We start from the raw sequence: 56,801 nt of genomic DNA on the forward strand, positions 1-56,801 counted from the left end.
CCCGCCGGCAGCCAGATGCAACCGGAACAGCGGCCCCTTGCCCTGATGCTGCAACAGATACGCGCTGCCCGGCTGCAACTCCTCGACGACGCGCCAGTCGCTGCAGGCATCGATCGTCGCGACCAGCGCCTTGCCGTCTGCGTCGGCGACGATTTCGGCATCGACCACGTAGGCTTCACTCTCGCCTTCAAGCAGTTCGTGCCAGGGCGAACCGTTGCGCGTCGGCGGCGGGAAGGGCAGCGGCCTTTTGCCCTGCCGGATGCGCGCAAAGAGCGAAGACATCAGCACGTCTTCGAGTTCGACCGTCGGAAACGCCGAGCGCGGCGCCGAAGGGAAGCTGCCGGCGCCCATATAGCCAACCTGCCACAAGGTTTTCAGCCATTCCGCCGTATCGAGCGCCACCTGCGCCAGATCCTCGGACAAAGCCCCGTGCTCCGCCGGCAGGCCCTGCTCCTCGTCGCTTTCATCGGCGGTGGCGGCAAGCAACTCGGCTTCGTGCAGGCGCGCGCGCAGGCATTCGTCGAACAGACGGCCAACCCACCCGGCTTCAGCCGGCGGCAAGGCAGCAATACGCTCGGAAAACTCCATCAGGACTTCGGCATCGAGCGGCTCGGCATCAGGGTTCATGCGGGATCCTCGGCGGATAAACGGAAGGCAGCGCAGCGACAACGCGTCGGCGGGCAAGACGTTGACCGGCACCGCTGACGAGCGACAGCGCGCAGTTTAGCGCCAAGATGCGCTATCAATTATTACCGACGGCAGCCGGGCCGACAGTCAGCGTAACGCACATGCAGCAGGGCAACGGGAAGGACACCGGGCAAGCTACGGCGGGCGCCGGCATTTCCCGGCGATGGCGCCGGAATTCCGTTAAAATTTAGCTCCTTGGCGCAACAGGAGGCAGTGTGAACGGCGAAGTGGTGCTGGTGACGGGCGCGGCAAAACGCGTAGGCAGCGCCATCGTGCGCGAGCTGCACGCTGCCGGCGCACGCGTCATCATCCATTACCGCAGCGCGGCCAGTGCGGCAGATGCTCTGGCGAGCGAGCTCAATGCGTTACGCCCGGATTCCGCCGCCTGCGTGCAGGCCGATCTGCTCGACATCGGCGGCCTGCCGCAACTGATCGACGCCGCCGTCAGCCACTTCGGCCGTCTCGACGCGCTGGTCAACAACGCCTCCAGTTTCTTCGCGACGCCGCTCGGCAGCATCGACGAAACGGCGTGGAACGACCTTGTCGGCAGCAACCTGAAAGCACCGCTGTTCCTGACGCAGGCCGCCGCAGCGCAGCTCATCGCCGCGCGTGGCGCAGTGGTCAACATTACCGACATCCACGCCGAAAGGCCGCTGGCCGGCTATCCGCTCTACTGCATCGCCAAGGCCGGCCTGCTTGGCCTGACGCGCGCGCTGGCGATCGAACTGGCGCCCGCGGTTCGGGTCAACGCCGTCGCACCCGGACCGATCCTGTGGCCCGACGACGGCGCCTTCCCCGGCGACGAGCGCCAGCACATCGTCGACCACACGCTGCTCAAGCGCGAAGGCAGCCCCGACGACATCGCCCGCGCCGTGCGCTTCCTGCTCGCCGACGCACCCTACGTCACCGGCCAGGTGATCAACGTTGACGGCGGCCGCAGCGCGCATCTGTAGTCTGGTGAGTGGGAAGTCGGCAGTAGGAAGTAAGGTCCTGTCCGCCGATCGCCCACTCCCGACTTCCCACTCCCCACTCCCGACTCACCACTCGCCCACTCCCCACTCCCGACTCACCACTCGCCCACTTCCCAATGACTCAATCACGCAACCTGCAGCGCCTGCAAAAACGCCTGCTCGGCGACGTCGGCCGTGCCATCGGCGACTACAAGATGATCGAGGACGGTGACACCGTTCTCGTCTGCGTCTCCGGCGGCAAGGATTCGTACACGCTGCTGTCGCTCTTGATGACGCTGCAGCAGCGCGCACCGGTTAAGTTCCGCCTGATCGCGATGAATCTCGACCAGAAACAGCCCGGCTTCCCGGCCGACATCCTGCCGGCTTACTTCAAATCGATCGGCGTCGATTTCCGCATCGAAGAGCAGGACACCTACTCGATCGTCAAAGAGAAGATCCCCGAGGGCAAGACGACGTGTTCGCTGTGTTCGCGCCTGCGCCGCGGCGTCATCTACCGCGTCGCCAAGGAGCTCGGCTGCAACAAGATCGCGCTCGGCCACCACCGTGACGACATCGTGCACACGCTGTTCCTCAATCTGCTCTTCGCCGCCAAGCTGAAGGCGATGCCGCCGAAGCTGGTTACCGACGACGGCGCGCACATCGTCATCCGCCCGCTCGCCTACGCCTCGGAAGCCGACATCGCCGCCTTCGCGCGCGGCATGGAATTCCCGATCATTCCGTGCAACCTCTGTGGCTCGCAAAGCAATCTGCAACGGCAGAAAATCCGCGAAATGATGGCCGACTGGGACCGCCGCTACCCGGGCCGCACCGAAGCGGTATTCACCGCGCTGCAGAACGTCGTTCCTTCGCATCTCGCCGACCCTGCGCTTTACGACTTTGCCGGACTCGTTGCCGGCACGGTGCCGGCGGCGGGCGAAGGCGACGAGGTCTTCGACCTGCCCGAGCTGCCGCCGCTGAGCGATCCGCGACTCGCCTTCCGCGTTGATTCCTGAGAAATACCCGGCAGTCCGGGCGGTGCGAGCTGATCGCTCGCCGGCCTTTCGATTTATCATGTTAATTACATTTAACTTAGTCATTTCCAAGGTTACAAGCCGATGAGCGCACCCGATATCCACTCCGCCCGCCCGTCCTTCGCTTCCTTCGCGCCGCCGCAGCGTACGCTGATGGGCCCCGGCCCGTCCGACCTGCATCCGCGTACGCTCGCCGCGCTGTCGCGGCCGACCGTCGGCCACCTCGACCCCTCGTTCGTCGGCATGATGGACGAGCTGAAAGTGCTGCTGCGCTACGCCTTCCAGACCGAAAACGCGCTCACCTTCCCGGTATCGGGCCCCGGCTCGGTCGGCATGGAAACCTGCTTCGACAACCTCGTCGAACCCGGCGATACGGTGATCGTCTGTCGCAACGGCGTCTTCGGCGGACGCATGATCGAGAACGTCGAACGCGCCGGCGGCATCGCCATCGTCGTCGATGACGTCTGGGGTGAAACGGTCGATCCGCAGAAGGTCGAGGACGCATTCAAGACGCACCCGGAAGCGAAGCTGCTCGCCTTCGTCCATGCCGAGACATCGACCGGCGCCCGCGCCGACGCGCAGGCCCTCGCCGAGATCGCACGCCGCCATGGCGCGCTGAGCATCGTCGATGCCGTCACCTCGCTCGCCGGTTGCGAACTGCGTGTCGACGCCTGGGGCCTCGATGCCGTCTATTCGGGCAGCCAGAAATGTCTGTCGAGTGCGCCCGGCCTGTCGCCGGTGACCTTCTCCGAAGCCGCGCTGGAACGCATCAAGGGCCGCTCGCGCAGGGTGCAGAGCTGGTTCATGGACCTCAACCTGGTGCTCGACTACTGGAATTCGGCGAAGCGCACCTATCACCACACAGCGCCGATCAACAATCTCTACGCCTTGCACGAGTCGCTGCTGCTGCTCGCCGAGGAAGGCATCGAGAACGCCTGGGCGCGGCACGCACGACTGCACCGCATGCTGCGCGCCGGACTCGAGGCGATGGGTCTGCAGTTCGTCGTCGCTGAGCCGTGGCGACTGCCGCAGCTGAACACGGTCTATGTTCCGGAAGGCGTCAACGACCCGGAAGTCCGCCGCCGCCTGCTCAACAACTTCAATCTGGAAATCGGTGCCGGCCTCGGCCCGCTGGCCGGCAAGGTCTGGCGTTTCGGGCTGATGGGCCAATCCTGCCGCGAGGAGAACATCATCCTCTGTCTGCAAGCGCTCGCCGAAACGCTGAACGCGCTCGGCCTGCCGACCGACGGCGACGCCGCCTTCGCCAGCGCCCACGCCGCCAACACCGCCTGAAATCGAGCCAGGAACACGAGGCACCCAGCCATGACGCAGAATCCGGTGGGGGAGCGCAGAGCTGCCAGAAGCGACCGCCGCGGCACCAGGCCGCCGACGCAACTGCTCGCCGGAATCGCCGGCAGCGCGCGTCTTTACGAGCGCCTCACCGACGCCGAAGCGCAGCATGCGATCGAGCGCTGCCTGAAGCGCATGGCACGCGCCGTTGAAGGTCTGCACGGCGAAGTCGTCAAGAGCGTCGGCGACGAACTGCAGGCGCAGTTCACCAGCACCGATGAAGCGATGCAGGCCGCCACCGAAATGCAGTTGCGCATTGCCGACCTGCCACCGGCTTCCGGCGTCAAGCTGGCGATCCGCGTCGGCTTTCACTGCGGCGAAGCCGGCCAGCCCGGCGGTGTCGAGGCGGCACTGACCAGCGCCGCGCGCCTGACGGCACTGGCGCGCGCCGGCCAGATCCTGACCGACGCGGCGACGCTGGCCAAGCTGTCGCCGCTGATGCAGTTGCTGACGCGGCCGCTGACGCCCGGCGGTAGCGGCCGCAGCGGCAACGAGGCGCTGTTCGAAGTGCTCTGGGATGAGCCGGATCTGGCAGCACATCGTGCGCCGGCGCAGCGCGCTGGCGACTCCGGCAGTGGTCGGCGCCTCTGCGCACGCCACAGCGGCACCGTTGTCGTCCTCGACGACCTGCACCCGTCGCTGACCATCGGCCGCGACGCCAAGTGCGACCTCGTCGTTGCCGATCGCCGCGCCTCACGTGTGCATGCGCGCATCGAGCGCCGCGACGACCGTTTCGTGCTGATCGACCAGAGCACCAACGGCAGCTTTCTTCACTTCCGCGACGAGCACGAATTCTTCGTCCGCCGCGAGGAAGTGACGCTGCGCGGTGCCGGCATCGTCAGCGTCGCCACTTCGGCCAACCACCCGGACGCCGACCGCATCGAGTTCGAACATCTCTGAGCGGAGCGAGACGCCGCGAGCGGCGGCGCACCCGGGCTCGATTGACTTTTCAACGGGTGAGCGTTAACGTCGTCGCCGATAGCGCCGATTTGACCGATCAGCTTGCGGGCGCTCAACAAATACGGCTAAAGCGGGGCTACCCAGTCCGCGCAATTGCCGACTGGGTTTTTTGTTTCTTGCGATGAACCGGCGCGCCTGCAGGTGCGCCCAATCAACGGTTTCTCCGTCATGTCCAACTGCCATTCCGTCGGCGTCGTGACGCCGCAGCGAGTCGCTTTCGACGCGCCTCTCCTGCTCAAGAGCGGCGCCTCGCTGCCGTCCTTCGAGCTGGTCTATGAAACCTACGGCGAACTGAACGCCGCCGGCAGCAACGCCGTGCTGGTCTGCCACGCGCTGTCGGGCAGCCACCACGTCGCCGGCACCTACGGCGACGACCCGAAGACCGCCGGCTGGTGGGACAACCTGGTCGGCCCCGGCAAGCCGCTCGATACCGACAAGTTCTTCGTCGTCGGCGTGAACAACCTCGGCGGCTGCTACGGCTCGACCGGACCCTTGTCGACCAACCCGGTCACCGGCCGCCGCTACGGCGCCGACTTCCCGCTGGTCACCGTCGAGGACTGGGTCGCCGCGCAGGCGCGGCTCGCCGACCATCTTGGCGTCGGCGCCTGGGCGGCGGTGCTTGGCGGCAGCCTCGGCGGCATGCAGGCACTCGAATGGTCGCTGCAGTTTCCCGAGCGCATCCGCCACGCGCTGGTGATCGCCTCGGCGCCGAAACTGTCGGCGCAGAACATCGCCTTCAACGAGGTGGCACGGCAGGCGATCCTCTCCGACCCCGATTTCCATCAGGGGCACTATGTCGAGCGCGGCGTCGTGCCGGTGACCGGCCTGCGCCTGGCGCGAATGATCGGCCACATCACCTATCTGTCGGACGACCAGATGGGCGAGAAATTCGGCCGTCAGCTTCGCCATGGCGAACGCCGCTTCAACTACGACGTCGAGTTCGAAGTCGAGTCCTACCTGCGTTATCAGGGCGACAAGTTCGCCGGTTATTTCGACGCCAATACCTACCTGATGATGACCAAGGCGCTCGACTACTTCGACCCCGCCTTCGATTTCGACGGCAACCTCGACGCGGCGCTGGCGCGGGCCAAGGCCAACTTCTTCGTCGCCAGCTTCTCGACCGACTGGCGCTTCTCGCCGGCGCGCTCGCGCGAGATCGTCTCGGCGCTGCTGCACAACCGGCGGCGCGTCGCCTACGCCGAGATCGACTGTCCGGCCGGTCACGACTCCTTCCTGCTCGACGACGCGCATTACCACGCGCTGCTGCGCGCCTATCTGGAGAACATCGCGGTATGAACCTGATCCCTTCGTACTCCGCCGACGGGCAGACGCACGGACGCTTCGACTACGCGGTCATCGCCGACTGGATTCCGCCCGGCGAGCGCGTGCTCGACTTGGGCTGCGGCGACGGCACGCTGCTGCGCTACCTGCGCGAAACCAAGGGTGTCACCGGCTACGGCGTCGAGATCGACGCGCAACGCGTGCTCGGCTGCATCCGTAACGGTGTGGATGTGATCCAGATCGACATCGAGCAGGGCCTGCAAGGCTTCGAGGATGATTCCTTTGACCACGTGATCATCTCGCAGGCGCTGCAGGCGATGCACGGCACCGAGCACATCCTCGAGGAAATCCTGCGCGTCGGCCGCGAGGCGGTGGTCAGCTTCCCCAACTTCGCCTTCCGCGCCAACCGCGCGGCGATCAACGCCGGCCACATGCCGGTCTCGGAAGACCTGCCCTACGAGTGGTACGAAACGCCGAACGTGCGCTTCTTCACGCTGATCGACTTCGAGGAGCTGTGCGCGCAACTCGGCATCGAGATCCGCGAGCGGCTGGCCTTCGACGACCGCGGCGAGCCGGTCACCGACGACCCCAACCTCAACGGCAGCCTCGCCTTCTACCGGCTCGGCCGCGCCGGCTGATGGAGGGAGGCGACGCAGCCGGCGGCTCTGCGCGCGGCGCGGCGCCGCGTGCGGACGGCGGCAACGCCGGGCAGGAAGGCAACGTGCAGGACAGCGGTAGCGAAGCTTCCGCGAGCAAGTCGGCCGGCAGCAGCGGCACTGCGGCGGCACCCGACTGGAGACGCGCGCTGCTCTCGCGCAAGATGCTGATCTGCATCTTCACCGGCTTCTCGTCAGGGCTACCGCTCTACCTGCTGCTCAACCTGCTGCCGGCGTGGCTGAGGAGCGAAGGCGTTGATCTGAAGACGATCGGCTTCTTCGCACTGATCCAGTTCCCCTACACTTGGAAGTTCCTCTGGGCGCCGCTGCTCGACCGCTTCGCGCTGCCGAAGCTCGGCCGCCGGCGCGGCTGGATGCTGGCGACGCAGATCGGCCTCTTGCTCACCATCGGCAGCCTCGGTGGCCTCTCGCCGCACGACGGCATCGGTCCGGTGCTGTGGCTGGCGGCGATCCTCGCGCTGCTCTCGGCGACGCAGGACATCGCGCTCGACGCCTACCGCCGCGAACTGCTTGCGGAAGAGGAACTCGGCCTCGGCAACTCGGTGCACGTGAACGCCTACCGCGTCGCCGGGCTGGTGCCCGGTTCGCTGTCGCTGATCCTCGCCGACCGCCTGCCCTGGGGCGAGGTGTTCTGGATCACCGCCGCCTTCATGCTGCCCGGCATGCTGATGGCGCTCTCGATCCGCGAACCGGCGCTGACCGCCGCCGTACCGAAGACGCTGCGCGAGGCGGTGGTCGAGCCTTTCCGCGAGTTCATCGGTCGTGCTGGCGTGCGCGGCGCGCTGCTGACGCTCGGTTTCATCTTCCTCTACAAGCTCGGCGACTCCCTGTGCACCGCGCTGGCGACGCCGTTCTACCTCGACATGGGCTTTACCAAGACCGACATCGGGCTGATCGCCAAGAACGCCGGGCTGTGGCCGGCGGTGATCGGCGGTCTGGCCGGCGGCCTGTGGATGGTCAAGCTCGGCATCAACCGCGCGCTGTGGCTGTTCGGCGTGGTGCAGGTACTGTCGATCCTCGGCTTCGCCTGGCTCGCCTGGCTCGGTCCGCAGGGCGAGATCGACGCGGCGGCACGACTGTCGCTGGCGCTGGTGATCGGCCTGGAAGCGCTCGGCGTCGGGCTTGGCACCGCCGCCTTCGTCGCCTTCATCGCGCGTAGCACGCACCCGGCGTACTCGGCGACGCAGTTCGCGCTGTTCACCAGCCTCGCCGCGGTGCCGCGCACGCTGGTCAACGCCTCGGCCGGCTGGCTGGTCGACGGTCTCGGCTGGTTCGCCTTCTTCCTGCTGTGCACGGCGCTGGCGCTGCCCGGCATGGCGCTGCTGGCCAAGGTGGCACCGTGGAACGCCGCCGAGCCGGCGCGCCTGGGCGGCTGAAAAGGACGCTCCAGCGTAACGAATTCAGGGCAGCAGACAGCCGCGGACCATGCGGCGACAGATGCTGCCAGCGCAGCAACGAAGCAACGCCGGCGTCAGTCGATCTTTCGATAAACCTGCACGAAGCGCGCGTTTTCGGCGATGCCGAAATCGCCCGGCGCGTACTGCAGCAACCAGTCGCCGGCCTTGCCGTACAAACGGTCGCCGCCGGCCGAACGCAACGCGGTAAACGGCTCGGCAATCTGCCGCGCCAGCACCGGCAGCGGCCGCGCGCGGTAGCAGCCATCCTCGCCAGGCGGCGTCGGCGGCAGCGCTGCGTACTTGGCGTCAAAACGATCGCGCGAAACGACCCAGCGGCTGCCGGTGGCACCGCTGATCAGCGCATCGCCCGGCGCATAGCGGTTGGGTCCTTCCAGGCTGATCAGCTCGCCCGGCTCGCGGGCAAAGGCGACGCTCACGGTTTCGTCCTTGACGTAGCGGGCGGCGAGGGGATCGGTGACGAGGTTGATGTTGTCGAGTTCGAGCATGGTGTAGATGGCCGTTTTTGATCAGGCATTACTGGCGATTGCTTACGGGACTGGCAACGAACGGGCGGCGAACATCATCAATACCGCGCCGAGTGAGTCCGTAGACCTGAAAACCCGCCGTAGCGGGTTTCCATGACGGTTTGCGCAGCCTTCAGGATTTCCGGCGCCGGCCCAGCCCGAGACCCAGCAGTCCAAGGCTGAGCAGCGCCAGCGATGCCGGCTCGGGTACGTTGTTCGCGGACGAGCTTACGACGATATTGTCGACGGCATAGTTGTTGCCGCGACTGACCAGACTGATCGAGAGAGCGGTGATATTTTCCAGATCACTACGCGTTTGCGGGGCAAACGCCGTTTTGCGATAGTCGATACCGCCCACGTCCATGTAGTAAGCACTGGAAGGGAAAGTCCCGATAGAGCCGGCGTCATATCCACTGACCGAAAACGCTCCGCCGTCGATCCGGCTGAGCGTTACGCCTGCACCATAGACGTTCCCATTGTTGGAGTCGATCAGCCGGCTGCTGCCGCCGACATTCTGGATCGCCGGGAGATCGCCGTAACCGATGTAGTCGAGGCGGTAGTCACCCAAAGTCAGGCTCGTGAAATTGCCGAGCGGAGCCGAATCAAAAGTCAGGACGACGCTGCTGGCGTTGGCAGTGCTGGCAGAAGCCAGTCCTGCGCAAGCGGCGGCGAATCCAACTGCGCGTGCAAGTTGCGAAAGTTTCATTTTCCGGTTTCCCCCAATGAAGGCGCTCCCCGCGCCGAAGCGGCGCTAATTTGCAATTTCCGGACCTGACGAAACTTGTTGCGTGAAATCAGCCGACTGGCACCTCATCCGCGCCAAGGCCCGGGGTCCGTTGTAAAGATTTCCGACGGTTGCCGCGATCTCGCCGAACGCTTGCCGATCGTCGATCGGAGCCTGCGCCCGGGGTCGGGCACCTGTCAGGAAAACCGGCCCTGAGCTATCGCGGAACAATCCCGGCGCGGGCGCGGTAGCATTGGCGTCCGGCCACTGGCCCAACAACGCCCGCCCAGTCCCTCCCGACATGCCGACAACTGCCACATCACTCATCGCCGCCGCGCGCGAACTTTCCGCCGCGGTCGACACGCTCGACTTCGCGCCCGCCGCCAGCCACGTCTACAACCCGCTCGACTACGCGTGGGCGCCGCACGAGGCTTACCTCGCGCGTTACGGCGCGACGCCAAAGCGCGTCGTCTTCCTCGGCATGAACCCCGGCCCTTTCGGCATGGCGCAGTGTGGCGTTCCTTTCGGCGAGATCGCGCTGGTGCGCGACTGGCTGGGCATTGAGGCAGCGGTCGGCAAGCCGGCGCGCGAGAACCCGAAGAAGCCGGTTGAGGGTTTCGCCTGTACGCGCTCGGAGGTCAGCGGCCGGCGCCTGTGGGGACTGTTTCGCGAGCGTTTCGGCACGGCCGAGGCCTTCGCCGCCGAGCACTTCGTCGCCAACTGGTGCCCGCTGGCCTTCTTCGACCAGGGACGCAATCTCACGCCGGACAAGCTGCCGGCGGCGCAGGTGGCGCCGCTCAACGCCGCCTGCGACGCGCATCTGCGCCGCGTGGTCGAGATCCTGCAGCCGGAGTGGCTGATCGGCGTCGGCGGCTTTGCCGAGACGCGTGCGCGCGAAGCGCTCGCCGGCATGAACGTACGCATCGGCCGCATCCTGCACCCGAGCCCGGCCAGCCCGGCCGCCAATCGCGACTGGTCCGGAACGGCAACGCGGCAGCTGCACGAACTCGGCGTCTGGCGCTGAGTCGTCGGCACATCCCGGCGCCCGGCGTCAGGCGCTCTGCGGCTTCCCGTCGACCGTCAGGCGGACTTCGCCGGTCGGGCTGAAGCTGATGGCAGCCTGCGGCGCTGGCGCATTGCCCGACAACAACTGGGCGTGGCGGGCGAGGACCGCGCCCAACTGCTGTGGCGAGGCATTCAGGTATTCCTGCTGGAAGCGTACGCCCTCGTCGAGCAGGGCCTTGCTTTGCGACAGACCGACGCTCCAGCTCAGCGCGTTGGCCATGACCGGCGATTCCTGCAAGGCCTGCTTGAGCTCCTTGGCGTACGGATAGTCGGCGGGAAACTGCACCTGCCCCGCCGAATCGTAAGTGATCTGCTCCGGAGCATAGGGAATCCCGTTGGCCGACAGGAAACCGGGGAACTTGGCGGAGAGATAGCCCGACAAGGCGTCGATGTTGCGCTGGCTGGGCATCAGCAAGGGCGGTAGTTCGCCATTGCTCTTCGCCTTGTTGTCGACGAGGAAGCTTTCGATGTCCTGATTCACCACTCCCTGATTGGTATCAAGGGACACCTTGCCGCCGGCACCGCTCACCCCTGCCTCCTGTTCGCTGGACAAGGCGCGCAGACCGGCGGCAGAGAGGGTGACGTTATCGGCATGTTTTGCCGGCGAAGTGGCCGGATCTTGCCGCATCAGGCGGGCCGCGTTGCCCGTTATCTCGCGGATAGCGGTGCTGCTGATGTTTTGAATGCTCATCGCTGTGCTCGTGCTGGTGGGACGACCCAGCACTGCACAATTTGTGCCCAGCGAACTGCGCGATGAGGCTAAGCGCGGCGCTGCCTTGACACCAGCAGCACGCCGGCGAGCACCAGCCCGGCACCGGCGAGTTGCTCGAGCGAGAAGGGTTCGCCGAGGATCGGCCAGCTGAAGAAGATCGTCAGCACCGGGCCAAGCGTGCCGATGAGCACCGTGCGCGACGGCCCGATGCGGCGCACCGCCGCCGACTGCATGAACACCGGCAGCACGGTCGAGAAGATCGCCATGCCGATGCCGCAGGCGAGCACCGGCCACGGCTGGATCAGCGCCGTCAGCGGCTGGGTGACGAAGAAGTGCGCTTGCGTCGCGCCGACCGAGACGAGCATCGCCAGCGCAGCGAAACGCGCCGAGCCGAGGCGGCGGATCGGGTCGGCGGCGCCGGCGTTGTACAGCGCGTAGGTCAGCGACGAGGCGAAGACAAAGGCGCCGCCGATGAGCACCGCCTGCGTATCGTCGCCGATCTTCACGTCGTGCACGAAAGCCAGCGCGATGCCGGCGTAGGACAGCGCGATGGCGCCGATCTCGCGCCGCGTCAGCGGCCGGCCCATGAACAGCACGCCGATGAGCACGGTCAGCGTCGGGTAGGTGAACAGGATCAGCCGCTCCAACCCGGCCGAGATGTAGTGCAGGCCGATGAAGTCGAAGAGGCTCGAGGCGTAGTAGCCAAGCAGGCCGAGCACGGTGATCAGCGCCCAGTCGCGGCGCGAAAGCGGCGGCGCGCCACGGCCTTCACGCAGGCCGACCCAGGCGAAGAAGGGCAGCGCGAAGACCATGCGCAGCGAGAGCAAGGTCACCGCGTCGACCGGAACCGCCTGCGGCACGGCGTAGGCAAGTTTGACGAAGATCGCCTTGAACGAAAAACCGAAGGCGGCGGCGATCGCCAGGGCGACGCCGATGCGTTCGGAGGACCAGTGTTTCCAGGGCATGGGGATCGGTGGTAGCGGGTTTGGCAGGGAGCCAGGGGCAAACGCTAGTGTCGATAAGCGTTCGTTTCATGCGCACGATATATTCAGGCCAGCCGGGAGTGAGCGGCCGCAATACTGATCAAGCGCCGCAGCCACTTATTTTCCGGCGATCCGCTGCGCGCGACAATTGGTGATCGCGCAAGTACGCGTTCGCGCTGGACGAAGGCTCGCTTCCGCTGCGCGGCCGGTGCCGTGTTGCGCGAGCGCTGCTGCCGGGCGCTGCCTGTGGGGTAGCGCCGCTCAGTCGGCGGCGAGCGGCAGCCACAGGGTGACGGTGGTGCCGACGCCCTGCTCGCTGCCGAGCGCAATTTCGCCACCGTGCAGCTCGACGATTTCCTTGACGATGCTCATTCCCAGACCAGTGCCGGGTATCTTGCCCGAGGTGTCGGCACAGTAGAAACGCTCGCAGACGCGCGACAGCTGCGCGGGGGTCATGCCGATGCCGTGATCGTGCACTTCGACGCCGACGCGCCGGGTGTCATCGCGCATGTCCAGACGCAGCGCCAGTTCGATCGCACCGCCGCCGGGCGAATACTTGTAGGCGTTGGAAAGGATGTTGAGCAACGCCTGCTGCATCTTGTGCCGATCGGCATTGATGAACAGCGGCGCGGCGCTTCCTGCCACTTCGGGAAACGGCCGCCCGGCCGGCGGCTTGTAGCCGGCGACGGCCTCGGCGACGATCTCCTGGACGCACAGGCGTTCGATCACGAAATCGGTGCCGCGACGGGCCTCGATGCGCGCCAGATCGAGCAGCTCGTTGATGATCGACGCCATCAGGTCGGCCTGACGGGCGATCGTCTGCAACATCTCGCGCTGCATCGCCGGCTCGAAATCCTGCAGCAGGAGCAGTTCGGAGTAGCCGTAGATGCTGGCCATCGGCGTGCGCAGCTCATGCGCGGCGGTCGACAGGAACTCGCTCTTCAAGCGGTCGACTTCGGTTTCGCGCGTGACGTCGCGAAAGTAGAGGATCTGCGAAACGCGTTCGGTCGCGGACGTGCGGATACCGACGCGCAGGAAACGGCTGTTCGGGCTGGCCAGTTCGAGCAGAATCGGCCGCCGCTTGTCCGGGCCGATGATGTCGCCCATTTCCTCGAGCTTCTGCCGCGCCGTGCGCAAGGCGGCAACGCCGGGGAAGGGCGCGCTGGCGATGCACATCGCGGCGAGGCGGTCGGAGAAGACTTGCTCGTCGACACCGATGATGTCGGCCGCGTCCATGCCGGTCATGCCGAGAAAGGCGAGGTTGGCGAAGTTGACGCGCAGTTCGCTGTCGAAGGAGACAAAGCCGTCGGGGCTCAGCGCAAAGATGGCGTCGAGCTGTTCCGAGCGGTAATTGAGTTCGCGTGTGCGGCTATCGACCAGCTCCTCGAGCTTGAGGCGGTATTGCTCGAGCTCGGCTTCGACTGCCTTGCGCTTGCTGATGTCACGCTGCAGAGAGAAAACCAGCGTCTTGTCGCCCCAGACGACCTTGCTCACCGACACTTCGGCCGGGTAGGTGCTGCCGTCCTTGCGCCGGTGCTCGGTTGCGAAAAATCTGCCGGACGCGCCGAGTTCCGGCATGACGCGCGCCGGATACATCCGTTCGAGGCTCACGTCCCAGTCGAAGACGTTCATCCGGGCAAGCTCTTCGCCGCTGTAACCGAGCATCGCGGCACACGCCGGATTGGCCTCGAAAACGCTGCCGTCGGGGTTGAGGATGGCGACGCCGTCGCGTTCGTGTTCGAACAGCGCACGCCAGCGTTCGGCCTCTTCGGCGATCTTCGCCTGTGCCGCCAGCTGGCGCGCGTCCTGTGCGGCGATGGTTTCGAGCAGCACGTCGAAATCCCTGCCGAGACGACCGAGCTCGTCGTCGCGGATCGGCTCGCCGTGGCGCGCACTGCGGTTGCCCTGACGCACCCGCGCCATGGTGCTGCCCATGTGCGCCAGCCGCTGCGTCAGCTCGCTCCCGGTGCGCAGGAAACCCAGCGAGAGCACCAGCATGGTCAGCGCCAGCAGCGCGGCGATCATGGCAAAGAGCAGCAGCATCGATTTCCTGTAAGGCGTGTCGGGAAAGCCCGCAGCGATCATGCCGATACGCCGCCCTTCACCATCGACGATCGGCGTAAATCCGGCCATGTACGACTTGTCAGCCAGCTCCACGTCGCCAAACCAGGCTTCGCCGCGCCCGACGACCGCGGCCAGGATCTCCGGTTTTTGGCGAACGCCGATATCGGTGCTGCCCTGCTGGTGCATGCGGCTGATGGCGACGCGCGTACCGTCGAGATAGAGCGAGGTCATCCCCTCGGCGGCATCCGGCAGCGTGCCGACCGGGAAAATGATTTCGCGCATGTGCTCGATCAGCGGCGCGTTCCTGTTGAGCAGGATGCCGCCGACGAGGATGGCGTCAGGCGTATCGACCGACAGCGGAAAGTGCGCGGCGGCATTGATCAGCAGGCCGCGCGTCTCGGCGCTCGGCGTGCCGCCCGACTCGACCGGCGCATGCTCGACGCGCGCGTCGGCGACAAAACGTGGCGCGAAGCTGGCCAGCTCGGCCGTCTCGAAACGCTCGTAAGCGGCACTGGCAACGCCGAGGCGTGCCTGACGCAGCACATGAGAGTCCGGCAACCGGCTGCCGCGATCGACGCCGCTGCTGGCAGCGATGACCGTTCCGTCCTGACGCGCAACGAGCAGATAGTCGAGACCGCTGCCGCGCGCCGCTGTGCTCAGCAGCTCGACGAGCTGCGGCGTGTCGGCCTGGCGCGAAAGCAGGTAGATCAGGCGCTCCGACCGCGCCAGCTGGAAGATGCGCTGGCCGGTATCGTTCTTCAGCTGATCGAGATAATTGTGCGCACTGGCGAGATTGCCGTGCGCACCGGAGAGCAGCAGGGCATTGGCGCGTTCGCCGCCGACCAGCACCAGTACGGCGATCACCACCGGGAAAGCGATCAGCAAGGGCGCCAGGCCGACGCTGAGAAGGCGAAAACGCAGCGAACTGTTCCATGCCTGCCGCAGACGGGCCAGCAGATTGCCGGCGCGCGGATTGGCGGACTGAGCGGCAGGAGGAGTCGCGTGTTCTTTCATCGGAATAGGCAGACTCTATCATCAGCGCCGCAGGGTGGACATTCTACACGAACAAAAGTATAAACGTCAGAAGCGTCAAAAATGACAGGACGGGCACTGGTATGCCACAATGCTCGTCAGGCACTTGCAAGAGTATGCAGGAGACATGCATGAACCGGTACCGGCTGTTGCTCGCGACAGCATTCATCACACTACTGGCCGGCTGCGGCCCGCAGGCACCGATCCCGATCGGTTTCATCGGCGGCCTCTCCGAGCGCAACTCGGACACCGGCCAGGCCGGGCAGAACGGCGTGATCCTGGCGATCGAGCAGTTCAATCGCGCCGGTGGCATCAATGGCCACATGATCGAGCTGATCTCGCGCGACGACGCACAGGACCAGGCCACCGCCGCACGCGCGGCAAATGAACTGGTGGAGGCGAGGGTCGCGGCAGTGATCGGCCCGTTCACCAGCAGCATGGCCGAAGTGGTCGTACCGATTACCGGCAAGGCCAGCATTTTCCAGATCAGCCCGACCATCTCGTCGATGCGCTTCTACGGCAAGGATGACAACCTCTTCCGCATCAACCGTACGGCGCGCGACAACGCGACCGACTACGCGCGCGTGCTCTACAGTCGCGGTCTGCGCCAGACGGCGGTGGCCTACGACACCCGTAACCGCAATTTCTCGGAATCATGGCTGGCCGAATTCCGCGCCGCCGTAGAGGCACAGGGCGCCGAAGCGGGCGAAGCGATCGCTTACGAGTCGTCGGCCGATACCGATTTCGCGCAAGTCGTTGGCGCAATGCTCAAAAACAAGCCGGACAGCCTGCTCTTCATCGCTGGCGCGCTCGATGTCGCACGCCTCGCGCAGCAGGCACGCAAGCAGGCGCCCAGACTGCCGATCGCGGCGTCGGAGTGGGCCGCAACGGAACAGTTGATCGACCTCGGCGGCGATGTCGTCGAAGGACTGCTGATTGCGCAGAACTTCAACCGCGACGACCCGTCGCCGCGCTTCCGCGACTTCAGCGAGGCGTATTACAAGCGCTTTCAGCGCACCCCCGGCTACAGTTCGGTCTCGGCCTACGACGCGGCGATCGTCGTGCTGAGCGCGCTGAAGCAGCGCCACGAAGGCGAACCGATCAAGACGGCAGTGCTCAAGTATGGCCCGTACGACGGTCTGCAGCAGCAGATCAGCTTCGACGCCAACGGCGACACGATGCGCAAGGTGTTCTTCACCGAGATTCACGATGGCCGCTACGTGCGCGTGAAATAGCCCGAAGCCATGCGTTACGACCTCGTTGACCTGCGCCTCTTCGTCGCCATCGCCGAAGAAAGGAACCTGACACGCGGCGCGGCCCGCGTCAGTCTGGCGACGTCGTCGGCCAGTCACCGCCTGCGCCTGCTCGAGGACGATCTGGGCGCGCCGCTGTTCGCGCGGCAACCACGCGGCGTGGCGCTGACACGTGCCGGCGAAGCCCTGCTGCGCCATGCGCGGCAGGTGTTCGCGCAAATCGAGCAGATGCACGCCGATCTGGCGCCTTACGCCGAGGGCGTGCGCGGTCATGTGACGCTGTGGGCCAACACGCACGCCACGCACAGCTTCCTGCCCGACGATCTGGCCGGTTTTCTGCGCCGCTACCCGCAGGTTAGCGTCGCGCTCGAAGAACACACCAGCCCGGACATCGTTCTCGCCGTGGCGCGCGGCGAGGTCGAGGTCGGCGTCGTCGCCGGCCGGATCGAGGATGCCGACGTCGAGCTGATTCCCTATCGCGCCGACCGGCTGGTGCTGATCACGCCGGGCGCGCATCCCTTGTCAGTTCGCGCCCGCACGCGTTTCACCGAGGTGCTCGACTACCCCTTCGTGATGCTGCACGCCGGTTCGGCGATCCACACTTTCACCACCAACGCCGCGGCGGCGCTTGGCCGGCATCTCGACGTGCGCATTCAGGTGCGCAGTTTCGAGGCGGTGTGCCGCATGGTTGGTGCCGGCGTCGGTCTCGGCCTGGTGCCGAAGAGCGCGGTGCCGCTGGCCGGACTGCGCGAGCCGCCGGTGGTCGTCAATCTCGACGAAGCCTGGGCACAACGCGATCTGCAGGTGTGCGTCCGGCGGCGGGCCGCACTGTCGGGATTTTCGTCGGCGCTGGTCGAGTCGCTGGTGAATACGCAAGGCTGAAGGAATGGGCGCGCAGCCATTGAACTAGGCCGAAACGCGCGCGATGATCGGACAGCGGTCAGGACAAGACCGGGTGAATTGAGGAGACAAGATGACTTTCCGCTTGCGCAACATGAATCTGCTGGCGCGGCTGTCGCTGACGACGCTGCTCGCCATCCTCGCCATGGCCGCCATTGTCTTGGTGGCGCTGTCGGCCACGCGCGCGCTGCTTTACGACGACCGGCAGATCAAGACCCGCCATCTCGTCGAAGTCGCCCATGACGTCGCCGACGGCTTCTACGCCTTGCAGAAGTCGGGCGTACTGAGCGAGGTGCAGGCCAGGGAGCAGGCCATCCGCGCCATCCGCGGCTTGCGCTACGAGAAGAAGGAATACTTCTGGATCAATGACCTCGGCAAACCGGTGCCGAAGATGATCATGCATCCGACGCTGCCGAAGCTCGAAGGCACGGTGATCGACGATCCGAAGTTCAACAAGGCGACGTCGATGCAGGCCGGGCGCGACGGCGAGAAGCAGAAGCTCGACAACCGCAATCTGTTTACCGCCTTCAACGAAGTCGTTGAAAAGGCCGGCGAAGGTTACGTCGAATATTCCTGGCCGAAGCCGAAGGCCGGTGGCGGCGTCACCGACGAGCTGTTCCCGAAGCTTTCCTACGTCAAGAAGTTCGAGCCCTGGGGCTGGGTCATCGGCTCGGGAATCTATATCGACGACGTCGAGCAGATTTTCCGCGATAACGCGATCCGTCTGCTGACGCCGGCGGCAGTTGGCATCCTGCTCATCCTGCTGCTCAGCTGGCTGGTGACGCGCAGCCTGATCGGCGAAATCGGCGGCGAGCCGCGCGCAGCCATGCGCATCGCCGGCAAGATCGCCGAAGGCGATCTCTCGCAGGAATTCGACACCCGGCCGGACGACAGGGACAGCCTGCTTTTCGTGCTCAAGCACATGCAGGAAAACCTGCGCCAGATGCTCGGCGCCGTGTCGCAGAACGCGCAGGTGCTCGAACGCAGCATCGGCCGCCTGTCGGCGGAATCGAACGAGATCATGCTCGCCACGCAATTGCAGGCGAATGCGGTCGAGCAGAGCCGCAGCGCCATCAGCGACATCTCATCGAGCGTCGAGGTGGTCAATGGCCTTGCCGGCGACACGCAGGACAGCTCGGTCGAGGTCAACCGGCGCGCGCTCGACGGCGCCAGCATCGCCGCCGGTGTCGCCGACGAAATGGAGAAGATCGCCGCCACCGTCACCGATTCTTCCGCCGAAGTCGCACTGCTGGCAGCCAGCACCCATGAAATCGACAAGATGGCGAACGTCATCAAGGAGATTGCGGCGCAGACCAATCTGCTCGCCCTGAACGCCGCCATCGAAGCCGCGCGCGCCGGCGAACAGGGCAGGGGATTCGCCGTCGTCGCCGACGAAGTGCGCAAGCTTGCCGAACGAACGACCTTCGCCACGCAGGAGATCGGCGTCGTGCTCAAGCGCATCCAGAGCGACAGCGAACGGGCGGTCAGTGGCATGGACGCGGCGGCGCCGATCATCACGCACGGCGTCAGGCAGTCGCGGCAGGCGGCCGAAGCGCTGCGCGCCATCGAGCAGCAGTCGCAGCAAACGCTGCAGAAAATGCAAGAGCTGTCCGCCGCCACCCGCGACCAGACCGCGCGTATCGATCAGATCATCACCAGCGTCGATGAAGTGATGAGCACTTCGCAGCGTACCGAAGCGGTCATCAGACAGAGCTCCGCTTCGGCCAACGAACTCGACACCGCGGCCAAGCAGATGTTCTCGATGGTCAAGCGCTTCAACATCGGCGCCTAGGAGCGGCGCGGCCCTAGCCGGGCGGCGGGCAAGCCCGCGCTAATGCGAAAAAACCTGCGTCTCGGCGTTCTTTTCCTCGATCAGTTGCGTCAGCAGATCGAGCAGGTCGTGCGCCGCCTCTTCGGCAGCCTGATAGCGGGCGATCAGCGCCTTCTGCAACTCGGCATCCTCATCCCAGCGCTCGGCGGCGATGCCGAGCGCCGCTTCAATCTCGCGATAGAGCGCTGCGTGCGGCTTTTCGATCGCCTTGAAGCTCGGCAGATGCAGGAAATTCGTCCGCCCACGACCTTCGTGCAACCAGCGTCCGAGACGTGATTTCTCGATATCGAAGACGAAAGAGCGCGCCACTTCCGACTCCGGTCCGAGCGTGACCGCGACGTAGGCCTTCTGCTTGAGGATCATCACGTCGGTCTTGGCCAGTGCGGCGAAGGAGATGTCCTGCGCCAGTTCGGCCGCGACGACGGTGTGCTGCGAGGATTCGGCGAGGCTGGAGAAACGCTCCTCGAATACCTCGACGGTGCTCTGCACCTGCGCCGACGAGGTGTGCAGTTCGTTGGCGTTGGCCTGCATCGCCGTCAGTTCGGTGTGAAAGCTCTCGATGACCTCGTTGATGCGTGCCGTCGCCGTCTTGGTCTTCTCGGCGAGCTTGCGCACTTCGTCGGCGACGACGGCAAAACCACGGCCGGCCTCGCCGGCGCGCGCCGCCTCGATGGCGGCGTTGAGCGCCAGCAGGTTGGTCTGGTCGGCGATCTCGGTGATCACCTGCAGCGCCTGCGATACATCCTGACCGCTGCCGGCCAGCCGGCCGATGGTGCCGCGGTTTTCCTCGATCAACTCGGTACTGCGCGCCAGCGCGGCGGTAATTTCGGCCACCGATTCGCGACTCGAGTTCGCTTCGCTGTTGGCGCGATGCGAAATCCCGGTGACTTCGCCCATACGCTGGCTGGTCTGGCGAAGATCCTGCTGGCTGCTCACCAGATTCTCAAGCGCGCGCGTCGAGTTCATCTGGCTCAGCTTTGACAGCAGATCGTTGCGCATCACGAACTGGTTGTTGGTTTCGATCGCGTCAAACGACTGGCGCACGCTGTCGATCGAGCTGGCCAGAATGCCATGCAGGCCACCGGCGATCGGCTTGCGGTAGAACTTGCGTTCGCTCGCCGCGCGCGCCGAAGTGGCGATTTCGCGGAAATACGCTTCGCACTGGTCGAGCAGGTCGTTGAGATGCCAGGCGAGCTGGGAAATGGCATCGCTACCGACGATGTTCGTGATGCGCGGGTCGAAGTTGCCGTCGTTGGCCGACTGCACCGCTTTCTCGATGCGGCCGACAAAAGCCGCCTGCCGGCGCAGGGCCAGATGGACAACGAAAAGCAGCGGCAGGCCGAGCGCCGGCAGGACCAGCGCCAGCGGGTCCGGCCCCGTACGCCAGACGAGCAGGCTGCCTGCAGCGACAAGCAGGGCGAACAGCGCATACGCCGGCAGCAGAATGCGGGCGGTGGTCGACAGATGCTTAAATGGCGAGAACAAGTTCGTCATAGCTCAGGCCCTTTTCGTTGAGCAGATTCACCAGTACCTGCGTGCCGGCAGCGATGGCGTCCTTGGCGCCGGCCGCCTGCTCGGCGGCGAGCATCGCCTGGTAGAGCGGGATTACGGCGGCAAGCCCCGATGCGCGCGGTTTGCGTCGCACCGAGTAGTAACCGACGATGTTGCCGGCGGCGTCGAGCGAAGCGGTGACGTTGGCAAGCACCCAGTAGAAGCTGCCGTCCTTCGACATGTTCTTGACGTAGGCGAAGACTTCCTTCTTCTGTGCGATGTTGTCCCAGAGCAGCTTGAACACCGAGCGCGGCATGTCCGGGTGGCGGATGATGTTGTGCTGGGCACCGAGCAGCTCGGCTTCGGTGTAGCCCGAATACTCGATGAAGATGCGGTTACCGTAAGTGATGCGGCCCTTGAGATCGGTCTTGCTGACGATGAAGTCCTCGTCGCGCATCACGCGCTCCTTGCTGGTCGGCACTATCAGCTTGTTTTTCACGTTTCTCCCTGCTCAAAGCCAGCTGGCAACAGTACTAGGAAATCGTTACAGAATTGAGCTTAACGGCGGCGACCGCCGAGAATTGAGCCGAGCACGCCGCGCACGATTTCGCGGCCGATCTGCGAGCCGACGGCGCGCGCTGCGCTCTTCGCCGCCGCCCCGATCACCGAATCGCCACCGCGCGCGCGGCTGCCGCTGCCCGCCGCCGCGCCACCGAGCAGATCGCCGAGGCCGCCGAGCGCGCCGAACCAGCCGCCGCCGGATTCGCTGGGCGCTTCGCCGGCCGGCGGCGCAGCACGGCCGTTGCCTGCTGCCGCCGACTTGCCTTTGAGCTTTTCGTAGGCTGACTCGCGGTCGACCGCGGCTTCGTAGTGCCCGTAGATCGCCGAGGCGCGGATATGCGTTTGCCGCTCGTCGGCGCTCAGCGGGCCGATGCGCGACGCTGGCGGCAGCACGAAAGCGCGTTCGACGACCGCCGGCCGCCCCTTTTCGTCGAGGAAGGAAACCAGCGCTTCGCCGACGCCAAGTTCGGTGATCGCCGCCTCGGCGTCGAAGGCCGGATTGGCGCGCAAGGTCTGCGCCGCCGCCTTGACCGCCTTCTGGTCGCGCGGCGTGAACGCGCGCAAGGCGTGCTGCACGCGGTTACCGAGTTGGCCAAGGACGGTGTCGGGAATGTCGAGCGGGTTCTGCGTCACGAAATAGACGCCGACACCCTTCGAGCGGATCAGGCGAACCACCTGCTCGACCTTCTCGAGCAGCGCCGGCGGCGCCTCGTTGAAGAGCAGGTGCGCCTCGTCGAAGAAGAAGACGAGCTTCGGCTTGTCGAGGTCGCCGACTTCGGGAAGCTGCTCGAACAGTTCGGCAAGCAGCCAGAGCAGGAAGGTCGAATACAGCCGCGGCGAGCCCATCAGCTTTTCGCCGGCAAGGATATTGATGATGCCGCGACCGTCGTCGGTCTGCATCAGGTCGGCGATGTCGAGCATCGGCTCGCCGAAGAAATGCTCGCCGCCCTGTTCGCCGAGCGTCAGCACACCGCGCTGGATGGCGCCGATCGATGCCGCCGAGATGTTGCCGTATTCGGTGGTGTAACTCTTCGCGTTGTCGCCGACGTGCTGCACCATCGCGCGCAGGTCCTTGAGATCGAGCAGCAGCAGGCCGGCATCGTCGGCGATCTTGAACACCAGCTGCAGCACGCCGGCCTGCGTGTCGTTGAGGTTGAGCAGACGCGCCAGCAATAGCGGACCGAGGTCGGAGACGGTGGCGCGCACCGGATGGCCCTGTTCGCCGAAGACATCCCAGAACACCGCCGGAAACTTCACCGGGCTGAAGTCGGCGACGCCGAGCGACTCGAGCCGCGCTGCAAGTTTCGGCGACAGGGTGCCGCTCGCCGCCAGCCCGGACAGATCACCCTTCACGTCGGCCATGAACACCGGCACGCCAATCGCCGACAGGCGTTCGGCCATCACCTGCAGCGTAATCGTCTTGCCGGTGCCGGTGGCGCCGGTGATCAGTCCATGCCGATTGGCCAGCGCCGGCAGCAGCGTGAGCGGGGTGTCGGCGTGACGCGCGATTTCGAGAGGAGCAGCCATGATGTTGGAGTTTTCCGGTGCGAAATGAATGCGCCGATTCTAGCAGGGCAGGGCGCGGCACCGGGCAATCGCCTGAGCGCCGCCAGCCGGTATAATGTCGCGTTTTGCCGCGCCTGATGGTACGGCAGGCTTTCCCAATCTTTCCAACCCGTTTCGAGCGCGACCGTGGGCGGTCGGCGAGTCAAGAGGTCACCATGGCAGGTCATAGCAAATGGGCAAATATCCAGCACCGCAAGGGTCGCCAGGATGAAAAGCGCGGCGCCGCCTTCTCGCGCGTCGCCAAGGAAATCACCGTTGCCGCGCGCATGGGCGGTGGCGACCCGACCTTCAACCCGCGCCTGCGCGCGGCAGTGGATAAGGCCAAGGGCGTGAACATGCCCAAGGACAAGATCGACAACGCGATCAAGAAGGGCACCGGCGAACTCGAAGGCGTCGATTACATCGAAGTGCGCTACGAAGGCTACGGCATCGCCGGCGCCGCGATCATGGTCGACTGTGTCACCGACAACAAGACGCGCACCGTCGCCGAAGTCCGCCACGCTTTCACCAAGTACGGCGGCAATATGGGCACCGACGGCTGCGTTTCCTTCCAGTTCAAGCACTGCGGGCAGCTGCTCTTCGCCCCGGGCACCGACGAAGCGAACCTGATGGACGCCGCCATCGAAGCCGGCGCCGACGATGTGCTGACGCACGATGACGGCTCGATCGAAGTGCTGACGCCGGCCAATGACTTTTTCGCCGTCAAGGACGCGCTTGAAGCCGCTGGCTTCAAGGCCGAGGTCGCCGAGGTGACGATGCGTCCGGAAGCCGAAATCGATCTCGCCGGCGACGACGCCGTGCGCATGCAGCGCCTGCTCGACGTACTTGAGGACCTCGACGATGTGCAGGTGGTCTACAGCAACGCCGCGCTCGACGCCTGAGGCATTGGCCGGCAGCGCGAAGCCGGTCAAGCCCCGCCCCTAACGTTCGCCGCCAGCCCCCTGCCGGCGGCAGCCGCAGCCCTGCCCGCGCCACCCGGCGCCGCGCAGGGTTGCCATTTGCTCCAGGAACACGCCATGCCCGCGCCCATGCAAGCTGACCGCAGCGAAGAACTCAAGGCCCTGCTCGAACGTCGCATCCTCATCCTCGACGGCGCCATGGGCACGATGATCCAGCGCCACGGGCTGAAGGAGGCCGACTACCGCGGCGAGCGCTTCGCCGCGCACGCGCACGACCTCAAGGGCAACAACGACCTCTTGCTGCTCACCCGGCCCGACATCATCCGCAGCATCCACGCCGATTACCTGGCGGCCGGCGCCGACATCATCGAGACCAACACCTTCAACGCGACGCGCGTCTCGCAGGCTGATTACCGTCTTGAAGAGCTGGTGCACGAACTGAACGTCGCCGGCGCGCGCATCGCGCGCGAGGTGTGCGACGAATTCACCGCGCAAAACCCGGACAAGCCGCGCTTCGTCGCCGGCGTGCTCGGGCCCACGTCGCGCACGGCGTCGATCTCGCCCGACGTGAACGACCCCGGCTACCGCAATGTCAGCTTCGACGAACTCGTCGCCAACTACACCGAGGCGGTGCGCGGGCTGGCCGAGGGCGGCGCCGACATCATCCTGATCGAGACGGTGTTCGACACGCTCAACGCCAAGGCGGCCTTGTTTGCGGTCGAAGCCTTCTTCGACGCGGTCGGAAGCCGCCTGCCGATCATGATCTCGGGCACCATCACCGACGCCTCCGGACGCACGCTGTCGGGACAAACCGCCGAGGCCTTCTGGAACTCGCTGGCGCACGCCAGGCCGCTGTCCTTCGGCCTCAACTGCGCGCTCGGCGCGCACGAGCTGCGCCAGCACGTCGAGGAGCTGTCGCGCCGCTGCGACTGCTTCGTCTCGGCGCACCCCAACGCCGGCCTGCCCAACGCCTTCGGCGGCTACGACGAAACGCCGGAAATGCTCGCCGACGCCATCCGCGAATGGGGCGAGACGGGCATCGTCAACATCGCCGGCGGCTGCTGCGGCACCTCGCCCGACCATATCCGCGCCATTGCGCAGGCGCTCGCCGGACTGCCGCCGCGGCGCATTCCGGCGATTGCGCCGCAGTTGCGCCTGTCGGGGCTGGAACCGCTCAACGTCGGCGCCGACTCGCTGTTCGTCAATGTCGGCGAACGCACCAACGTCACCGGCTCGAAGGCCTTCGCCCGGCTGATCCTCAACGGCGAGTACGAGCAGGCGGTGGCCGTCGCGCGCAACCAGGTCGAGGCCGGCGCGCAGGTGATCGACGTGAATATGGACGAAGCGATGCTCGACGCCAAGGCGGCGATGGATCGCTTCCTCAAGCTGATCGCCTCCGAACCCGACATCGCGCGCGTGCCGGTGATGGTCGACTCGTCGAAGTGGGAAGTCATCGAGACCGGCCTGAAGAACCTGCAGGGCAAGGGCATCGTCAATTCGATCTCGCTCAAGGAAGGCGAGGAGAAGTTCCTCGCGCAGGCGCGGCTGATCCGTCGCTACGGCGCGGCGACGGTGGTGATGGCCTTCGACGAGCAGGGCCAGGCCGACACCTACGCGCGCAAGACGCAGATCTGCAAGCGCGCCTACGACCTGCTCGTCGGCATCGGCTTCCCGCCCGAAGACATCATCTTCGATCCGAACATTTTCGCCATCGCTACCGGCATTGCCGAGCACGACAACTACGCCGTCGACTTCATCGAGGCGACGCGCTGGATCCGCGCGCATCTGCCGTATGCGCAGATCTCGGGCGGCGTCTCCAACGTCAGCTTCAGCTTCCGCGGCAACGACCCGGTGCGCGAAGCGATCCACACCGTCTTCCTCTACCACGCCATCCGCGCCGGCCTGTCGATGGGCATCGTCAACGCGGCGCAACTCGGTATCTACGAGGAGATTCCGGCCGAACTGCGCACGCGCGTCGAGGACGTCGTCCTCAACCGGTCGCCCGAGGCCGGCGAGGCGCTGGTCGACTTCGCGCAGACGGTGAAGGGTTCGGCCAAGGTGCTGGTCGAGGACCTCGCCTGGCGCTCGCTGCCGGTCGCCGAGCGGCTGACGCACGCGCTGGTCAAGGGAATCACCCAATTCATCGTCGAGGATACCGAGGCGGCGCGCGCCGAACTCGAAGCCGCCGGGCAGCCGCCGCTGGCGGTGATCGAAGGCCCGCTGATGGGCGGCATGAACGCCGTCGGCGACCTGTTCGGTGCCGGCAAGATGTTCCTGCCGCAGGTGGTCAAGTCGGCGCGCGTGATGAAACAGGCGGTCGCCCACCTGCTGCCGTGGATCGAGGCCGAGAAGGCACGCACCGGCGCCTCGCAGGCCAAGGGGCGCATCGTCATCGCCACTGTCAAGGGCGACGTGCACGACATCGGCAAGAACATCGTCTCGGTGGTGCTCGGCTGCAACGGTTACGACGTGATCGACTTGGGCGTCATGGTGCCGTGCGAGAAGATCCTCGCCGCGGCGCGCGATTCGGGCGCCAACATCATCGGCCTCTCCGGCCTGATCACGCCTTCGCTCGAAGAGATGAGCCAGGTCGCCGCCGAAATGCAGCGCCAGGGCTTCGAACAGCCGCTCTTGATCGGCGGCGCGACGACCAGCCGCGCGCACACGGCGATCAAGATCGCGCCGAACTACACGCAGCCGGTGATCTATGTTCCCGACGCGTCGCGCGCCGTCGGCGTCGTCTCCAAGCTGCTTTCGGAAGAGCAGGGCGACGCCTACCGTGCCGAGATCGTCGCCGAACACGAGCGCGTGCGCAGCCAGCACGCCAAGAAGCAGGGGAGCAAGCTGGTGACGCTCGCTGCCGCGCGCGCCAATGCCTGCCGCTGGGATGAAGATCCCGCTTACCGCCCATTCGCGCCCAGACACTTGGGCCGACAAGTGATCGCCGACATCGATCTGGCGACGCTCGCCGAGTATTTCGACTGGGGTCCGTTCTTCCAGGCCTGGGACCTGCACGGACCTTTCCCGCGCATCCTCACCGACGAGGTGGTCGGCGAATCGGCGAGTGCCGTCTATGCCGACGGCCAGGCGATGCTCAAGGAACTGATCGCCGGGCGCTGGCTTGGCGCGCGCGCGGTGTTCGGCCTCTACCCGGCCAACTCGGTCGGCGACGACATCGAGGTCTACGCCGACGAGACGCGCAGCGAGACCGTTCTCGTCTGGCGCAACCTACGCCAGCAGCACGAACGTCCGCCGGGCAAGCCGCACGGCTGCCTGGCCGACTTTGTCGCGCCGCGCGGCACGCCCGACTGGATCGGCGCCTTCGCCGTCACCGCCGGCGTCGGCATTGAAGAGAAGCTCGCCGAATTCGAGGCGGCGCACGACGACTACCGCGCGATCATGTTGAAGGCGCTCGCCGACCGCTTCGCCGAAGCCGCTGCCGAGTGGCTGCACGCCGAGGTGCGACGCCAGCACTGGGGCTACGCCGCCGACGAGGCGCTCGATACCGAAGCACTGATCGGTGAGCGCTACCGCGGCATCCGCCCGGCGCCGGGCTATCCGGCATGTCCCGACCACACGGTGAAGGGACCGCTGTTCCAGCTGCTCGACGCCGAACGGCAGGTCGGCATGACGCTGACCGAGAACTTCGCGATGAGTCCGGCGTCGTCGGTTTCGGGCTTCTACCTCGCGCACCCGCAGGCGCGCTACTTCGCGATCAGCAAGATCGGCCGCGACCAGCTCGACGACTGGGCACGACGCAGCGGCATCAGCACTGACGACGCGACACGCTGGCTGGCGCCAGTGCTCTGAGACGCGATCGCAGGGCGGCGGCCGGGCATCGCCCGGCGCCACGGCCACCGCCACCTTCGCCTCGGTAGCCCCTGCTGAGCGTCCCCGGCGCGAACCCGACCCGCGTCCGCGCGCTCTTTTCCCGGACGTTTGCCGCCCCCGTCGGGAACGCCGGAAATCGCGGTTAGAATGCCGGCTGCCCTTTCGTCCACCATCATGTTCCCAGACTGGATTCGTACCGGCGTCGAGCTCGCCGGTTTCAATACGCTGGCTCTGTCAGCCCGCGCCGCCTTGTTCGGCCGCGTCGATTCGGCGAGCCGACTAGCCGAAGTGCGCGCTCACACCACGCTCCGGGACGCGCGCCGTTTCGTCCTCGGTGGCGGCAGCAACGTCGTGCTCGGCGGCGGTGCTGGCGAATTCGACGGGCTGCTGCTGCAGATCGCGCTGCGCGGCCGCGAACTGATCGGCGAGGACGACGAGGCGCGTTATGTTCGCGCCGGCGCCGGCGAATCCTGGCCCGAGTTTGTCGACTGGACGCTGGCGCAGGGCTGGCCGGGACTGGAAAACCTGGCGCTGATCCCCGGTACCGTCGGCGCCGCGCCGATCCAGAACATCGGCGCCTACGGCGTCGAGGTCGGCGACCGCCTGCACTCGCTCGCGGCTTACGACTTTGCCAGCGGCGAAACGCGTCACTTCACACGCGCCGACTGCCGTTTTGCCTACCGCGACAGCGTGTTCAAGCAGGCCGGCTGGCATCGCGACGGGCGCATCGTCGTCACCGAGGTGATCTTTCGCCTGCCCAAGCGCTGGCAGCCGCTGCTCGACTACGCTGGGCTGCGCGAGGAACTGGCGCAATGCGCCGAGCGCGCGCTACGCGGCGATGCTGCCGACGACGCCAGGAAGATCGCCGCTGCGGTCGTCGCCCTACGCCGGCGCAAGCTGCCCGATCCGGCAACGCTGCCCAATGCCGGCAGCTTCTTCCACAACCCGATCGTCGATGCGCTGCAGGCCCGGCGCCTCGCCAGCGACTTCCCCGGCATGCCGCAGCATGTGCAGGCCGACGGCAGCGTCAAGCTCGCCGCCGGCTGGCTGATCGAGCGCGCCGGCTGGAAAGGCCGCCGGCTCGGCCCGGTCGGCATGTACGAGAAGCAAGCGCTGGTCCTCGTCAACCATGGTGGCGCCTGCGCCGCCGACGTCGCCGCGCTGGCCGCTGCCGTCAGCGCCGACGTGCGGCGGCAATTCGGCATCACGCTGTGCGTCGAGCCCGTGGCGCCGTGAGCCGACCGCCTCAAGCGCGCGCTTTTGCGTTTCGGCACCCTGCCGCTTTAGTCCCTCAATCATCCAGTCCTGGAAATGCACGATGACCGAACTTGATGACCTGCTGCTGCCGCTCGATGACGGCCCGCTGGCGCCTGCCCCGGTGAAAGAGTCCGGCTGGAAGCTGCTGATCGTCGACGATGACGAGGATGTGCACGCGGCGACGCGCTTCGCGCTGGCTGGAGTGCGCATTCTCGGCCAGCCGCTGACGCTGGCGCATGCGCACTCGAGCGACGCAGCGCTGGCCTTGCTCGACGCTGATCGCGACTTCGCGCTGATCCTGCTCGACGTGGTGATGGAGTCCGAAGACGCCGGGCTGGCGCTGGTCGGACAGATCCGCAGCCGGCTGGGAATGACCGAGACGCGCATCATCCTGCGCACCGGCCAGCCCGGTTATGCGCCCGAGCTCGCGGTGTTCAACGATTTCGACATCAACGACTACCGCACCAAGGCCGAACTGACACGCACGCGCCTGATCACCACGCTGACCGCCGCCTTGCGCTCGTACCGGCAGTTACGCGAGATTGCCGACAGCCGCCGCGGCCTTGAGCTGATTGTGCGCGCGGCTGGCGAGCTGATGGGACAGAAGGGCGTTCTTGCCTTCGGTGAAGGCATGCTCGGCCAGCTCAAGGCGCTGCTTGCGCATCCTTTCGACGGCTTCTTCTGCGTGCCCGGGGAGGGTGGCGAGCAGGCGGCGCCACGCCTGCTCTGCGCCTGCGGTCGCTTTGCCGACAAGGCGCATACTGCGCACGGCATCGCCGACGATGGCGGCGCGCTGGCGCTGGTCGCGCGTACCTTTGCCAGCGGCAGGACCTTGTTCAGCGGCCGGCGCGGTGCGCTCTATCTGCGCAACAGTGTCCAGGCCGCGGTCGTCTATTTCGAGCTCGCGGCAGACGCACCGGCGCTCGCCGAAGGGCAGCGGCGCCTGGTCGAAGTCTTCGCGGCCAACCTGAGCGCCTGTTTCGGCAAGGTCAGGCTGGTCGAAGAAGTTCTTTCGTCGGCCCACGTCGACGGCCTGACGCAGCTCGCCAACCGCACCCGCTTCATCCTCGATCTCGACGCACTCGCTGCGGTGTGCGAGCCGAACAGCGTCGTCGCGCTGCTCGACATCGAGCACTTTGCCGACATCAACGACGGCCTCGGTCACGACGTCGGCAACGCGCTGCTGCAGGCGATCGCGCAGCGGCTGCGCCAGGAGCTTGGCAGCAAGAGCCGGCTGGCGCGCATCGGCGCCGACGTGTTCGGGCTGATCGGCAGCGAGGAACTGATCAACCCGGAGAATCTGTTCCGGATATTTGCCACGCCGTTTGCGGTGAGCGAGCACTCGCTGCCGGTAAGCGCGTCGATCGGCCTGTCGCGCGTGCTCGAGGGTGGACTGTCCGGGATTTCGCTGCTGAAGCGCGCCAGTATCGCGCTCGGCCGCGCCAAGAGCAGCCTGCACCTGCATCACGAATACTTCATCGCCGAGATGGAAGACAGCCCGCGCCGCCGGCTGGAGATCATCCGCCAACTGCGCGAGGACTTTGACGCCGGCAAGCTGGCGCTGTGGTATCAGCCGCAGGTGGCGCTCGACAGCGGCGAGATCGTCGGCATCGAAACGCTGGCGCGCTGGCCGCAGGCCGACGGCGAGGGCTTCGTGCATCCGCCCTCGGTATTCATCCCGCTCGCCGAGTATTCCGGCCTGATCGTCGATATCGGCGAATGGGTGGTCGTCGAAGCCTGCGCCGCCTTCGCACGCTTGCGCGAACTGGGGCTGGCGCCGCGCCACATCGCCGTCAACGTGAGCATGCCGCAGTTCCGCTCACCGCATTTCTCGACGCTGATCAGCGAGACGCTGGCGCGCCATGCGCTGCCGGCCGGCGCGCTCGAACTCGAAATCACCGAAAGCGTGGCGATGGACGAACCGAAGATCGTCGCCAACACGCTGCGCGCGCTCAAACGCGCCGGCGCGCGCATCGCCATCGACGATTTCGGTACCGGCTATTCATCGCTCAACCATCTGCGCGAGCTGCCGATCGACTGCCTGAAGATCGACCGCAGCTTCATCGACGAGATTGGCGCCGACACCAGCGGCGGCGAAGCAATGCAGGAAGCGAAGGGAACGACGCGTGGCGGCATGTTCGCCGAAACGATCATCGCGCTCGGCCGCAAGCTCGGCATCGCCACTGTCGCCGAAGGCGTCGAAACGGCGGCGCAAGCCGAGTTCGTCCGTGCTCAGGGCGGCACCATCGGCCAGGGTTACTTTTTCGCGCGGCCGATGCCTTTCGCCGCGCTGGTCGACTGGCTGGCGGCGAGGCGCGCGGACTAGAAGTCCTGCGGCGCTTCCCAGAGGATGTAGCCCTCGTCGCGCTGCGTGCGCTGCAACAGGTCGATCAAGGGGAAAGCCCGGCGCGACAGGCTGACCGGCGTTTCCGGGCGACCGTCACGATCGAGTTGCGGCTCGGCCTCGCAGGGAAGCGGCAGGCTGCCGCCAGCGGCAACCGCCTGCTGCAGGCGCGCGATGGCGTCAGCCAGCTGCTCGGCGGTGATGACACCACGCGCATCGGCGCGCTTGCCGATGAAGTCGAGCAGTGCATGCGCTACCGGCGCGAACATGAACAGTTCGCCGGCGACGCTCGAATGGAACCTGACCAGCATGGTGCAACCCCCGCTTTGAGTACGACGCACAGCGCCGGAACGGCAGCTGTGTCGCGGTCGATTGTCGCCCTGGCGCCGCCGCGCCGCAAGCGCGGCAAGGCGGCCGGGGAGCGCGGATTCGGCAAGTCGCGGGGCGGGGAGTAAAATGCCGGCTGTTCCGGTACGCAGCCGGTCCCCGAAAGAAAGCCAGCGATGCCCGATCTAGAGAAGCTGTTTGCCAACAACCGCGAGTGGTCGGCGCGCATGACCGCCACCGACGAAGGTTTTTTCGAGCGACTGTCCAGCATCCAGAACCCGGAATACCTGTGGATCGGCTGTTCCGATTCGCGCGTTCCGGCCAACGAAATCCTCGGCCTGTTGCCGGGCGAGGTGTTCGTCCACCGCAACATCGCCAATGTCGTCGTGCACAGCGACCTGAACCTGCTTTCGGTGCTGCAGTACGCCGTCGACGTGCTCAAGGTACGGCGCATCCTGATCGTCGGCCACTACGGCTGTGGCGGCGTGCGCGCCGCGCACGAGGATCTGCGCCTCGGGCTCGTCGACAACTGGCTGCGCCACATCCAGGACGTTCGCCGCAAGCATCAGGCGCTGCTCGATCGCTGTGCCGACACTGCCGCCAGCATCGACCGCCTGTGCGAGCTCAACGTCATCGAACAGGTGCTCAGCGTCGGCCAGACGACCGTGCTGCACGACGCCTGGGCACGCGGACAGGAGGTTTTCGTGCACGGCTGGATCTTCGGCCTCGACGACGGGCTGGTGCGCGATCTCGGCATCACTCTCGGCGCACAGACCGACATCCTCGCCCGCTACACGGCGGCCATCGCCCAGCTTGAAGACGACGCCGGGGAGCCTGCGAGCGTTCTGCCGGCATTGCAGTTCGAAGCGAGTTAGCTCGGCCCATGCCCGAACAACTTTGCCAGTTTCGTTTACAGCTACCAAACCTCGGTGCGCGCACTGGCTGCTGATGGCTCAGAACTGGCAACGGGCGTGAAAGACAAAGACTTCTCCGCCAGAACCGCGAAGTTGTGGTCCGCCGTTGTACCCTGGATCATTGCCTCTGGCACTCAAATGTTAGGGAGTCCCCATGCGCGCTCAGTCACTGTCCCCGTGCATCATCACCGAGAAGGTCGCGGAGTCCCGCGATTTCTACGTCAGGCACTTTGGCGCCAAGACCAGCTTTGACTGTGGCTGGTATGTCAACCTCGAGTTCGGAGAAGGGGCGTCGCTGCAGTTCATGGCGCCTCAACCCGACCAGGAGGCCTGCAATCCCGCGGGCCTGACGTATAACTTCCGCGTGTCCGATGTGGACGCCGAGTTCCGCTCACTCGCGGCATCGGGTCTGCCCGCAGTGATGCCGCTTGAAGATCATCCCTGGGGCGATCGCGGCTTTGCCGTTCAAGACCCCAACGGCGTCGTCCTCTACATCTATTCCGAGCGCGAGCCCGCCCCTGAATTCAAGCAGTTCTACAAGTCCTGACGCCATGCCCGCCGAGCGCGTTTCGAGGTTGCTTGAGGACATACGCCTGCTCGATCAGGAACGCTTCGAGCTCGTTTACGCGCTGCGGGAAATCATTCTGGGGCTCGATTCTTCCGTTGCCGAGGAGGTGAAGTACGGCGGCATCCTGTTCTCCGCCGGCAAGCCCTTCTGCGGCGTCTTTTCCTATGCCCGGCATGTTTCGCTGGAGTTCGGTGCGGGTGCTTCGTTCCCTGACGAGTTCAAGGTGCTTGAGGGTGAAGGCAAGTTGCGGCGCCATATCAAGCTATTGGTTGCCGAGGACATCACGGCAAAGCATGTCTGCGAATATCTTCGCCTTGCGCTCAAGGCGTCCGCGGCGGCCTGAGCAGAGACGGGGCCACGCGTCTCGCTGGGCACGGACTTGCCTGCGCTGGCGGAAGCCTCGCATTGTGTTTCAGTGATCAGCGGGCTCATCCGCTCAAGCATCCGCCGGCCTCGCTTTCGCCAATACAGCGCCCGCGAAGGCGCAGCTGGTGCCGGCTCGTTTCGTTGAACAGTGGAGGAATGATGGCCTTGCGCATCGGAATCGACCTCGGCGGCAGCAAGATCGAGGTAGCGGCACTCGACGCCGCCGGCGAACTGCTGTTGCGCCGACGTGTGGAGACGCCAGCGGGCGACTACGCGGCGACGCTCGCGGCGATCGGCGCACTGGTGCAGGGCGCTGAAGCCGAGCTCGGCGCACGGGCGACGGTGGGCATCGGCACGCCGGGCAGCGAGGGCGGCGACGGATCACTGCGCAACTCGAACTCGACCTGCCTGAACGGCAAGCCGTTGCGTGCGGATCTCGAAACGCTGCTCGGCCGTCCGCTGCGTCTGGCCAACGACGCCAACTGCTTCGCACTGGCCGAGGTGCTGGGAGGTGCCGCGCGCGGAGCGGCGCTGGTTTTCGGCGTCATTCTCGGCACCGGCGTCGGTGGCGGCATTGTCGTCGATGGCCGCGTCCTTGCCGGCGCCAACCGCATTGCCGGCGAGTGGGGGCACAACCCCTTGCCGGTGGCCGACGGGCTGCCGCCGCCTGCCTGCTACTGCGGCCGTTCCGGCTGCGTCGAAACCTGGCTGTCGGGGCCGGGCTTCGCTGCCGACCATCGGCGGCTTGGCGGCGTGGCGTGCTCGCCGGAAGAAATCGTCGCTGCCGCCGCCTCTGGCGATGCGCGGGCGCTGGCGACACTGGCGCGCTATCACGAACGTCTGGCGCGCGCACTGGCGGCGGTGATCAACATCGTCGATCCCGAGGTGATCGTCCTCGGCGGCGGCATGGCCAACCTGCCCGATCTCGCTGACGAGGTTGCGAAGCGCCTGCCGGCGCACGTCTTTTCGCCGACGCTGGCGACGCGCGTCGTTCGCCACGCGCTCGGCGATTCGGCTGGCGTGCTCGGTGCAGCGGGACTGTGGAGCGTCGCCGAGGCGGCGGCGTTGCTCGCCGCCGGCTGAACGCCGGCAGGGCGACGCGCTCAGAATTCGAGCGGATCGACCTCGAGGTGCCAGCGCAGGCGTGACGAGACGCGCGTCGCCGCAACGAACTCGCGCCACGGCGTGAGGAAAGCCTGCAGGGCGCGCCGCGACGACGATTCGACCAGCAATTGCGCGCGTTCGTAGTTGGCGCGCCGAGCGAGGCGCATCGGCACCGGGTCGTAGCACATTACCGCCGTGTGGCTGGCGATTTCCGGCCATGCGCGCGCGGCAGCGAGAAAGGCGATCGCTTCTTCCATCAGCGGCGCTTCGGCGCGCAGCATCGCCTGATAGGCGTAGGGCGGAAACCCCGCCTGCGCGCGCTCGGCGAGCTGTTGCGCGGCGAAGGCGGGATAGTCGTGGCGCGCCAGCGCCTGATAGAGCGGGTGCTGCGGCTGCTCGGTCTGGATCAGCACCTCGCCCGGCAGTCCGGCGCGGCCGGCGCGGCCGGCAACCTGCAGCAACTGCGCGAACAGCCGTTCCGGCGCGCGCCAGTCGGCGGCGAACAGCGCGGCGTCGGCACCGATCGCGCCGACCAGCGTCAGCCTCGGGAAATCGTGCCCCTTGGCGAGCATCTGCGTGCCGACGAGGATGTCGGCGTCGCCGCCGTGAATGCGTTCTAGGAGCGCCTCCCACTGCTTGCGGCTCTTCGCCGAATCGCGGTCGACGCGGACGATGCGCGCTTCCGGAAAACGTGCCGACAGCACTTCCTCGATGCGCTGCGTGCCGCGGCCGAAGGGCAGGATGTCCTGATTGCCGCAACTCGGGCAGGCCGGCGGGATGCGCTGCTCGAAGCCGCAGTGGTGGCAGCGCAGGCGACGGTCGGCGAGGTGCAGCACCAGGTTGGCGGTGCAACGCGTGCAACGCGCCACCCAGCCGCAGGCGGTGCACGAGAGCACCGGCGCGTAGCCGCGGCGATTGAGGAAGACGAGGCTCTGCTCGCCGCGCGTCAGCCGTTCGCCGATGGCCGCAAGCAGCGCCGCCGACAGGCCGTCCTGCAGCTTCTCGCGCCGTGTATCGACGCAGCGCAGTGGCGGCAGGACCGCACCGGCGACGGCACGCGCCGGCAGCGAGAGCAGCGTGTAGCGCGTTGCCGGACGTGCTTCAGCGCTCTTCGCGCTCGGCGGATTGAAGACGGCGTTGGCATTCGCCCAGCTTTCCAGCGACGGCGTCGCCGAGCCAAGGACGATCGGCACGCCGCGTTCGTGGGCGCGAAAGACGGCAACGTCGCGCGCCGAATAGCGCAGGCCGTCCTGCTGCTTGAACGACGCGTCGTGCTCCTCGTCGACGACGATCAGGCCGAGATCGGGCAGCGGCGTGAACACCGCCAGCCGCGTGCCGAGGACGATGCGCGCCTCGCCGAGGAAGGCCGCGCGGAAGGCGCGCGTGCGCGCCGCTTCGGTCAGTTCGCTGTGCAGGCTGACCAGCCCCGCCTGCGGAAAACGTGCGGCGACGCGCGCCTCGAGTTGCGGCGTCAGGTTGATTTCGGGGACGAGCAGCAGCGCCTGCCGGCCAGCGGCGAGCGCGCGTTCGATCAGGCGCAGGTAGACCTCGGTCTTGCCGCCGCCGGTGACACCGTGCAGCAGGTAGGCGGCGAAGTCGCTGGCTGGCGCAGCCGACGCTGGTTTGTCGCCCGCCGGATCGACGATCGCATCCAGTACGGCGCGCTGGCCTTCGGTCAGGGCCGGCGGCATTTCCGCGGCTGGTGGCGTGGCTTTGCGTTTGGGTGCGCGCGCCTTGGGCGGATCGGTGCGGCGCAGGCCCTTGGGCAGCGTCGACAGCATCACCTCGCCGAGCGGCGCCTGATAGTAGGCGGCGCAGAAGCGGGTGAGACGGAACCAGTCCGGCGGCAACGGCGGCAGGTCGCGCAGGATTGCCTCGAGTGGGCGCAATTGCTCGGGTGAGGCGTCGGTCGTCGCCGGCAGTTCGACGATGATGCCGATGCGCGAACGCGAGCCGAAGGGGACGCGGACGCGGCGGCCGATGTCGTCCGAACTCAGCGACTCGCCCACGGGCAGGCGGTAGTCGAAGAAGCGGGAAAGGGGCACGTCGAGCGCGACGCGAACAAGGTCCATCGGCTATGACGTCAGTGGTAATCCGGGCGACGAAGCCGGTATGGGCCAGGCTTCAGTTAGCGCAAAGTGCTCGCGCCGCTTCTTGAAACAATCTGTAACTGCTTCTGTTAACGAATGTTTCAAAGTTGTTCACATTATCTGTGGATAACTTTGTGGATGAAAGCCGGGCGGTGCGCCGGGATGTGGCGGTCGTCTGTCATTCACTTGCGCCGCAAGAAAACAACGCCAAACAATAAGGCAATAAAATCAGCGGCTTAGTTATAAGCCGCTGATTTTCAAAGCGTTGCTGCTGATGCGTGAGACGCCGGCGACTTCTGTGCATAAGTCGCTGGATAAAGATGCGTCAGACTGCCTTGGCGCGCAGTTCCTTGCTGTAGCTATGCACCGTTTCGACCAGCGCCGTCACGTGATCGGGCGGCGTGAATTGCGAGATGCCGTGGCCGAGGTTGAAGACGTGGCCGGTGTCGCCGGGGCCGTAGCTGTCGAGCACCTTCTTCGCTTCGACGGCAATCTTCTCGGGCGACGCGAAGAGCACGTTCGGGTCGAGGTTGCCCTGCAGCGCGACCTTGTCGCCGACGCGACGACGCGCTTCGCCGATGTCGATCGTCCAGTCGAGGCCGACCGCGTCGCAGCCGATGGCGGCGATCGATTCGAGCCACAGACCGCCACCCTTGGTGAACACGATCGACGGAATGCGCTGGCCGTCCTTTTCCTTGATCAGTCCGTCGACGATGCGCTGCATGTATTGCAGCGAGAATTCCTGGTAGGCCGCTGCCGACAGGCCGCCACCCCACGAGTCGAAGATCATCACGGCTTGCGCGCCGGATTCGATCTGCGCGTTGAGGTACGAGGTCACCGAATCGGCGGTCACCGACAGGATGTGGTGCATCAGGTCAGGACGGTCGTAGATCATCGTCTTGACGTTGCGGTAGTCGTCGGAGGAACCGCCTTCGACCATGTAGCACGACAGCGTGTACGGGCTGCCCGAGAAGCCGATCAACGGCACCGAGTTGTTCAGCGCGCGACGGATTTCGGAAACGCCGTCCATGACGTACTTGAGGTGCGTGTAGGGGTCCGGCACGGCCAGATCGCGGATCGCCCACTCTTCGCGCAGCGGCCGCTCGAACTTCGGACCTTCGCCCTCGGCGAAGTAGAGGCCGAGGCCCATCGCGTCAGGGACGGTGAGGATGTCGGAGAAGAGAATCGCCGCATCGAGGTTGTAACGGGCGAGCGGCTGCAGCGTCACTTCACAGGCGAGACCCGGGTTCTTGCACAGGTTGAGGAAGCTGCCGGCGCGCTTGCGGGTTTCGCAATACTCGGGCAGGTAACGGCCAGCCTGACGCATCAGCCAGAGAGGCGTATGGTCGGTCGGCTCTTTGAGCAGTGCGCGCAGGAAATTGTCGTTGCGGGGTCGAGTCATGGAAAGCTCCGCGAAAAGGCGTATGAACGAAAGACGAGAGACGGATTGGCGAAAGGGCCGAATTATCCTCTGGAATGGTCTACTTGCGCCAGAAGGCTGGCGTCAGAACGACCAGTAAAGCGAAGATTTCGAGGCGACCAAGCAGCATCGCGAAGGTGCACACCGAAGTCTGGAAGGCCGAAAGCACGCCGAAGTTACCCGCCGGCCCGACCTGCCCGAGCCCCGGCCCGGTGTTGTTGATGCTGGCGGCAACCGCCGAGAAGGCGGTGACGATGTCCAGTCCGGAAAAGGACAACAACAGGGTCATCGAGGTGATGCTGACCATGTACATGAAACCGTAGCCAAGCACGGCGAAGAGCACCGCGTCCGGCGTTGCCATGCCGCCGATCTTGACCGGATAAACGGCCGTCGGGTGCAGCGCACGCACCAGTTCGCGATAGACCTGTTTGTAGAGGATCAGCGCCCGCATCATCTTGATGCCGCCACCGGTAGAACCGGCGCTGGTGACAAAGGAACACAGGAAGAGCATCCACAAGGGCGCGAAGAACGGCCACTGCGCGTAGTCGATGTTGGCGAAGCCGGTCGTCGTCGCCACCGAGACGACGTTGAACGCCGAGTAACGCAAGGCCTCGACGAAGCTCAGATAGACTTCCTCGTAGCGCAGCAGCGCAGCAATGCCGACGACGCTGACGGCGAGGACCAGGATCACGTAGCGCGCCTCCGGGTCGCGTCGGTAGGGGCGCAGTGAGCGCCCGCTCAGGGCGAGGAAGTGCGCTGCGTAGTTGATGCTCGACACGAGCATGAAGAAGATCGCGATCGCCTCGATCAGCGGCGAGTCCCAGTAGGCAAAACTGGCATCGTGACTGGAGAAGCCACCGAGCGCGACGGTCGAAAAGGCATGCATCACCGCGTCGAGCGGCGTCATTCCCGCCAGCGCGTAGGCCAGTGCGCAGACCAGCGTGATCAGGACGTAGATACGCCACAGGCCCTTCGCCGTTTCGCCCATGCGCGGCGTCAGCTTGGCGTCCTTCATCGGTCCGGGCACTTCCGACTTGAACATCTGCCGGCCGCCGATGCCGAGCATCGGCAGAATCGCCACCGCCAGCACGATCAGTCCCATGCCGCCCAGCCAGACCATCTGCGTGCGCCAGAAGTTGATCGACGGCGGCATTGCGTCGAGTCCCGAGAGCACGGTGGCGCCGCTGGCGGTCAGCCCCGATACCGCCTCGAAATAGGCGTCGGCCATGTCGATCGGCAAGTAGAAAAGCAGCGGCAAGGCAGCGAAGGCAGGCAGACCGGCCCACACCAGCGAAATCATCAGGAATCCGTCGCGCGTGGTCAGATCGCGGTGATGATCGCGCGTCGCCAGCCAGAGAACGACGCCGCCGCCAGTCGTCAGCGCGATGGCGCTGGCGAAGGACGGCAGTGCCCCGTCGTCGAGAAAGTACGAGAGCGCCATTGGCACGAACATGGTGCTGCCGAAAATCAGCAGGAACAGTGACCAGACGCGAAAGACCGGAAAGTAGCGCAGCATTTCGCCCGGCCTCAGAAGAAGTGGAAGCCGACGGCGAACAGTTGCTCGACTTTCTTGACCACCTTCTTGTTCAGGCAGAAAACGATGACGTGATCGCCGCTTGCGATGACGACGTCGCGATGCGCAATCAGCACCTCACCCTGCTGTTCCTGCTCGGCAGACGGCTCGCTACTGGCAACGACGGGCTCGCTGCCGTTGAGACCACGGACGATTGCCGCCACAGTTGCGCCGGGGATGGGCGGCAACTCGGCGATACGGCGGCCGACCACCCGCGAACTGGCGCGGTCGCCGTGCACCACCACTTCAAGCGCCTCGGCCGCACCGCGGCGCAACACATGGACCTGAGCCACATCGCCGCGGCGCACATGGGCGAGCAGTTCGCCGATCGATATCTGCGCCGGCGACAGGGCGATGTCGATCGGCCCGCCCTGCACCAGATCGGCGTAGGCGCGCCGGTTGATCAGCGCCAGCACGCGCTGGCAGCCGAGCTGCTTGGCTTGCGACGCGGCCATGATGTTGTCTTCGTCGTCGTTGGTCAGCGCGAGGAACAGATCGGTTTCGTCGATCGCCTCCTGCTGCAGCAACTCGCCGTCGGTAGCATCGCCCTGCAGCACCAGTGTCCGTCGCAGGGTCGCGGCAACGCGCTCGGCACGTGCTGCCGAATACTCGATCAGCTTGATCTGGTAGTCGCGCTCAAGCGCCTGTGCGACGCGCAGTCCAATGGCGCCGCCGCCGGCGATGACCACCCGCCGCACCGGCGTCAGCATGCGACGCATCTCGCACATGATCGGGCGGATATGTTCATCGGCAGCCAGCAGGAACACCTCGTCGCCGTCTTCGACATGCGTCTCGCCGGTCGGCGTCAAGGCCTGGTCGCGGCGGTAGATGGCAGCGATCCGGGCGTCGATTCCCGGCTTGAGGTGGCGACGCATCTCCTTGATCGGCTTGCCGACCAGCAGGCCGCCGGCGTAGGCGCGCACGCCGACCAGTGCCACGCGGCCGCGCGCGAAGGACAGCACCTGCAAGGCCTCGGGAAACTCGACCAGGCGGACGATGTAGGAGGTAATCACCTGCTCGGGACACAGCGCGTAGTCCACGGCGAAGTTTTCCGGCGCGAGCAGGGTTTCGCTGGCGAGGAAGTCGCGCGAGCGCAGGCGCGCGATACGCGTCGGCACGTTGAACAGACGCTGGGCGACGGTACAGGCAACCAGATTGGTCGGATCGCTCTGCGTCACCGCGATCAGCAGATCGGCATCGGCGATGCCGGCCTCGCGCAACACCGAGGGCAGCGAGGCGTCACCGACCACCGTGCGCAGATCGTGGCGGTCCTGCAGATAGCGCAGGCGCACCGCGTCGGTATCGACGATGGTGATGTCGTTGTTTTCGGACACCAGCCCTTCGGCGACGCTTCCGCCGACCTGCCCGGCACCGAGAATGACGATCTTCATGCGAATCTGCGCTGTATGAATTCGAGAAAGGTTCGGCCGAAGCGCTTGCGCTTCGCTCCGGGAAAGACGTCTATTCCTCGCCGCGCCGTGCGAGGTTGAGACCGAGCTGCTTCAGCTTGCGGTAGAGGTGCGTCCGCTCAAGGCCGGTGCGTTCGGCAACACGCGTCATGTTGCCGCCTTCGCGGCGCAGGTGATGCTCGAAGTAGATGCGCTCGAAATCCTCGCGCGCCTCGCGCAGCGGCTGGTCGAGCAGCGGCAGGGCCGGCGCCGGTGCCGGCGGCGGCCCGTCGGGCTGCAACACGCGCGTCACGTCCTCGATGCTGATCTCGTCTTCGAGCGCCGACAGCGCCAGGTTCTTCACCGTCGCCATCAGCTCGGCCCAGTCGCCCGGCCAGCCGTGCATGCGCAGAACGTTCAGTGCGCCGCTGGAAAACTGGCGCAGCGGCGCTTCGCCGCGTTCGGCCAGATGCGAGAGCAGCAGCACGGCGATTTCCGGCACCTCGTCGGCATGACCGGCCAGCTGCGGCAGCGCCACCCACACCTCGCCGAGGCGGGCGAGCACGCTGGCGTCCCAGCCGGCTTCGGCGAGCGCCGGCAGCGGCCGGGTTGTCGCCGCGATCAGCTGCAGCTTGTTCTTTTCCAGACGCTCAAGCGCGAAGGCGAGGTTCATCTGCTGCAGTCGGCCGAGCGCCGCCAGATCGGCGACGAACAGCAGGCCGCCGCTGGCGTTCTCGAGCATTTCGCGGGTCAGCGGCGAGCTCGTTGCCGAGAGGTCGAGCCAGGGCATGTTGCGCGTGTGCAGCGTACGCGCGCAGATCTCGGCGATGCTGCCGGAGGTGCTGCGCAGCAGCAGCACCGGCGTGCGTGCCGCCGCCTGCTCGAGCCGGCGCTTGAGGTCCTTGAGCAGCGGCGAGCGCGCGAAAGCTTCGAGGGTGAGCGGCCGCTTCTGTGGCGCGACCGGGCCTTTCAGCGCTTTCTTGACCGTCGCCAGCAGCTTCTGCAACGCGATCGGCTTTTCGAGAAAGTCGGTCGCGCCGATGCGCGTCGCCTCGACGGCGGTATCGATCGTGCCGTGACCGGACATCATCACCACCGGCATGGTCAGCAAGCCTGCTCCTGACCACTCCTTGAGCAGCGAGACACCGTCGGTGTCGGGCATCCAGATGTCGAGCAGGACCAGATCGGGGCGCATCTCGCCGCGCACGCGGCGGGCGGCGGCAGCGTTCTCGGCAAGCCGGACCGAATGCCCTTCGTCGGCCAGAATTTCGGAGAGAAGCTCGCGAATGCCGATTTCGTCATCGACGACCAGGATTTGCGCCATGTTCAGCTCTCGGGGGAGGAAGGTGAGACGGTGAGTAAAGCGTGGGATGCCGCACCAGCCAGCGGCAAGCGGATACAGACGTCGGCGCCATTCGGCTGGCGGTTGGCGATGTGGATCTGGCCGTGGTGCTCGTCGACGATCTTCTTGACGATGGCCAGCCCGAGACCGGTACCGCGCGCCTTGGTGGTGACATAGGGTTCGAAGGCGCGCGCCAGGATTTCGGCGGGGAAGCCGGGACCGCGATCGGCGACGCACAGCTCGGCGAATCCGTCGACCAGACGCGTCGAGATGGCAATCCAGGGCTCGGCTTCCGCCTCCTGCGCGTCTTCGGCGTTGCGCAGCAGGTTGTGGATGATCTGGCGCATCTGCGTCGCGTCGCCGACGACCGCCGGCAGGTATTCGGCAAGCGCGACGTCGATTTCGGCGCGCGAGGTTTCGTAGAGACCGAGCACCTCGCCAACCAGTGCGTTGAGGTCGACCGACGCCAGCTCGGGCGCCGGCATGCGTGCGTAATCGCGGAAATCGTCGACCATACGCTTCATCGCCTGCACCTGATTGACGATGGTCTGCGTCGACCGTTCCAGCGCCTCGGCGTCGGCGCCGAAAACGCGGTCGGCGAGCTTCATGCGCAGGCGTTCGGCGGACAACTGGATCGGCGTCAGCGGATTCTTGATCTCGTGCGCCAGACGACGCGCCACTTCGCCCCAGGCGGCGCTGCGCTGCGCCGCGATCAGCCGGGTGATGTCGTCAAAGACGGCGACGTAGCCGCCACCGCTGGCCTCCGGCAATTCGGTGCCACGCAACAGCAGGACCTGCGGCTGAGCGCCGGCGCGGTCGAGCTCGATCTGCATCTGCCACTCCTTCTCGCCGTGCTCGGCAAAGGCCTCGCGCACGGCACGGCCGAGCGCTTTCTGCCGCGGCCAGCTGTCGACGCCTTCGCCGATCATGCCGGCAAACTCGTCGGCAAGCATCGAGCGCGCGCCCTGATTGGCGGTACGCAGCAGGAAACGACGGTCAAAGACGAGCACGCCGGCCGACAGGTTGGCGAGGATCGATTCGAGGTAGGCGCGCGCCGATTCAACTTCGGCGCGGTGGCGTTCGGTTTCGCGGCGCGCGTCGTCCAACTGGCGCGTCATGCGGTTGAACGATTGCGTCAGCACGCCGAGTTCGTCGCGGCTGTAGATCGCCTGACGCGGCGTGAAGTCGCCGGCGGCGACGGCCTGCGTGCCTTCGGCGAGGATCGACAGCGGCGCCGACAGGCGGCGCGCGAGCACGAAAGCCAGCGCGAAGGCGCCAAACAGGGCCAGCAGCACGGTCAGGGTCAGCGTCATCGCGTAGATGCGCGTCAGGCCTTCACGCCCGAGCGAGAGTTCCTGATAGTCGCGATACACCGCCTGCACGCTTTCGGCGTTCTGCGCCAGCGAGGCGGGCGCATCCTGCGTCAGCTGCAGGATGCGCGGCTCCTCGCCGAGACCGCGACCGACGACGGGCAGTAGCGCGCGCAGCAGCAGTTCGTGTCCGGCTTCGCCTTCGATCAGCGAGTGGCCGGGAGCCGCCCGCGCCTGGCGCAGTTGCGCCGGCGTCGGCAACGGCGGCCGCGACGAAGCAAGCTCGCCGCTCGAACTGGCGAGCAGCTGGCCGCTGGCGGAAAAGAGCGCCGCCGTCTGCACGCCGGCCTGCTCGCGCAAGCGGTTGAGCATCGCCGGGCGCTTGGCATCGGGCTGGTCGCCGAGCTCAAGCGCCATCGAGCGGCCCTTCTCGGTGAGATCGACAAGCAGGTAATCAAGCGCACTGCGACCGAGGTCGAGGCCCGATTCGAGCGCCTTTTCGACGCGCACGTCGAACCAGGTTTCGATGCTCTTGGTGAGAAACTGTACCGAAACCGAATAGACCAGCGCCCCCGGAACCACCGCCATCAGGCCGAAGAGCAGCATCAGGCGCAGTTTCAGCCGCGAACCGAAAACCTTGGCGCGGTGTTCGCGCCACAGCGTGCGCAACTGCCAGCCGACCAGACCGAGCAGCGCCAGCGCGACGATCGCGTTGAGACCGAGCAGCCACGGGTAATGGCTGGCGAACAAGGCCGTATTGGCGCTCGCCGAGGCGAGCAGGAAGAGCAGGATGCCGCCGAAAGCGGCGGCGACGATGACGAGATATTTCATCGCGCCTCGCCGAGCAGCCTTCCTTCGGCATTGCCGCGCCAGTCACTCGTGGCACGCGCATCGGCAGCGCGACTGTCGGCCGGCGCGAAGCTCCAGCGCACCCAGTCGGAAGACAGGCTCCAGTCGCGATTAGCCAAGGCGCTGACCTGGAAGGTCTTCGGCATCTGCGACAGATCGAGGCGCATGCGCAGGCTGGCCAGATAGGTTTCGTCATTGCGTACGGCGGCCTTGTCGAGTACCTGCCAGTTGCGCAGGCGCGACAACATGCGCAGCGCTTCGTCGAGCGTCGCGAAGTTCTGGTGCAGGGCACCGGTCGACAGGCGGTACTGGCGCGTCAGCGCATGGTAGGAGAGGCGAAAGGTCTGACTGCGGCTGGCCACCTTGTCGTCCAGCCAGTACCAGCGCGTCCGCGCCAGATCAAAGTCGACGACGAAGTAGAGGATGACGCCGCGCGTCACCGCCTCTTCGAGACGGGCATTGAAATCGAAGGAAAAATCGGCCGAGAGACTCCAGCCATCGTCGGCGGCGACCAGTTGCGGATTCCTCACCTCGACTTCGCTCGAGGACGCGGCCAGCGCGGCATAGCTCGCCAGCAGCAGCAGGCTGCCGGCGAGCAGTGACCTAAACAGTCTTCCGCACAAGCGCATAGTAGAACCCGTCGTGTTCCGCCAGCGGCAGCAGCCGCTCCTCCAGTTCGCGCCCGGCATCGGCGTGGCGATGGAGGAAGGCGTCGATCTGGGCGCCATTCTCCTCCGGAAAGACCGAACAGGTGGCATACAACAGTTTGCCGCCGGGACGCAGCAGCGGCCAGACCGCGTCGAGGATGGCTGCCTGCACGCCGAGCAGGGCGCGTACGTCGCCGATCCGGCGCAACCACTTGGCGTCGGGATGGCGGCGGACGACGCCCGAAGCAGAGCAGGGCGCATCGACCAGAATGGCATCGAACGGGCGTCCGTCCCACCAGCTGCCGGCGGCGCCCGCGCGAACCGGCACGCTGCCGTCGGCGACGCGTGTTGCGGCTTGCAATCCCAGGCGCGCCAGCGTCGCATCGACGCGACGCAAGCGCGCGGCGTCGATGTCGAGCGCCAGCAGGTCGAGATCGGCGCGCTCGAGCAGATGCGCGCTCTTGCCGCCGGGCGCCGCACAGACGTCGAGAACGCGGGCACCGGGCGCGGGATCGAGTATCTGCGCGGCGCGTTGCGCGCCGGCATCCTGCACCGAGACGCGCCCCGTGGCGAACCCAGGCAGCGACTCGACCGCCTGCGGATGCGCCAGCAGCAGACCATCCACTCCGACAGGCCGCGCTTCGATACCCGCTTCGGCGAGTTCGGCTGCGTATGCGTCGCGCCCGGCCAGTCGCCGATTGACACGCAGGCACATCGGCGGCTGCGTGTTGCCGGCAGCAACGATGGCCTGCCACTCCCGCGGATAAGCGCGCTGCAGCTTTTCCAGCCACCAGCGCGGATGCTGACTCGCCGCTTCCGGATCGGCCGCGGCGGCTGCCAGTAGGGACTCACGCTGACGCAGGTAGTTGCGCAGCACGCCATTGACGAGGCCGCGAAAAGCCCCGCCTGCGAGCTCCGCGGCGGCGACCACCGCCTGATTGACCACCGTGTGCGCGGCTTCCGGACGCGTTTCCAGGCGATACAGCGCCACCAGCAGCAGCGCGCGAACTTCGATGGCCTTCAGCGGCGTACTGAGCAGACGCGCGAGAATGAGGTCGCCCCAGGCAAAGCGGCGCAGTGCGCCATAGGCGGCGTCCTGCGCCGCCGGCCGCGCCGCTGCCGGCGGCGCCTTCAGGCATGCCAGTCCGACATCCAGACTACGCCCTTCGAGCACCGCGGCAACCGCCCGCGCTGCCAGCCAGAGGCTGGCAGCGAGCGAATCGGGGGGGAACGGCGGCAGAGCATCGCTGGCGCCATCGGCCGGCGCAGCTTTTCGCGGTGCCGCGGGCGCCAGATCCGTAGCGCCGGCGCGCGCGACACGGACGCGGCGCTGCGGCGTTTTCTGCGCCTGGCCCGGCGCAGCGGAAGAGGCGTTCAGCCCCTCGGCAAGCCCGGCACGCGGCGATGGCGAAGCGTTCGCGGCGACCGGAACAACGGTTGCCGCGGCCGAGGCGGGGTCGGCGGAGGCGGCGCGAGAGGGCGCTGGACGGAGAGAAGCCAAGGGCCTGAATTTCCAGAAGTTGAGTTGGTCGGGCAGTTTATCATGCCCTCTGCCCGAGACTGGCGGCCTCACCACGGCAGACCTTCAGCGATAATGCGGCGATGCCGTCCTGCCAGCCCAATCTCGCCGCGCCGCGCCGCTCGGCGGCAACACCTTCTGCCGGCGACACTGCGCCGCCGCGGTTGCGCATCGCCGCACCATGTTGCCACCAGCGGCCCGGAAAGATTGCGCGCGCGCTGCCATCATGGCCGACTCTGGCCGCATTTCTGCAACGCCGCCTCGGCGCCGCACTGCTCATCTGCGGCATCCTCATCGCACCTGCCGCACAGGCGTGGAACGCTGCTGGCCATCGGCTCTGCGCCTACATCGCCTGGCAGTCGCTCGACCTGATGACGCGCCAGCACGTCGCAGTTCTGCTACGCCTGCACCCGGACCATTCGCGCTGGCTGGCACGCGCGCGCGACGCCGACCCGGACCTGGCTGCCTTTGTCGAGGCTTCAACCTGGGCCGACGAGTTGCGCCGCGACCCGCGCTTTCATGCAGAAGAGGAAGCGCCGACGGCGCTGCTGCCGGGTTTTCCCGACACGCTCCGACACCGCGACTGGCATTATGTTGATCGGCCGCTCAGCGGCAGCCGATCCGGCGCAGCAACGGACGGCGAACTACCGCGTCAGCTTGAGCGCATGATCCACATCGTCGGCGACAGGAATGCCGACGCCCGGCGGCGAGCCTGGGCCTTGCCCTGGCTGATTCATCTCGTCGCCGACGCGCACCAGCCGCTGCACGTCGGCAGCAGGTTTGACGAGCGCGGACGCAGTGACGACGGCGGCAATGCGCTGCTTGTCGACAACCCCTTCGTCGCCCGGCGACACATCGGCAGCCTGCACCGCTACTGGGACGAGCTGCCGGGACCGCCGTGGCTGCGCGGCAGCACGCTCGTTCTCGCCGCACAAGGCATCGTCGCCGAGCATCCGCCGCCAGCGCCAGCTGGCCGCCTTAAGCAGTGGCTTGACGAGAGCCTTGCCGTCGCTCGCGACGAAGCCTACCCCGCGGACAAGGTCGAGCCACCGACGATCACGGCGAGATTCAACGAGCGCGCTCGCAGGACAGCCGCGCAGCGTGTCGCGTGGTCCGGTTACCGGCTGGCCGGACTGCTGCAGCAAGGCCTGCGCAGCCACCCGGACGCGAGCCGGGACGATCGCTAGCTGCCTGCCGACTCGTTCCACGTGAAACAAAACTGCGGACGGCGTTTCACGTGAAACATCCGCCGCGACCAGCACCAGAAGCGCCAAGCGCCGACATGGCAAAGAAAGCCATAGTCGCGACGCCCCGAGGCCAGCGCGCGCAGACGGCTGACACGTTCGGCAATCGCCGGGGGCGTACTGACCAAACGGCCGACGCCCCGCGCAAAGGGTTGCTGATCATCATCTGCGCCGTTGCCGGATGCGCCTCAGCGACGAGGAAGCTGATGCCGCGAGCGCAGGCTTCGATTATCCCGAGCGCGTCGGCCAGCACCGCCGGACCACCCGCGATCTCGGCGCCGCCACGATCGGCCTCGAACTCGCGGGAACGCGAGATCGCAAACTGGACCAGCGACGCTGTCAAGAGGGCGCCAGGAGTGCCAGCGTGAGGCCCGGCGACCGCATTGGTCGGCCGCCCCTTCGTCTTCGCGAGCAGGGAAAAGCATCGCGAAATTGGCCAGCGCCGAAATGGCGCCGGCCATCGCGTCGCCAAGATCGTCGAAACAAGGATGTCGCAATGGGCGACGTGCGCCAGTTCCGTGCGCCATCACGTCACGCAGTTCACGCGGGCTGCGCCAACTCACGCACCATCGCGTAGAAATTCAGCGCACCGCCGAACAGCAAGACCAGCAACATTACCGGCGTGCCGCCGATGTTGGCACCGAAGACGCCGGAAAGAATCGGGGCAAGGACGCAGAAATGAAGTCTGGCCCCCGCTCCGAGGCCGAACGAATGAAAGCGCAGCAAGGGGAATCGCCGCATGCGCCGACCAAGGCGGCGGCACAAGCCAGGCAGTGCAGCGCCGGGGTGCAGCCCCAGAGCGCGAGAGACGCTTAGTCGCGAGCGGACAGCGGCAGAAGCTGCGCGCCGACCGAAACGGGAGTGCCGGCGAGGAACTGCGCCGCGCCCAGTCGCTTGCCACCCGCTTTCTGCAGTTCGAGCAGAAGCAGCGCGCCGCCGCCGCAGGCGACGAGAATGCCCTCACGATCGGCTGCGAGCACCGTTCCCGGCGCAGCGCCGGACACGTCCTGCGCGCGCGCGCGCCAGACCTTGACCGGCGCGCCATCCAGCGTGAACACCGCACCCGGCGCCGGGTTGAAAGCACGCACCTGGCGCTCGATCTCGAGCGCGGGCAAAGACCAGTCGATCGCCGCTTCGCTCTTGCCGATCTTCGCTGCGTAGGTAACACCTTGTTCCGGCTGGGCTTTTGCCGCCAAGGGCAGGGCGGCGAGCGCTTCGACAATCAGGCGCCCGCCAAGCGCAGCGAGCCTGTCGTGCAGTGAACCGGTCGTCTCGTCGGCAGCGATCAGCAGCGACTCACCGAGCAGTACCGGGCCGGTATCCAGCCCGGCTTCCATCTGCATGATTGAAATGCCGGTCTCGTTGTCACCGGCGAGCAGCGCGCGCTGGATCGGCGCCGCGCCGCGCCAGCGCGGCAGCAGCGAGGCATGGATGTTGATACAACCGAGACGCGGCGTATCCAGAACCGGCGGCGGAAGAATCAGGCCGTAGGCGGCCACCACCATCAGATCAGCGCCAATCTCGCGCAAACGTGCCTGCGCGCCGGGATCCTTGAGTGTCTGTGGCTGAAAGACTTCGATCCCCGCTGCCAGCGCCACCGCCTTGACTGGCGAAGGCTTCAGCGCCAGACCGCGGCCCGACGGGCGATCCGGCTGCGTCAATACCAGTGCCACCTCGTGCCCGGCGGCAAGCAGCGCGCGCAGGGCCTCCGCCGCAAACTCCGGCGTCCCGGCGAAAACGATCCTCATGCCGTGATCCGTGCGCGCTTGCAAAACTTCGCCAGTCTGGCGCGCGCCCGCGTCTGCTTGAGCAAGGAAAGATTCTCGATGAAAACCCGCCCCTCCAGATGCTCCAGCTCATGCTGCACACAGACAGCAAGCAAGCCCTCGGCGGTGAAGGTCTGCTGCTGGCCGTCAAGATCAAGATGGCTGACGACAACGCTCTCGGCACGCTCGACCTTGTCGTAGACGCCCGGCAGCGACAGACAGCCCTCTTCACACAATTGCATGACCGGGCTGCGCTCGATGATCTCGGGGTTGATGAGCACCAGCAGATTGTCCTTGGTCTCGGAGGTATCGATGACGATCAGACGACGATGCACATCGACCTGCGTTGCCGCCAGACCGATACCCGGCGCCTCGTACATGGTTTCAGCCATGTCGCTGACCAGGCGGCGCAGGGCATCATCGATCGTCTCGATGGGACGGGCGACTGTCTTCAGCCGCGGATCGGGATAACGGAGGATGGACAGGAGAGCCATATAATGCTTGATCGAATAAAGAAGGTTGTGCAGAATCCAGCGCAATGCCTTGAAAAAACGCGCTTCCTCCCGCATTCGCGCCGGCCTGACGCCGCCGTCTGGCTGATTCCCGCTGGCGCTGCGGAATGGAGCTTCAGACCACAGACAGTATTCCGGGTTTCCGGCAAACGTATTGACTTGCTGGCGAAGACTGCAGGCGCGAAAGCGATCGGACGCCGGCAGACCGACTTACCAGAAAGCATCGCCGGCGCTCGAACAGGGCGTTGAAAAGAACGGGGCTGGACGGAGCTGCTACAGGACCGTGTTGCTGCGCGAACACCTTGCAGTAAAAACTCTGCGCAATCCCGGCGCCGGATTCCGGCGGCGATTTCCGGCCAGCGGCCGGTATGAGGATAACACGATGAACCGTTTTCTTTCCGCGCTCCTTCTCTTTCTCGCCAGCAGCTTTTGCCTTGCCGTCGAGCCGCCTCTGGCGCTGACCGACAACCCGCCGGCGCGCCACATCGTCGTCCCCGGCGACACGTTGTGGGGAATTTCCGGAAAATTCCTCCAACAGCCCTGGCGCTGGCCGGAACTGTGGCGCCTGAACCGCGAGCAAATCCGCAACCCGCACCGCATCTACCCCGGAGACATCATCGTCCTCGAGCGCGACAGCGACGGAACGCCGCGCCTGCGCATCGAGAATGCGCGCGCAGAACCGAAGATCTACGGCCAACAACTGACTCAGCCGATCCCGAGCATCCCGCCAAACGTCATCAACCCCTTCCTATCGGCACCGCTTGTCATCGAGCAGGGGCAACTTGACGACGCACCGCGTATCGTCGCCACGCAACAGGATCGCGTCTTCCTCGCCACCGGCGATCTCGCCTACGTCGAAGGCGCGGCGGCCGACGTCGACATGTGGCAGGTCTATCGCCGCGGACGTCCGCTACGCGATCCCGAAACCAAGGACACGCTCGGCTTCGAAGCCTTCTACCTCGGTACGGCGCGCCAGCTCGAACCGGGCACGCCGGCGATCTTCGAGATCGTCACCTTCAAGGAAGAAATCGGCCGTGGCGATCGGCTCGTACCCGCTACGCCACCACCGCTGATCAACTACGTCCCGCACAAGCCCGAGCAGGCCGTCGACGGACGCGTCATCTCGATCTACGGCGGCGTGAACGAAGCCGGCCGCTTCTCGATCATCGCGCTCAACAAGGGCCTGCAGGACGGGCTTGAAATCGGCCACGTGCTCAGCCTGCAACGCAATCGTGTCGTCGTACAGCGCAATGACGAAGGGCGCAAGGAACGGGTCAAGGTTCCCGAAGAGCGTTACGGACTGGCTTTCGTTTTCCGCTGCTTCGAGCGCATTTCCTACGCGCTTGTGCTGCAATCCAACGGCCCGGTCACGGTCAACGACTACCTGCGCACACCATAAAATGAGCGCTCCAGCCGGGCTCGCCGACTGGCTGCAACTGACGCTGGCCCCCGGCATCGGCGGCGAGACGCAACGCCGGCTGCTCGCCGCCTTCGGCCCGGCACCGGCGGTCTTTGCCGCCGGCCACAGCGCGCTCGCAGCTGTCATCGGCAGTGCAGCAACGCAGCGCCTGCTCACCAGTGACAGCGCTGCTGCCATCGCTGCGGCGCTGGCCTGGCGCGAAGGTGGCGATGACCGGCATATCGTCGTTCTTGGCGATGCCGACTATCCGCAGGCCCTGCTCGAAATCGCCGACCCGCCGACGCTGCTCTACGTACGCGGCCGCCTTGAGCTGCTCAACCGGCCAGCGCTGGCGATCGTCGGCAGCCGCAACGCCACGCCGGCCGGCGAAAAGACCGCCGAGCAGTTCGCCGCGGCGCTCGCTGGCGCCGGCCTCAGCATCGTCAGCGGCCTCGCGCTCGGCATCGACGGTGGCGCACATCGCGGCGCGCTCGCCGCGGGTGGCGACACGCTGGCCTTCATCGGCACCGGCATCGATCGCCTCTATCCGGCGCGCAATCACGCACTGGCAAGCGCAATTGCGGAGCAGGGCGCGATCGTCTCCGAATACCCGCTCGGTACGCCACCACTGCCGGCCAACTTCCCGCGCCGTAATCGCCTCATCGCCGGCATCGCGCGCGGCGTGTTGGTCGTCGAAGCGGCCGTCGAAAGTGGCTCACTGATCACCGCCAAGCTTGCCGGCGAACAGGGCCGCGAGGTCTTTGCCATCCCCGGGTCGATCCACTCGCCGCAGGCGCGCGGCTGCCACCAGTTGTTGCGCCAGGGCGCCAAACTCGTCGAAACCGCCAACGACGTCCTCGAAGAGCTCGCCTGGCACGTGCATATCCCGACGCGCAAGGGGCCGGTCACGGCGGAAGCCGCAGACGCCGACGAGCAGCGTCTGCTGGCAGCGCTGGGCCACGGACCGTGTGCGCTCGACGCGCTGGCGCAAAGCAGCGGCTTGACGGCTGAGCGGCTTTCCGTGATCCTGCTGCAACTGGAACTCGCCGGACGCGTCGCCAGCCTGCCCGGTGGGCGTTACCAGCGCCTGCCTGAAACCTGATTGCCATGATCGACATCCTCGTCTACCTCTTTGAGAACTACCACGACCTGGACGCCCAACCGGCGCCGGAAGCGCTCGCGCGCAGCCTGAACGCCGCCGGCTTCGAGGACGGTGAAATCAGCGTCGCGCTCGACTGGCTAGACGGTCTGAAGATGGCGCGGATGGCTGACTTCGTCTGCGATCCGCGTTCGCTGCGCGTCTACACCGACGAAGAATGCTCGCGGCTCGGGAGCGACTGCCTCGATTTCGTCATCTTCCTCGAGCAGGCCGCAGTCATCACGCCGGCATTGCGCGAACTGATCATCGATCGCGGGCTGGCACTCGACGACGAACCGGTGCCGATCGACAAATTCAAGATCATCGTGCTGATGGTCTTGTGGAGCCGCGAGGCAAACCTCGAACCGCTGATCGTCGAGGAATTGCTCTCCGATACGGAAGCAGCGCTGCTGCACTAGACGCAGCGCCGATCCTCTACCCCCACACCGCCCGACACCGCACCAGCCCCTCAATTCCCGGCCATGCCGGGCGCTTGCCAAGCGGCGCACCGTCCTCTTATCATGCCCCGCACCCGAGATCGGCAGGCCGCCATCTCCCACCTGACGCCCGTCCTGCGGCGTCGCCATACCGGGCCAAGCACTCAATGAGCAAGAAACTGATCATCGCCGAAAAGCCCTCCGTCGCCGCCGACATCGCGCGCGCGCTCGGCGGCTTCACGCGCCATGACGACTATTTCGAGCGTGACGATTACGTCATCTCCTCGGCCATCGGCCACCTGCTCGAACTCGCCTGCCCGGAAGAATACGAGGTCAAGCGCGGCAAATGGTCCTTCGCCCATCTGCCGGTGATCCCGCCGCACTTCGCACTGAAGCCGATCGAGAAGAGCGAGCCGCGGCTCAAGCTGCTCACCCGCCTGATCAAGCGCAAGGACGTCAGCGCACTGATCAACGCCTGCGACGCGGGCCGCGAGGGTGAACTGATCTTCAACTACATCGCCGAGCACGCAAAGACCGCCAAACCGGTCGAACGCCTGTGGCTGCAGTCGATGACGCAGCCGGCGATCCGCGAAGGCTTCGCCCGGCTGCGTTCAAGCAGCGAGATGCAGGGTCTGGCCGACGCCGCCGTCAGCCGCTCCGAGTCTGACTGGCTGGTCGGCATCAACGGCACGCGCGCGATGACCGCCTTCAATTCGAAGACTGGCGGCTTCCACCTGACCACCGTCGGCCGCGTGCAGACGCCGACGCTGGCACTGATGGTGCAGCGAGAAGCGAAAATCCGCCGCTTCCAGCCACGCGCCTACTGGGAAGTCGAGGGCGTTTTCGGCTGTGCCGCCGGTGAGTACCGCGGCAAGTGGTTCGACGAGAAGTTCAGCCGCAGCAAGAGCGAAGAAGACGAGGTGCTGCGCGCCGACCGCGTCTGGGACGAAGCGAAAGCACGCGAACTCGCCGAGCGCTGCCGCGGCAAGCCCGGCCAGGTCAGCGAGGAAGCCAAGCCGACAACACAGCTGTCGCCGCTGCTCTACGACCTGACCAGCCTGCAGCGCGAGGCCAACGGCCGCTTCGGCTTCTCCGCCAAGATGACGCTCGGTCTGGCACAGGCGCTGTACGAAAAGCACAAGGTGCTGACCTACCCACGAACCGACGCGCGCGCGCTGCCCGAGGACTACCTCGGCACGGTCGACGCGACACTCGCCATGTTCGAGGACGAAGCAACGCTGGCCAATCGCTACGGCGGCTTCGCGCACACCATCCGCGCCAAAAAGTGGGTCGTGCCGAACAAGCGTATCTTCAACAACGCCAAGATCTCCGACCACTTCGCGATCATCCCGACGCAGCAGGCGCCGAAGTCCTTGTCCGAACCCGAGCAGAAGCTCTACGACATGGTCGTCAAGCGCTTCCTCGCCGTGTTCTATCCGGCGGCCGAGCATCTGGTGACGACGCGCATCACGCGCGTCGAAGGCGAGCCGTTCAAGACCGAAGGCAAGGTCCTGATCAACCCCGGCTGGCTCACCGTCTACGGCAGGGAAGGGCAGGAGGGCGAAGAGGGCAATCTGGTCGCCGTCGCGCCGAATGAAATCGTCAGCACCGACGATGTCGAAATCAATGCCGGCACGACGCGGCCGCCGGCGCGCTACTCGGAAGCAACCTTGCTCTCGGCCATGGAAGGCGCTGGCAAGACCGTCGACGACGAGGAACTGCGCGCGGCGATGGCCGGCCGCGGCCTCGGCACGCCGGCAACGCGCGCGCAAATCATCGAAAACCTGATCACCGAGCAGTACATCCTGCGCGAAGGCCGCGAACTGCAGCCGACCGCCAAGGCCTTCTCGCTGATGACCCTGCTCGACGGCCTCGGCATTCCCGAACTGACCGCCGCCGAACTGACCGGCGAATGGGAGTGGAAACTCGCGCGCATGGAGCGCGGCGAGATGTCGCGCGACACCTTCATGCAGGAGATCGCCGAGATGACGCGGCGCATCGTCGAACGCGCCAAGAGCCACGACAGCGACACCATCCCCGGCGACTTCGGCGAACTGACGACGCCGTGTCCGAAATGCGGTGGCCTGATCAAGGAAACCTACAAGAAATTCCAGTGCCAGGGCTGCGACTACGCGCTATGGAAGATCGTCGCCGGTCGCCAGTTCGAACCGGCCGAAATCGAAACCTTGCTCAGCGACCGCCAAGTCGGTCCGCTCACCGGATTCCGCAACAAGATGGGACGGCCTTTTGCTGCCAGCATCCGCCTCAACGCCGACAACGCGCCCGAATTCGACTTCGGTCAGGGCAGCGAGCGAGAGGACGGTACTGCCGAGGAGGTCGATTTCTCGGAGCAGACCGCGCTCGGTGCCTGCCCGAAGTGCGGCTCACGCGTCTTCGAGAACGGCATGGCCTACGTCTGCGAAAAGTCGGTTGGACCGGCCAAGCAGTGCGATTTCCGCTCGGGCAAGCTGATCCTGCAGCAGCCGGTCGAACGCGAGCAGATGGAAAAGCTGCTCGCCACCGGGCGTACCGATCTGCTCAAGGATTTCGTCTCGGCGCGCACGCGGCGCAAGTTCTCGGCTTTCCTCGTGCGCGGCACCGACGGCAAGGTCGGCTTCGAGTTCGAGAAAAAGACGCCGAAACCGGCCGCCGCTGCGAAAGCAGGAAAAACCGCGAAGGATGACGCCACGCCCGACAACGACGAGGCGCCGGCGAAAGCCGCGGCGGGCACGCGTCCGGCACGGCGCACGACGAAGAAGGCCGATACCGACTGAGCGTCGTTCCGGCGGCGCTTCACAAGCGAAGAAGGCGCCCGCGGGCGCCTTCTTCATTGCTGCGGGCCGATCGCGACGTATCCCGCCGGCCGGCGTACCGCTTCAGCCCTCGAGCAGACTGCGCAACATCCACGCGTTCTTCTCATGCACCTGCATGCGCTGCGTCAGCAGATCGGCGGTCGGTTCGTCGTGCGCCGCATCGACCACCGGGAACAGGCCGCGTGCGGTGCGCGTGACGGCTTCCTGACCCGCCACCAGATCGGCGATCATCTCGCGCGCGCTCGGTACGCCGGCACGCTCCTTGATTACCGTCAGCCGTGCGAAATCGCTGTACGAGCCGGGCGCTGGGAAGCCAAGCGCGCGGATGCGTTCAGCAACGAGATCGACGGCCAGCGCCAGTTCGGTGTACTGCGTTTCGAACAACAGATGCAGGGTCTGGAACATCGGTCCGGTGACGTTCCAGTGATAGTTGTGCGTCTTCAGGTACAGCGTGTAGCTGTCGGCAAGCACGCGCGACAAGCCATCGGCGATCTCGCGACGCACACCTTGTTCAATACCGATATCGATATCCATGATTATTTCTCCGTCCAAATAGTTTTGCTCTGCATCGACAGCGGCGTGCCGCCACCGGCCTCCCGATCCGTGCCACGGCATCGCCTCGATGAGCGGCCTTGCCTCAAACCTCGACCATCAGAAAGCCCGACTTGCCCATGCCGCAGTCCGGGCAAACCCAGTCCTCCGGGA

The 56,801-nt window shown here is 66.2% G+C and carries 49 protein-coding genes (2 of these 49 cut by a window edge); 25 read left to right on the top strand and 24 right to left on the bottom strand.

Features of this window, described 5'->3' with window-relative positions:
• Window positions 1-627, bottom strand: partial view of a hypothetical protein gene (locus GGD90_RS02390; RefSeq protein WP_153114897.1) — the 5' portion only. It extends 225 nt beyond the left edge of the window; 627 of the gene's 852 nt are visible here — the first part of the coding sequence; its start codon is at window positions 625-627; its stop codon lies off the left edge, out of view.
• Between the two features lie 275 nt (window positions 628-902).
• Between GGD90_RS02390 and GGD90_RS02395 the strand changes: the two genes are divergently transcribed.
• The 7 genes from GGD90_RS02395 to GGD90_RS02425 all read left to right on the top strand — a co-directional run bounded on the left by GGD90_RS02395 (window position 903) and on the right by GGD90_RS02425 (window position 8,312).
• The gene (locus GGD90_RS02395) at window positions 903-1,640 is read left to right on the top strand and encodes a pteridine reductase (RefSeq protein WP_153114896.1); all 738 of its coding nucleotides are present in this window, start codon (window positions 903-905) and stop codon (window positions 1,638-1,640) included.
• A 134-nt stretch (window positions 1,641-1,774) separates the two neighbouring features.
• Window positions 1,775-2,650 (top strand): tRNA 2-thiocytidine(32) synthetase TtcA, encoded by an 876-nt coding sequence (ttcA, locus tag GGD90_RS02400; RefSeq protein WP_153114895.1) that lies wholly within the window; start codon window positions 1,775-1,777, stop codon window positions 2,648-2,650.
• A gap of 102 nt (window positions 2,651-2,752) precedes the next feature.
• Window positions 2,753-3,961 (top strand): pyridoxal-phosphate-dependent aminotransferase family protein, encoded by a 1,209-nt coding sequence (locus GGD90_RS02405; protein WP_153114894.1) that lies wholly within the window; start codon window positions 2,753-2,755, stop codon window positions 3,959-3,961.
• 30 nt (window positions 3,962-3,991) lie between these two features.
• Complete coding sequence (locus GGD90_RS02410; RefSeq protein WP_153114893.1) at window positions 3,992-4,918, top strand: FHA domain-containing protein; 927 nt, start codon at window positions 3,992-3,994, stop codon at window positions 4,916-4,918.
• A gap of 228 nt (window positions 4,919-5,146) precedes the next feature.
• Window positions 5,147-6,274: a homoserine O-succinyltransferase MetX gene (gene metX / locus GGD90_RS02415; RefSeq protein ID WP_153114892.1), complete on the top strand. Its 1,128-nt coding sequence runs from the start codon at window positions 5,147-5,149 to the stop codon at window positions 6,272-6,274.
• Complete coding sequence (gene metW / locus GGD90_RS02420; protein ID WP_153114891.1) at window positions 6,271-6,897, top strand: methionine biosynthesis protein MetW; 627 nt, start codon at window positions 6,271-6,273, stop codon at window positions 6,895-6,897. Before metX ends, metW begins: the two co-directional genes overlap by 4 nt.
• Entirely contained in the window at window positions 6,897-8,312 is a 1,416-nt protein-coding gene (locus GGD90_RS02425) for an AmpG family muropeptide MFS transporter (protein ID WP_325065948.1), read from the top strand. Before metW ends, GGD90_RS02425 begins: the two co-directional genes overlap by 1 nt.
• Before the next feature lie 95 nt (window positions 8,313-8,407).
• Here GGD90_RS02425 and GGD90_RS02430 read toward each other — a convergent pair whose 3' ends face one another.
• Window positions 8,408-8,839: a PGDYG domain-containing protein gene (locus tag GGD90_RS02430; protein ID WP_153114890.1), complete on the bottom strand. Its 432-nt coding sequence runs from the start codon at window positions 8,837-8,839 to the stop codon at window positions 8,408-8,410.
• A gap of 151 nt (window positions 8,840-8,990) precedes the next feature.
• Window positions 8,991-9,563, bottom strand: coding sequence for a PEP-CTERM sorting domain-containing protein (locus tag GGD90_RS02435; RefSeq protein WP_153114889.1), 573 nt, complete (start codon window positions 9,561-9,563; stop codon window positions 8,991-8,993).
• Between the two features lie 319 nt (window positions 9,564-9,882).
• On the opposite strand from GGD90_RS02435, the gene GGD90_RS02440 reads away from it, so the two are divergent.
• Window positions 9,883-10,605, top strand: a complete 723-nt coding sequence (locus GGD90_RS02440; protein WP_153114888.1) for a uracil-DNA glycosylase family protein — start codon at window positions 9,883-9,885, stop codon at window positions 10,603-10,605.
• Between the two features lie 27 nt (window positions 10,606-10,632).
• On the opposite strand, the gene GGD90_RS02445 is transcribed toward GGD90_RS02440, so the two are convergent.
• The 3 genes from GGD90_RS02445 to GGD90_RS02455 all read right to left on the bottom strand — a co-directional run bounded on the left by GGD90_RS02445 (window position 10,633) and on the right by GGD90_RS02455 (window position 15,419).
• Window positions 10,633-11,337, bottom strand: coding sequence for a hypothetical protein (locus tag GGD90_RS02445; RefSeq protein WP_153114887.1), 705 nt, complete (start codon window positions 11,335-11,337; stop codon window positions 10,633-10,635).
• A 68-nt stretch (window positions 11,338-11,405) separates the two neighbouring features.
• Complete coding sequence (locus GGD90_RS02450) at window positions 11,406-12,323, bottom strand: DMT family transporter (RefSeq protein ID WP_153114886.1); 918 nt, start codon at window positions 12,321-12,323, stop codon at window positions 11,406-11,408.
• Window positions 12,324-12,602: 279 nt separating this feature from the next.
• A complete protein-coding gene (locus tag GGD90_RS02455; RefSeq protein WP_153114885.1) occupies window positions 12,603-15,419 on the bottom strand; it encodes an ATP-binding protein in 2,817 nt (938 codons plus the stop codon).
• Between the two features lie 149 nt (window positions 15,420-15,568).
• Between GGD90_RS02455 and GGD90_RS02460 the strand changes: the two genes are divergently transcribed.
• The 3 genes from GGD90_RS02460 (at window position 15,569) to GGD90_RS02470 (ending at window position 19,382) form a co-directional block, all read left to right on the top strand.
• On the top strand, window positions 15,569-16,672 hold the full coding sequence (locus GGD90_RS02460) for an ABC transporter substrate-binding protein (RefSeq protein ID WP_153114884.1): 1,104 nt from the start codon (window positions 15,569-15,571) through the stop codon (window positions 16,670-16,672).
• 9 nt (window positions 16,673-16,681) lie between these two features.
• Entirely contained in the window at window positions 16,682-17,572 is an 891-nt protein-coding gene (locus GGD90_RS02465) for a LysR family transcriptional regulator (protein WP_153114883.1), read from the top strand.
• 91 nt (window positions 17,573-17,663) lie between these two features.
• The gene (locus GGD90_RS02470; protein WP_153114882.1) at window positions 17,664-19,382 is read left to right on the top strand and encodes a methyl-accepting chemotaxis protein; all 1,719 of its coding nucleotides are present in this window, start codon (window positions 17,664-17,666) and stop codon (window positions 19,380-19,382) included.
• Window positions 19,383-19,421: 39 nt separating this feature from the next.
• Here the strand turns inward: GGD90_RS02470 and GGD90_RS17800 are convergent, their stop codons facing one another.
• From GGD90_RS17800 to GGD90_RS02485, 3 genes are read right to left on the bottom strand one after another with little or no spacing between them, the layout of a single operon-like run.
• Window positions 19,422-20,906: a methyl-accepting chemotaxis protein gene (locus GGD90_RS17800; protein ID WP_228273602.1), complete on the bottom strand. Its 1,485-nt coding sequence runs from the start codon at window positions 20,904-20,906 to the stop codon at window positions 19,422-19,424.
• Window positions 20,890-21,411, bottom strand: coding sequence for a PAS domain-containing protein (locus tag GGD90_RS02480; protein ID WP_153114880.1), 522 nt, complete (start codon window positions 21,409-21,411; stop codon window positions 20,890-20,892). Before GGD90_RS02480 ends, GGD90_RS17800 begins: the two co-directional genes overlap by 17 nt.
• Window positions 21,412-21,470: 59 nt before the next feature.
• Entirely contained in the window at window positions 21,471-23,000 is a 1,530-nt protein-coding gene (locus GGD90_RS02485) for a helicase HerA-like domain-containing protein (RefSeq protein ID WP_153114879.1), read from the bottom strand.
• 194 nt (window positions 23,001-23,194) lie between these two features.
• Here GGD90_RS02485 and GGD90_RS02490 point away from each other — a divergent pair, with 194 nt between their 5' ends.
• The 4 genes from GGD90_RS02490 (at window position 23,195) to GGD90_RS02505 (ending at window position 31,352) form a co-directional block, all read left to right on the top strand.
• Entirely contained in the window at window positions 23,195-23,920 is a 726-nt protein-coding gene (locus GGD90_RS02490; RefSeq protein ID WP_153114878.1) for a YebC/PmpR family DNA-binding transcriptional regulator, read from the top strand.
• Window positions 23,921-24,067: 147 nt separating this feature from the next.
• Complete coding sequence (metH, locus tag GGD90_RS02495; RefSeq protein WP_153115150.1) at window positions 24,068-27,748, top strand: methionine synthase; 3,681 nt, start codon at window positions 24,068-24,070, stop codon at window positions 27,746-27,748.
• A 168-nt stretch (window positions 27,749-27,916) separates the two neighbouring features.
• Window positions 27,917-29,005 (top strand): UDP-N-acetylmuramate dehydrogenase, encoded by a 1,089-nt coding sequence (gene murB, locus GGD90_RS02500; RefSeq protein ID WP_228273601.1) that lies wholly within the window; start codon window positions 27,917-27,919, stop codon window positions 29,003-29,005.
• Between the two features lie 82 nt (window positions 29,006-29,087).
• Window positions 29,088-31,352, top strand: coding sequence for a GGDEF/EAL domain-containing response regulator (locus GGD90_RS02505; RefSeq protein WP_184414898.1), 2,265 nt, complete (start codon window positions 29,088-29,090; stop codon window positions 31,350-31,352).
• On the opposite strand, the gene GGD90_RS02510 is transcribed toward GGD90_RS02505, so the two are convergent.
• Window positions 31,349-31,681 (bottom strand): DUF1840 domain-containing protein, encoded by a 333-nt coding sequence (locus GGD90_RS02510; protein ID WP_153114876.1) that lies wholly within the window; start codon window positions 31,679-31,681, stop codon window positions 31,349-31,351. The genes GGD90_RS02505 and GGD90_RS02510 overlap by 4 nt on opposite strands.
• A 192-nt stretch (window positions 31,682-31,873) precedes the next feature.
• Between GGD90_RS02510 and can the strand changes: the two genes are divergently transcribed.
• The 4 genes from can (at window position 31,874) to GGD90_RS02530 (ending at window position 34,628) form a co-directional block, all read left to right on the top strand.
• Window positions 31,874-32,572, top strand: a complete 699-nt coding sequence (gene can / locus GGD90_RS02515; protein ID WP_153114875.1) for a carbonate dehydratase — start codon at window positions 31,874-31,876, stop codon at window positions 32,570-32,572.
• Window positions 32,573-32,765: 193 nt separating this feature from the next.
• The gene (locus tag GGD90_RS02520) at window positions 32,766-33,158 is read left to right on the top strand and encodes a VOC family protein (RefSeq protein ID WP_153114874.1); all 393 of its coding nucleotides are present in this window, start codon (window positions 32,766-32,768) and stop codon (window positions 33,156-33,158) included.
• Window positions 33,159-33,162: 4 nt separating this feature from the next.
• Entirely contained in the window at window positions 33,163-33,522 is a 360-nt protein-coding gene (locus GGD90_RS02525; RefSeq protein ID WP_153114873.1) for a DUF1801 domain-containing protein, read from the top strand.
• A gap of 182 nt (window positions 33,523-33,704) precedes the next feature.
• The gene (locus GGD90_RS02530) at window positions 33,705-34,628 is read left to right on the top strand and encodes an ROK family protein (RefSeq protein WP_153114872.1); all 924 of its coding nucleotides are present in this window, start codon (window positions 33,705-33,707) and stop codon (window positions 34,626-34,628) included.
• Between the two features lie 20 nt (window positions 34,629-34,648).
• On the opposite strand, the gene GGD90_RS02535 is transcribed toward GGD90_RS02530, so the two are convergent.
• The 8 genes from GGD90_RS02535 to rsmB form a co-directional block, all read right to left on the bottom strand.
• Window positions 34,649-36,721 carry a primosomal protein N' gene (locus GGD90_RS02535; RefSeq protein WP_153114871.1) on the bottom strand — a complete coding sequence of 691 codons (2,073 nt, stop codon included), beginning with the start codon at window positions 36,719-36,721 and terminating at the stop codon, window positions 34,649-34,651.
• 343 nt (window positions 36,722-37,064) lie between these two features.
• Window positions 37,065-38,141, bottom strand: a complete 1,077-nt coding sequence (gene hemE, locus GGD90_RS02540; protein ID WP_153114870.1) for a uroporphyrinogen decarboxylase — start codon at window positions 38,139-38,141, stop codon at window positions 37,065-37,067.
• A 79-nt stretch (window positions 38,142-38,220) separates the two neighbouring features.
• Entirely contained in the window at window positions 38,221-39,675 is a 1,455-nt protein-coding gene (locus GGD90_RS02545) for a TrkH family potassium uptake protein (protein ID WP_153114869.1), read from the bottom strand.
• An 11-nt stretch (window positions 39,676-39,686) separates the two neighbouring features.
• The gene (trkA, locus tag GGD90_RS02550) at window positions 39,687-41,123 is read right to left on the bottom strand and encodes a Trk system potassium transporter TrkA (RefSeq protein ID WP_153114868.1); all 1,437 of its coding nucleotides are present in this window, start codon (window positions 41,121-41,123) and stop codon (window positions 39,687-39,689) included.
• 70 nt (window positions 41,124-41,193) lie between these two features.
• Window positions 41,194-42,444 (bottom strand): sigma-54-dependent transcriptional regulator, encoded by a 1,251-nt coding sequence (locus tag GGD90_RS02555; protein WP_153114867.1) that lies wholly within the window; start codon window positions 42,442-42,444, stop codon window positions 41,194-41,196.
• Window positions 42,445-42,446: 2 nt separating this feature from the next.
• Entirely contained in the window at window positions 42,447-44,603 is a 2,157-nt protein-coding gene (locus GGD90_RS02560) for an ATP-binding protein (RefSeq protein WP_153114866.1), read from the bottom strand.
• Entirely contained in the window at window positions 44,600-45,250 is a 651-nt protein-coding gene (locus GGD90_RS02565; protein WP_184414899.1) for a DUF4390 domain-containing protein, read from the bottom strand. The genes GGD90_RS02560 and GGD90_RS02565 overlap by 4 nt, the downstream gene beginning before the upstream one ends.
• Window positions 45,225-46,769, bottom strand: coding sequence for a 16S rRNA (cytosine(967)-C(5))-methyltransferase RsmB (gene rsmB, locus GGD90_RS02570; RefSeq protein ID WP_228273599.1), 1,545 nt, complete (start codon window positions 46,767-46,769; stop codon window positions 45,225-45,227). The genes GGD90_RS02565 and rsmB overlap by 26 nt, the downstream gene beginning before the upstream one ends.
• A 101-nt stretch (window positions 46,770-46,870) precedes the next feature.
• On the opposite strand from rsmB, the gene GGD90_RS02575 reads away from it, so the two are divergent.
• The gene (locus tag GGD90_RS02575) at window positions 46,871-47,974 is read left to right on the top strand and encodes a S1/P1 nuclease (RefSeq protein ID WP_153114865.1); all 1,104 of its coding nucleotides are present in this window, start codon (window positions 46,871-46,873) and stop codon (window positions 47,972-47,974) included.
• Between the two features lie 46 nt (window positions 47,975-48,020).
• Here GGD90_RS02575 and GGD90_RS02580 read toward each other — a convergent pair whose 3' ends face one another.
• The 4 genes from GGD90_RS02580 to def form a co-directional block, all read right to left on the bottom strand.
• Window positions 48,021-48,503, bottom strand: a complete 483-nt coding sequence (locus GGD90_RS02580) for a M48 family metallopeptidase (protein WP_233448460.1) — start codon at window positions 48,501-48,503, stop codon at window positions 48,021-48,023.
• A gap of 68 nt (window positions 48,504-48,571) precedes the next feature.
• Window positions 48,572-48,757, bottom strand: coding sequence for a hypothetical protein (locus GGD90_RS02585; protein WP_153114863.1), 186 nt, complete (start codon window positions 48,755-48,757; stop codon window positions 48,572-48,574).
• Window positions 48,758-48,843: 86 nt separating this feature from the next.
• On the bottom strand, window positions 48,844-49,779 hold the full coding sequence (gene fmt, locus GGD90_RS02590) for a methionyl-tRNA formyltransferase (protein ID WP_153114862.1): 936 nt from the start codon (window positions 49,777-49,779) through the stop codon (window positions 48,844-48,846).
• Entirely contained in the window at window positions 49,776-50,291 is a 516-nt protein-coding gene (def, locus tag GGD90_RS02595) for a peptide deformylase (RefSeq protein WP_153114861.1), read from the bottom strand. The genes fmt and def overlap by 4 nt, the downstream gene beginning before the upstream one ends.
• Before the next feature lie 3 nt (window positions 50,292-50,294).
• Here def and GGD90_RS02600 point away from each other — a divergent pair, with 3 nt between their 5' ends.
• From GGD90_RS02600 to GGD90_RS02620, 5 genes are all read left to right on the top strand, one after another.
• Window positions 50,295-50,558, top strand: coding sequence for a hypothetical protein (locus tag GGD90_RS02600; protein ID WP_153114860.1), 264 nt, complete (start codon window positions 50,295-50,297; stop codon window positions 50,556-50,558).
• A gap of 133 nt (window positions 50,559-50,691) precedes the next feature.
• Window positions 50,692-51,708 carry a LysM peptidoglycan-binding domain-containing protein gene (locus GGD90_RS02605; RefSeq protein WP_153114859.1) on the top strand — a complete coding sequence of 339 codons (1,017 nt, stop codon included), beginning with the start codon at window positions 50,692-50,694 and terminating at the stop codon, window positions 51,706-51,708.
• Between the two features lies 1 nt (window position 51,709).
• On the top strand, window positions 51,710-52,810 hold the full coding sequence (gene dprA / locus GGD90_RS02610) for a DNA-processing protein DprA (RefSeq protein WP_153114858.1): 1,101 nt from the start codon (window positions 51,710-51,712) through the stop codon (window positions 52,808-52,810).
• A 5-nt stretch (window positions 52,811-52,815) separates the two neighbouring features.
• Window positions 52,816-53,265, top strand: a complete 450-nt coding sequence (locus GGD90_RS02615; protein WP_153114857.1) for a Smg family protein — start codon at window positions 52,816-52,818, stop codon at window positions 53,263-53,265.
• A gap of 185 nt (window positions 53,266-53,450) precedes the next feature.
• On the top strand, window positions 53,451-56,057 hold the full coding sequence (locus GGD90_RS02620; protein ID WP_153114856.1) for a DNA topoisomerase III: 2,607 nt from the start codon (window positions 53,451-53,453) through the stop codon (window positions 56,055-56,057).
• A 102-nt stretch (window positions 56,058-56,159) separates the two neighbouring features.
• On the opposite strand, the gene GGD90_RS02625 is transcribed toward GGD90_RS02620, so the two are convergent.
• The gene (locus GGD90_RS02625) at window positions 56,160-56,630 is read right to left on the bottom strand and encodes a Dps family protein (protein ID WP_153114855.1); all 471 of its coding nucleotides are present in this window, start codon (window positions 56,628-56,630) and stop codon (window positions 56,160-56,162) included.
• Window positions 56,631-56,733: 103 nt separating this feature from the next.
• A protein-coding gene (locus tag GGD90_RS02630; protein ID WP_184414900.1) for a rubredoxin crosses the window boundary here: on the bottom strand, window positions 56,734-56,801 show its 3' end. It continues 106 nt past the right edge of the window; the window shows 68 of its 174 coding nt (coding positions 107-174); its start codon lies beyond the right edge, outside the window; it ends in the stop codon at window positions 56,734-56,736.

It is taken from the genome of Rhodocyclus tenuis (assembly GCF_014197755.1).
GTDB lineage: Bacteria > Pseudomonadota > Gammaproteobacteria > Burkholderiales > Rhodocyclaceae > Rhodocyclus > Rhodocyclus tenuis.

Excerpts from the sequence above, each read along its gene's own strand:
- ttcA (WP_153114895.1), top strand. The coding sequence starts at position 1,775 with ATGACTCAATCACGCAACCTGCAGCGCCTGCAAAAACGCCTGCTCGGC.
- GGD90_RS02405 (WP_153114894.1), top strand. The coding sequence starts at position 2,753 with ATGAGCGCACCCGATATCCACTCCGCCCGCCCGTCCTTCGCTTCCTTC.
- GGD90_RS02410 (WP_153114893.1), top strand. The coding sequence starts at position 3,992 with ATGACGCAGAATCCGGTGGGGGAGCGCAGAGCTGCCAGAAGCGACCGC.
- metX (WP_153114892.1), top strand. The coding sequence starts at position 5,147 with ATGTCCAACTGCCATTCCGTCGGCGTCGTGACGCCGCAGCGAGTCGCT.
- metW (WP_153114891.1), top strand. The coding sequence starts at position 6,271 with ATGAACCTGATCCCTTCGTACTCCGCCGACGGGCAGACGCACGGACGC.
- GGD90_RS02425 (WP_325065948.1), top strand. The coding sequence starts at position 6,897 with ATGGAGGGAGGCGACGCAGCCGGCGGCTCTGCGCGCGGCGCGGCGCCG.
- GGD90_RS02430 (WP_153114890.1), bottom strand. The coding sequence starts at position 8,839 with ATGCTCGAACTCGACAACATCAACCTCGTCACCGATCCCCTCGCCGCC.
- GGD90_RS02435 (WP_153114889.1), bottom strand. The coding sequence starts at position 9,563 with ATGAAACTTTCGCAACTTGCACGCGCAGTTGGATTCGCCGCCGCTTGC.
- GGD90_RS02440 (WP_153114888.1), top strand. The coding sequence starts at position 9,883 with ATGCCGACAACTGCCACATCACTCATCGCCGCCGCGCGCGAACTTTCC.
- GGD90_RS02445 (WP_153114887.1), bottom strand. The coding sequence starts at position 11,337 with ATGAGCATTCAAAACATCAGCAGCACCGCTATCCGCGAGATAACGGGC.
- GGD90_RS02450 (WP_153114886.1), bottom strand. The coding sequence starts at position 12,323 with ATGCCCTGGAAACACTGGTCCTCCGAACGCATCGGCGTCGCCCTGGCG.
- GGD90_RS02455 (WP_153114885.1), bottom strand. The coding sequence starts at position 15,419 with ATGAAAGAACACGCGACTCCTCCTGCCGCTCAGTCCGCCAATCCGCGC.
- GGD90_RS02460 (WP_153114884.1), top strand. The coding sequence starts at position 15,569 with ATGAACCGGTACCGGCTGTTGCTCGCGACAGCATTCATCACACTACTG.
- GGD90_RS02465 (WP_153114883.1), top strand. The coding sequence starts at position 16,682 with ATGCGTTACGACCTCGTTGACCTGCGCCTCTTCGTCGCCATCGCCGAA.
- GGD90_RS02470 (WP_153114882.1), top strand. The coding sequence starts at position 17,664 with ATGACTTTCCGCTTGCGCAACATGAATCTGCTGGCGCGGCTGTCGCTG.
- GGD90_RS02485 (WP_153114879.1), bottom strand. The coding sequence starts at position 23,000 with ATGGCTGCTCCTCTCGAAATCGCGCGTCACGCCGACACCCCGCTCACG.
- GGD90_RS02490 (WP_153114878.1), top strand. The coding sequence starts at position 23,195 with ATGGCAGGTCATAGCAAATGGGCAAATATCCAGCACCGCAAGGGTCGC.
- metH (WP_153115150.1), top strand. The coding sequence starts at position 24,068 with ATGCAAGCTGACCGCAGCGAAGAACTCAAGGCCCTGCTCGAACGTCGC.
- murB (WP_228273601.1), top strand. The coding sequence starts at position 27,917 with ATGCCGGCTGCCCTTTCGTCCACCATCATGTTCCCAGACTGGATTCGT.
- GGD90_RS02505 (WP_184414898.1), top strand. The coding sequence starts at position 29,088 with ATGACCGAACTTGATGACCTGCTGCTGCCGCTCGATGACGGCCCGCTG.
- GGD90_RS02510 (WP_153114876.1), bottom strand. The coding sequence starts at position 31,681 with ATGCTGGTCAGGTTCCATTCGAGCGTCGCCGGCGAACTGTTCATGTTC.
- can (WP_153114875.1), top strand. The coding sequence starts at position 31,874 with ATGCCCGATCTAGAGAAGCTGTTTGCCAACAACCGCGAGTGGTCGGCG.
- GGD90_RS02520 (WP_153114874.1), top strand. The coding sequence starts at position 32,766 with ATGCGCGCTCAGTCACTGTCCCCGTGCATCATCACCGAGAAGGTCGCG.
- GGD90_RS02525 (WP_153114873.1), top strand. The coding sequence starts at position 33,163 with ATGCCCGCCGAGCGCGTTTCGAGGTTGCTTGAGGACATACGCCTGCTC.
- GGD90_RS02530 (WP_153114872.1), top strand. The coding sequence starts at position 33,705 with ATGGCCTTGCGCATCGGAATCGACCTCGGCGGCAGCAAGATCGAGGTA.
- GGD90_RS02535 (WP_153114871.1), bottom strand. The coding sequence starts at position 36,721 with ATGGACCTTGTTCGCGTCGCGCTCGACGTGCCCCTTTCCCGCTTCTTC.
- hemE (WP_153114870.1), bottom strand. The coding sequence starts at position 38,141 with ATGACTCGACCCCGCAACGACAATTTCCTGCGCGCACTGCTCAAAGAG.
- GGD90_RS02545 (WP_153114869.1), bottom strand. The coding sequence starts at position 39,675 with ATGCTGCGCTACTTTCCGGTCTTTCGCGTCTGGTCACTGTTCCTGCTG.
- trkA (WP_153114868.1), bottom strand. The coding sequence starts at position 41,123 with ATGAAGATCGTCATTCTCGGTGCCGGGCAGGTCGGCGGAAGCGTCGCC.
- GGD90_RS02555 (WP_153114867.1), bottom strand. The coding sequence starts at position 42,444 with ATGGCGCAAATCCTGGTCGTCGATGACGAAATCGGCATTCGCGAGCTT.
- GGD90_RS02560 (WP_153114866.1), bottom strand. The coding sequence starts at position 44,603 with ATGAAATATCTCGTCATCGTCGCCGCCGCTTTCGGCGGCATCCTGCTC.
- GGD90_RS02565 (WP_184414899.1), bottom strand. The coding sequence starts at position 45,250 with ATGCGCTTGTGCGGAAGACTGTTTAGGTCACTGCTCGCCGGCAGCCTG.
- GGD90_RS02575 (WP_153114865.1), top strand. The coding sequence starts at position 46,871 with ATGCCGTCCTGCCAGCCCAATCTCGCCGCGCCGCGCCGCTCGGCGGCA.
- fmt (WP_153114862.1), bottom strand. The coding sequence starts at position 49,779 with ATGAGGATCGTTTTCGCCGGGACGCCGGAGTTTGCGGCGGAGGCCCTG.
- def (WP_153114861.1), bottom strand. The coding sequence starts at position 50,291 with ATGGCTCTCCTGTCCATCCTCCGTTATCCCGATCCGCGGCTGAAGACA.
- GGD90_RS02600 (WP_153114860.1), top strand. The coding sequence starts at position 50,295 with ATGCTTGATCGAATAAAGAAGGTTGTGCAGAATCCAGCGCAATGCCTT.
- GGD90_RS02605 (WP_153114859.1), top strand. The coding sequence starts at position 50,692 with ATGAACCGTTTTCTTTCCGCGCTCCTTCTCTTTCTCGCCAGCAGCTTT.
- dprA (WP_153114858.1), top strand. The coding sequence starts at position 51,710 with ATGAGCGCTCCAGCCGGGCTCGCCGACTGGCTGCAACTGACGCTGGCC.
- GGD90_RS02615 (WP_153114857.1), top strand. The coding sequence starts at position 52,816 with ATGATCGACATCCTCGTCTACCTCTTTGAGAACTACCACGACCTGGAC.
- GGD90_RS02620 (WP_153114856.1), top strand. The coding sequence starts at position 53,451 with ATGAGCAAGAAACTGATCATCGCCGAAAAGCCCTCCGTCGCCGCCGAC.
- GGD90_RS02625 (WP_153114855.1), bottom strand. The coding sequence starts at position 56,630 with ATGGATATCGATATCGGTATTGAACAAGGTGTGCGTCGCGAGATCGCC.